A 57,246-nucleotide genomic window follows, 5' to 3' on the forward strand; every position below is an offset into this window, starting at 1 on the left:
GTCCTTCGGCGGGTCGAGGAAGGCCAGGCAGCCGATGGCGACCAGGTCGCCCTCGTCGGCCACGCCGTAGGCACGGCCGGCCGGCGGCTGCTGCCTGATGGCGACCACCAGCACGCGCAGGCCGTCCTCGTTGAGGCCGCGCGTCATCGCCTTGATCTCGGCGCGCATCTGGTCGGTCATCGGCCGGATCGCCTCGCCTGCCTTGGCGTACGCGCAGATCGACAGCATCTCCTCCACCGCGCCCTTGCATACCAGCAGCTCGCGGCCGTCGCCGTTGCCCAGCACCACCGACATGCGCCGGCGCTGAAAGTCGAACGGGATTTCGTCGACGATGCGGTAGTGCTGCGCCACCGCCTCCAGATCACGGTGCTCCAGCACGGCCTTGTCCATCAGGTTCTTCAGGCCGGTCTGGAAGCGGCTGTTGAGGTAGCCGTATTCCAGCGCCTCGTCGGACTCCTCGCCGTACAGGTCGAGGTGACGCTCCAGCACGATCCTGTCCAGCGTGAGCGTGCCGGTCTTGTCGGTGCACAGCACGTCCATCGCGCCGAAGTTCTGGATCGCGTTGAGGCGCTTGACCACCACCTTGCGCCGGGACATCGCCAGCGCGCCCTTGGCGAGGTTCGCCGTCACGATCAGCGGCAGCATCTCGGGCGTCAGGCCCACCGCCACCGACAGCGCGAACAGGAACGCCTGCAGCCAGTCGTGCTTGTCCAGGCCGTTGATCAGGAACACGATCGGCACCATCACCGCCATGAAGCGGATCAGCAGCCAGCTGACGCTGTTCACGCCGCGGTCGAAGCTGGTCTGCACGCGCTGGCCGACGATGGTGCGCGCCAGCGAGCCGAGGTAGGTGCGCGCACCGGTGGCCACCACCACCGCGGTAGCGCTGCCGCTCACCACGTTGGTGCCCATGTAGCAGACGGTGGGCAGGTCCAGCGGACTGCCGCCGTGGTGGCCTCCCTCCGGCTCGTCGCCGGCACGCAAGTGTGCAGGCGCGGACTTCTCCACCGGCAGCGACTCGCCGGTGAGGATGGCCTGGCTGATGAACAGGTCCTTGGCCCCCAGCAGGCGCAAGTCCGCCGGCACCATGTCGCCCGCCGCCAGGTGCACGAGATCGCCCGCCACCAGCTCGCCCACCGGCACCTCGATGCGCTCGCTGTGGCCATCGGAGGCGCGCCGCGTTACCGTGGCGGTGTTGCGCACCATCGCCTTCAGCTGCTCCGCCGCCTTCGAGGAGCGGTACTCCTGGGTGAAGCTCAGCAGCACGCTGATACCCACCATCGCCGCGATGATCGCCGGCCCGGTGAGATCGCTGGCGTCGGTGAACAGCTGCACCGCGGCCAGCACCAGCAACACGATGATGAACGGATTCTTGAACGCGCGCAGCAGCTGCCGCGACCAGTGCGGCGGCTTCTCGTGCGAGACCTCGTTGATGCCGTCGCGCTCCAGCCGCGCGGCGATCTGCGCCTCGTCGAGGCCGGCCGGCGTGCTGTCCAGCGCGGCGAGCAGCGCCTCGTTGTCACGGAACGCCTCCTGCGCCACCGCCACGCGCGCCGCCGGCGCGCCCTTGCCCGGCGCCTTCGGGAGGGCGCCCTGGATGGATTGCTTGATCATGACCCGCTTCCGTGAACCCGCTGGTGCCTGTCGCCGGAGCGAGCCCGCGGAATCAATCCGCCGATCGCGCCGGCACCGTCGCGCATGGCCGCGCTGGCGGCCGCAATGACTCCGCCACTGGCGGAGGCCACCCCTTGCATGAGGTCATGGCGACCATCAGCGGCTGGATACGCGCGTAAGGTGGCCGGACGACGGCAGCCGGCCCGGCTTGGTCGCCGTGGCGCGCTGGCTGGCATCGGCCCGGTGGTGCAGTTCGATCACGTTGTCGCCCGAAGGCCGCTCCAGCGGGGCGGGCACGGTGATGGTGTAGGTGGCGCGCGCGGCCCCGCGACGGCCGGCCAGCAGCCGGCGCAGCGTGCGCAGCAGAGTGGAATCGCGAAGGAGCTTCATGGCCCATCTCCTCGTTACGGCGCCCACGGCGCCGCGGGAGGTGGGCCGGTCTTCCCTAGTCGAGGAAAGCGCCAGCCGACCGCGGGCGGTCGCCGCAGATCATCAGCTTGTTATGCAATGCCGGCACCCGATGCGAGCGGATGTCGACGTTGCGACTAGGGTAAACGTCCATATGCCTTGGTTGGTCAGGATAGGAAGCCGGCAGGCGCAGGCGCGCCGGAAGGCGCGCGCATTGTGGTGCCGCGATGTGCACCTGTCAATCCGCCACTCGTTCATTTCACCGTGCCGGGCCACGTGAAAGAATCGGGAACCGGCCACGCCACTGCCGGGTCCCATGCCGGTCCCATCCACGCACTGGATCGCCACGATGCCCCCTGCCCAGCCATCCTCCGGTTTCCGGGATCTGATGGCGAAATCCAGCGCCGCGCTCGACCAGGGTGATCCGCACCAGGCCGGCGAACTGGCCGCGCAGGCGTTGCGAATGCAACCGGACCACCCCGAGGCCCACTACCTGGCCGGGCTGGCCGCGATGTCCCTGCGGCAGCTGCCGCAGGCACTCGAGCACCTGCACCAGGCCGCCAGCCTGCAGCCGCGGCATCCCGCCTACGCGGTGCAATTTGCGCGCGCATTGGTGCGCGCCCATCGCAGTGGCGATGCACTGCAGGTCGCCAATGTCGCATCTGCCCTGTCGCCGCAGGATCCGCTGCTGCTGGACGCGCTCGGTACCGTGTATACCCAATGCCATGCGCTCGAGCGCGCCGCCGTGGCATTCCGGCGCGCCGTGGCTCTCGCTCCCGGCAACCCGGTCTGCCATTTCAACTTCGCCACATCGTTGATCTTCAGCGGCGACACCGCGCAGGCGGAAAGCGAGCTTGAGGCCTGCCTCGCGCTGGCGCCGGATTACTGGCCCGCCTACGACATGCGCTCGCGGCTGCGCCGGCAGACTCCGGCCGACAATCATGTCGACGCGCTGCTCTCGCTGCTCGCCCGGACCAACGGCAACCCGACCGCACAGCTGCAGTTGCACCTGGCCTTGGCCAAGGAGTACGAGGATCTGGGCGAGTACGCCAGGGCCTTCGAGCACATCACCGCCGGCAAGGCGATGAACCGTGCTTCGCGCAGCTATTCCTTCGCCCGCGACGAGGCGATCGTGCAGGCGCTGATCCGCGCGTTCCCCGAGCCCCGGCCACAGCCCCCCGGCTGCCTCAGCGACGAGCCGATCTTCGTCACCGGCATGCCGCGCTCCGGCACCACCCTGGTGGAGCGCATCCTGTCCAGCCATCCGGAGGTGTACGCCGCCGGCGAACTGGAGAACTTCGGCATCACGCTGGAACGCCTGTCCGGCGCGCGTTCCGCCGTGATGCTGGAGCCGGCGGTGATCGAGCGTGCATGCCACATCCCGTGGGTGCAGCTGGGGGACATCTACCTGTCCAGTACGCGGCCGGCGACCAGCCTCAAGCCGCGCTTCATCGACAAGCTGCCGCACAACTTCCTCTACATCGGCTTCATCGCGAACGCGCTGCCCAACGCGCGCATCATCTGCCTGCGGCGCAACCCGCTGGATACCTGCCTCAGCAATTTCCGCGAGCCGTTCGCCGAAACCTCGCCGTTCCACGGCTACTCGTTCGACCTGCTCGACACCGGGCGCTACTACATCCTGTTCGATCGCCTGATGGCGCACTGGAAACGGGTACTGCCCGGCCGCGTCCTCGAGGTGGACTACGAGACCCTGGTGACCTCACAGGAAACCAGCACCCGCCAACTGCTGGCGCACTGCGACCTGCCCTGGAACGATGCCTGCCTGCACTTCGAGCGCAACCGCTCTCCGACGGGCACGGCCAGTTCGGTGCAGGTACGCGCACCGATCCATCAGGGGGCCGTCAGGCGCTGGAAAAAGTACGAGGCGCAACTGGCCGGCCTGCGCGAACTGCTGACCGCGGCAGGCATCGACTGCGATCGCTGACCACGCCTCCGTCCGTGGGCGGAACTCCCGGCAAGCGCGGAGCGAAGCCCGCCGACGCAAGCGCCGATCAGGCCAGCTGCTGCAATGCCGGCCCCTGCCGCACGATCGGCTCGACCAGCCAGTGGTCGACCAGCAGGAACGCGAACAGCGCCATCAGGTAGACGATGGAGTAGTTGAACACCTTCATCGCATACAGCTCGTCCGGCGGATTCAACAGGCGCACCGCGTAATACAGGAACGCCCCGCCGAGCACCGCGGCGCCGCCCAGGTAGACCAGTCCGCTCATCCCGGTCAGCGCCGGCAGCAGGGTCACCAGCACCAGCAGCACGGTGTAGAACAGGATGTGCCAGCGGGTGAACACCACACCGTGGGTCACCGGCAGCATCGGCACCTGCGCGCGCGAGTAGTCGTCGCGGCGGAAGATCGCCAGCGCCCAGAAGTGCGGCGGCGTCCACACGAAGATGATCAGGCACAGCTGCAGCGCGTACGGGTGCAGCGCGCCGGTGACCGCGGTCCAGCCCAGCACCGGTGGAATCGCCCCGGCGAGGCCGCCGATCACGATGTTCTGCGGCGAGGCGCGCTTGAGAAAGGCGGTGTAGATCACCGCATAGCCGATCAGCCCGGCGAAAGTCAGCACCGCGGTCAGCGTGTTGACCAGCAGGACCAGCACCAGCATCGAGGCAATGCCCAGCGCCAGCGCGAACACGAACACCTGGCGCACGTTGAGGTGGCCGGTGGCCAGCGGCCGGTGCGCCGTGCGCACCATCACCTTGTCGATGCGCTGATCGATCAGCTGGTTGAATGCGGCCGCCGACGAGGAGGCCAGCCAGATGCCCAGCGTGCCGAACACCAGCGCGCGCCACGGCGGCACGCCCGGCACGGCGAGGAACATGCCGATCACCGCACAGAACACCAGCAGCGCGACGATGCGCGGCTTGGTCAGTTGCAGGTACTGGGAAAATTGCAGGTTCACGGGAGCGTTCGGCAGCAGGTGACCGCCTAGTGTAATGCCTGGCGCCAGGACGGGCACAGGCCGCCTGCCGGCGATCTCCCGCCGGCAGGCAAGGCGTCAGGGTTGCGAGCCGGCCAGCTCGTTCGGCACGACGTCGGTGTAATTCGCGAATTCCGAGTACGACAGGCGGTGGTCGTGGTCCAGGTCGTACTTGTCGAACTGTGCCCGCAGCACCGCCATCTCCTTCGGCAGTTCGGAACGGCTCAACAGCATGTCGTGATCGCGGTCGAGCCTGAGGAAAGCGTCCGACGACTGCTGCGGGGTCATCAGCGGCTGCTTGTGCGCGTGCCGCAACGCCTCGGTCGCCGTCATCTCGAACGACTTGCTGTTCTCGTTCTGTATCTGGCGCGTCATCTCGAGCCTGCCCGGGGACTGGCCCTTCTGCGGCCGCTCCTGCGCCACCGCGCTTTCGATCCGTGCCGCACCGACCGATACCAAGCCGACAACCACGACAACCATCCGCATGCCCATTCCCATATAGAGATGCTCCTGCCGTCATTCGATGTGTCGACAGCGCCCGCTGCGGAAAGCACCATGGGAACGCCCTGACGGGTTCCAGCTTCCGCAGTCGCGGGGAAGCTGTCAATGGTCACGTAGTCATGCGTTGCTGCGTGCGTGCCAGCGTGGCCAGCAGGGCGAACAGCAACAGGGCGGCCACGCCGTTGTGTGCGGTCGCCACGGCCAGCGGCAGGCCGAAGTACACGTTGCTGATGCCCAGCAGCAGCTGGCCCGCCAGCGCCAGCGCGATCGCCATGCCGTATCGGCGCAGGCCGCGCCGCGCCATCCTTAGCGCCAGCCAGCCGAGGTAGCAGAACACCACCAGTGCGCCGATGCGGTGCGCGAGCTGGATCGCGCTGCGCGCCGCCATGTCGAGCACGCCGCCCTCGTAGTTCACGCCGATCCCGCGCCACAGCACGAAGCCTTCGCGGAAGTCGGTCGGCGGCACCCACTGGCCGAGGCACTCGGGGAACGAGCCGGGGCCGTAGCCGCAGGCCAGCGCCGCGTAGTTCGCCGAGGTCCAGCCGCCCAGTGCGATCTGGCACAGCAACAGCACGATGCCGATCGTCACCAGCCGGCGCAGGTCGGCCAGACCGTCGCCCTCCGCCGCCACGCCAGCGAAACGTAGCGCGGCCCAGGCCAGCAGCGCGAAGGTGGTCATGCCGCCGAGCAGGTGACCCATCACCACGATGGGCTTGAGCAGCAAGGTCACCGTCCACATGCCGAGCATCGCCTGGAAGATGATCACCGCCAGCGCCAGCACGCAGATTTTCCAGGCGCCGGAACGCGGCAGCCGGATCGCGGCGATCAGCGGCAGCGCAATCGCGCAAGCCGCCAGCGCGGATGACCACAGGTGCTCGCCACGCATGTACAGACCCACGCCGAGAGCCGCGAACACGGCACCGGCGAGCACCGCCAGCAGCGTACCGCGCCGGCGCCAGCCGGCCAGCAGCGCCAGCGCCAGCACCAGCACGCCGAGTGTGCCGGCAAGGAAGCGATGCACCTGCTCGCGCCAGGCCTTGTGCGCCTCGAACGGGCGATCCGGGAACGCCGCGTCGGCATGCGCCACCGCCTGCGCGTGCTGCGGCCAGGTCACCTGGCCGTAGCAGGTCGGCCAGTCCGGGCAGGACAGGCCGGCGTTCGACAGCCGCACGAACGCGCCGAACATCACCAGCCCGAACGCGAACACCGCCGCGAACAACGCCAGCCAGCGCAATAGTTGCAGGGAGCGCGGCGGCATCACTTGATCACCTTCTGCAGGTCCTTGCGCAGCCCGGACGGATCGAAGCCGGCGCGATACAGCGACAACGCGGTGCCGTTGGATTCCACCAGCAGCGCGCTCACGCTGTCCGGCGCGCTCGGCCGGAACCCGGCCAGCTTGCCGTCGACGTCGGTGCCGAGCTGCCAGTAGTTGCGCATGCCGTCGCGCGCGTCATCCACGGGCGGCGTGCCCAGGTAAAGCAGGCGCAGGCGCGACTGGTTGCGGTTCAGGGTGACCCGCGCCGCGGCCATGCTGGTCAGCGTGGCCAGGCAGTGCGCGGCGCAGTCGGGGCCGGCCAACGCCACCAGGGTTAGCCGCGGCTGGCTGTCGCGCCAGGCGTAGGGCTGGCCATCCGCCAGCTGCACGCGCAACCGCTCGTCGACGAAGTTGCGTTGCGGCAGGATCGGCTCGCCGTTGCCCTTGGTGCCCGGCTGCCAGCCGCTCCAGCTGAGCAGGCCGGCGACGATCATCGGCGCGACGAACGCCAGCACGATCAGCAGCAGGAAGAGTCGGCTCTTGCGCACGGTGGCAGGGTCAGCAGCTTTCATCGGTTCTCATCGACCTTGGTGGAATCGGAGCGGCGCGGCTTGCGCTTGCGATGCACGACCAGCAGGATCACCACCGCGGCCAGCGCGAAGGTGAACCACTGGAACGCATAGGCCCGATGCCGCGCCGGCGGCATCGAGGAAAAATCGAGGTTGCGCTCACGCTCGTAGATCGCCGCCGGGTCGGGGTCCAGCGCCAGCACGCGCGGATACAACGGCCGCCCGAGGTCGGCGGCGACCTGCGCGGGATCCAGGAAGATCGCGCTCTTCGGCCATTGCGTCTGCCGCGCCAGCGCATTGCCGCCCATCTCGAAACCGACCGGCGGCGGCGGCACGTACAGCCCCTGCAGGCTCACCCTGCCGGTCGGCAGCGGCGGCACCTGGGGCGGCTTGTCGCTGCCGTTGCCGGGCAGGAAACCGAGATCGACCAGCAGCAACGACGCGCGGCCATCCAGCGCCAGCGGCGCGTACACCTGCACGCCGCCGCGGCGGTCGTGCTTCGGGTTGTCCAGCAGGTACATGCGGTCGGCCAGGTAGTGGCCATCGACCTTCACCCGCGGGAAGCCATCCGCCGGCGGCGCGTCGGCCACCCCGGCAAAGTCCTGCAGCGGCGCCGCAGCGGCCGCGGCATAGCGTCGCAGAAGCGCGTCCTTGAAGTCGGCACGATGCAGCTGCCAGATGCCCAGACGCACGAACAGCAACGCTCCAGCCGCAGTCAGCAGCAGCGCCCACCACGAAGGGCGACGGAATCCGCTCACGTCGGGTGCCTGCCGGCGGCCGCTATACTCGCCATGTCAAACCGGATCGGATCAATCACGTGGAAACCATCTATAAAATTGCGCTGGTCGTGGTGCTGCTGGTGGTGATCTTCAGTCTCGGCCAGGCGCTGTACTTCATGATGACCGACAAGGACGACGATCGGCGCACGGTATGGGCACTGACCCGGCGCATCGGCCTGTCGCTGGTGTTCATCGCCATGGTCGCATTCGGCATCTGGATGGGCTGGCTGCACCCGCACGACGTCGGCCAGTGATTGTAACCGCCACCACGCACTGACTGTTCCCCGCCAAACGAAGAAGCCCGCCATCCGGCGGGCTTCTTCGCATTTGAACTCGACCGGAGCGACGCCTTCTTGAAGAGTCCGGCCAGGGATGGCCGGTTTTTGATCTCTGCCTTCCGCGACACGACGTCGCGTGAAGTCAAACCAGTCCGGCCATGGCAAGGGCATGGATGCCCGAGTTGAGGCAACGCAGGAGCAGTTGCCCGATGGCCGGTCTCGCTCCTCGCGAGAGGGACCTCGCGTCAAAGTATGTAGACGAACATGAACAGGCCGAGCCAGACCACGTCGACGAAGTGCCAGTACCACGCCACCGCCTCGAAGCCGAAATGGTGGTCCTTGTTGAAGTGGCCTTTCAGCACGCGCAGCCAGATCACCGCCAGCATGATCGTACCCAGCGTCACGTGCAGGCCGTGGAAACCGGTGAGCAGGAAGAAGGTCGAACCGTAGACGCCGCTGTGCAGGGTCAGGTTCAGTTCCTCGTAGGCCTCGATGTACTCGTGCGCCTGGAAATACAGGAAGGTGGCGCCCAGCAGCACGGTCAGGCCGAGGAACAGCAGGATCTTGCCGCGGTGGCCGGCGCGCAGCGCGTGGTGCGCGATCGTCACGGTAACGCTGGAGGTGAGCAGGATCAGCGTGTTCAGCAGCGGCAGCCCCCACGCAGGCACGGTGCGGAAGGCGCCGCCGGCCTGCTCCGGGCCGTTGCCGCCGTTGGCGCCCCAGGCCGCCACGTAGTCGCTCCACAGGAACTGGTGGGTCAGCGCGCCGTGGCCTTCGCCGCCGAGCCACGGCACCGAGAACATGCGCACGTAGAACAGCGCGCCGAAGAAGGCGCCGAAGAACATCACCTCGGAGAAGATGAACCACATCATGCCCATGCGGAATGAGGTGTCCACCTGGCGGTTGTAGCTGCCGGCCAGCGATTCGTTGATCACCGAGCGGAACCAGCCGAAGAACATGCCCAGCACGCCGATCACGCCGATGGTCAGCACGGACTTGCCGAAGCCGGCCTCACCGGGCTCCGCGTTCAGCCAGTGCGCGGCACCCAACACGGTGATGAACATGACCACTGCGGCCACAATCGGCCACTGGCTCTTGGCCGGTACGAAGTAAGCGTCGTGTTGCTGACCCATGGTGTAACCCCGTGGATTTCTCTTGATGACTTTTGCCCCGTCACGCCGACCGGGGAACTGCACGCCGGCCGTCGATCCGGCCGGTTGAGGAAAACGTGGAACGCTATTTCATCAGCAGAATCTGCAGGAACGTCGACAGGTAGACCGCCAGCGCGACCACGGCAAGGATCGTCACCGTGCGCCGCACGCTGCGACGGGCTTTCCCGTCTGGCTGGGCCGTTGCCGCATGAATCGTCTGCTGCGCCATGTCGCTTTGCTCCCGTGGTCATGCCGGCCGCGCAGCCGGCATGACGGATGGTCGATCAGTCGTTGACGTGGCCGTGAGCCAGTTCGTCGTCGTTGATCACCGGCGGTACCTCGAAGGTGTGGTGCGGCGCCGGCGACGGGATGGTCCACTCCAGGCCCTTGGCCCCTTCCCACACGCGATCGGTGGCCTTCTTCTTCGAGAAGAACGCGCAGTGGATCAGCACGCCCACGAAGATCAGCTGGGTGGCGCCGAACAGGAAGCCGCCGATCGAGCTGATCATGTTGAAGTTGGCGAACGCCACGTTGTAGTCGGGGATGCGGCGCGGCATGCCGGCCAGGCCGAGGAAGTGCTGCGGGAAGAACAGCACGTTGACCCAGATCACGCTGTTCCAGAAATGCACCTTGCCCCAGAACTCGCTGTACATGTTGCCGGTCCACTTCGGCATCCAGTAGTACGCGGCACCGATGATCGCGAACAGCGCACCGGTCACCAGCACGTAGTGGAAGTGCGCCACGATGAAGTAGGTGTCGTGATACTGGAAGTCGGCCGGCACCAGCGCCATCATCAGGCCCGAGAAGCCGCCGATGGTGAACAGGATGATGAACGCGATGGCGAACAGCATCGGCGTCTCGAACGTCATCGAGCCGCCCCACATGGTCGCCACCCAGTTGAACACCTTCACGCCGGTCGGCACCGAGATCAGCATGGTGGCGTACATGAAGAACACTTCGGCGCCCAGCGGCAGACCCACCGCGAACATGTGGTGCGCCCACACGATGAACGACAGGAACGCAATGCAGGCGATCGCGAACACCATCGCCTTGTAGCCGAAGATCGGCTTGCGCGCGAAGGTCGGCACGATCTCCGAGATGATCCCGAACGCGGGCAGGATCATGATGTACACCTCGGGGTGGCCGAAGAACCAGAAGATGTGCTGGTACAGCACCGGGTCGCCGCCGCCGCCCGGGTTGAAGAAGTTGGTGCCGAAGTACTTGTCGGTGAGCAGCATGGTCACCGCACCGGCCAGCGCCGGCATCACGGCAATCAGCAGGAAGGCGGTGATCAGCCAGCTCCACACGAACACCGGCATCTTCATCAGGTCCATGCCGGGCGCGCGCATGTTGAGGATGGTGGCGATGATGTTGATCGCGCCCATGATCGAGCTGATGCCCATCAGGTGGATGGCGAACACCGCGTAGGCCAGCGAACCGCTCTGCAGCGACAGCGGCGGGTACATGGTCCAGCCGCCGGCCGGCGCGCCGCCGGGCATGAACAAGGTGGACAGCAGCAGCAGGAACGCGAACGGCAGGATCCAGAACGACAGGTTGTTCATGCGTGGCAACGCCATGTCCGGCGCGCCGACCATCAACGGGATCATCCAGTTACCGAGGCCGACGAAGGCCGGCATGATCGCGCCGAAGATCATCACCAGCGCGTGCATGGCGGTCATTTCGTTGAAGAAATACGGCTGCATCAGCTGCATGCCCGGCTTGAACAGCTCGGCACGGATCAGCATGGCAAAGCTGCCGCCGATGAACAGCATCGTCAGCGAGAAAATCAGATACAGCGTGCCGATGTCCTTGTGGTTGGTGGACATGCACCAGCGCTGGAAGAAACCTTTCGGCGCGCCGTGGTGATCGTCGTGCTGATCATGGGTGGCTGCGTAGGACATGGCCTTGCACCTCTAACCTGGATATGGAATGCGACTGCAAAAAAACCGTGCCGGACCGGCCGGCGGCCTCAGCCCTGCTTGCCGGCGGCCGGAGCGGCGACCTGTGCGGTTTGCGGCGCCGGGGCAGGCGCTGCGGAACCCGCCTCCTGCTCGGCCAGCCACTTGGCGAAATCGGCCTTGGACTTCACCTCCACCACGATCGGCATGAAGCCGTGGTCCTGGCCGCACAGTTCGGCGCACTGGCCGCGATAGGTGCCCGGCGTGGTGAAGTTGGCCCAGGCCGCATTGATGATTCCGGGGATCGCGTCGATCTTCCAGCCGGTCGCCGGTACCCACCAGGAGTGGATCACGTCGCCGCTGGTGATCACGAAGCGGATCTTGGTGTCGACCGGCACCACCAGCGGCTTGTCGACGTCCAGCAGGTAGGTGTTTTCGTCGCCGACCTTGACCGCGTACGGGTCCATGTTCGAACCGAGCTGGCGCGTCTGGTCGCTGCGCGCGTCGAGCTTGGACATGAAGCCGACCTTGTCGATCGACTTGCCCATGTAATCGACGTAGTCGTAGCGCCACTTCCACTGGTAGCCGGTGACCTTGACGGTCATCTGCGAACCGGTGGTGTCGGCCCAGGAGGTGAGGCCGCTGGTGGCCAGATAGGCCAGGGTGATCAGGATCAGCACCGGGATGGTGGTCCAGACCACCTCCACCATGGTGTTGTGCGACCACTTCTCGGCCACCGCGCCACGCGATTTGCGGAAACGGAAAATGGCAATGAACATGGCGCCGAACACCAGCACGCCGATCACCGTGCACACGGCCAGCGCCACGTTGTTGAGATGGTAGGGCACCTGCGACCAGGTGCTCGCGCCGCGCTCCATGTTCAACTGCCACGGACCCGGGGCGGCCAGCGCCGCGCCGCCGAACGATGCCAGGGCGAGGGCCGCCGCTGCCGTGAATGATCGCCTGTTGCCGCCAGATGTCATGTCTTGCACCTTTGTTGAACCTACTTGCGCGGCTGGTTGAAGTCGGCCAGCAGCACCATGAGTTTCTTCGACAGCGCAGCGCGCTCCTGTTCCGCCAGGAAGGCGCCGATCTCCAACTCGCGTCCATGCGACGACAGCAACAGCCGCTGGCGCCCATCGCCCGGCTCCAGCAGCACGCGCACCCAGTACGACTGGAAACGCATGCGCCGCCGGCCAGGCAGGGATTGCACCTCCAGCGACGCGGCGTCGAGGGTGATGCGCTCACTACGCCCGCCAGCCCGCCAGGCCACGCTCAAGGCGATGGCCACGGCGGCGGATTCCACCAGGGCAAACAGCGGAGCGAACACATTCCCCTGCCACGCACCCAGCCCAGCCGTCATCAGCACCAGCGCTACCAGAACCACGATCAGCCGACGCAAACCGCGCCGGCTGAGCGTGCGGTTGGGCTTGAGCCACATCGTCACGCGGGGCAAGCCGGCGGTAGCTGGTCGAAGCACGATCATGGAGACCCGGCGTGCCTGGAACGCCGGAATAATAGGCCGCGGCGGCGCAACGGGCAAGAATGTCGCACCGGCTTGACCTGGATCAGGGAATCGTGTTGCACCGGCACGACGCGCTTCCACGAGGCTGCGGCTCCCGCGGATTGCGCGGCACGCGTACAATCCGGCGTTCCCCTTCGCGTCCGCCAATCCCAGTGACGAGCCCGTGACCCAACCCATTCTCCGCCCCGAACTTCCCGCCGACGCCACACCCGCACGCGCACGCATCACCGCTGCCTGGCTGCGCGACGAAACCGAAGCCGTCAACGACCTGCTCGTCCAGGCCACCCTGCCGCCCGCCGAGCGCGAACAGGTGATCGACGTCGCCGCCGGCCTGGTCACGCGCGTGCGTGCACGTGCAGGGGACCAGAGCGCAGTGGAATCCTTCATGCGCCAGTACGACCTTTCCTCCGAGGAAGGCGTGCTCTTGATGTGCGTGGCCGAGGCGCTGCTACGCATCCCCGACAAGGCCACCGCCGACAAGCTGATCCGCGACAAGCTCGGCGACGCGGACTGGAAGAAGCACCTGGGCCAGAGCGAGTCGCTGTTCGTCAACGCCTCGACCTGGGGCCTGATGCTCACCGGCCGGCTGGTCAATCTCGCCGAGGAGACCCGCCGCGACTTCACCGGCGCGCTGAAGCGCCTGGCCGGTCGCGCCGGCGAGCCGGCGATCCGCCTCGCGGTGCGCCAGGCCATGCGCATCATGGGCCACCAGTTCGTGATGGGCCGCAGCATCGACGAGGCACTGGACCGCTGCGCGAAGAAGGAATACGCGGTGTACCGCTACTCCTACGACATGCTGGGCGAGTCCGCGCTCACCGCCGAGACCGCCGAGCGCTATCAGGAAGACTACCGCCGCGCGATCGCCGCGATCGGTGCGCGCGGCCCGTTCGCCAACCACACCGACGCGCCGTCGATCTCGGTGAAGCTGTCCGCGCTGCACCCGCGCTACGAGGTGGCCAAGCGCGAGGACGCGCGCCGCATGCTCACCGCCAAGCTGCTGGAGCTCTCGCAGCTGGCGATGAAGCAGGGCATCGCGCTGTCCGTCGACGCCGAGGAAGCCGACCGCCTCGAACTCTCGCTGGACATCATCGGCGACGTCTTCGCCCACCCGTCACTCGAAGGCTGGAACGGCCTCGGCATCGTGATCCAGGCCTACTCGAAGCGCACCCCGTTCGTGATCGACTGGCTGGTCGAGACGGCGCGCGCGTCCGGGCGCCGCTGGTACGTGCGCCTGGTGAAGGGCGCCTACTGGGACGCCGAGATCAAGCGCGCGCAGGAACAAGGCCTGGCCGGCTACCCGCTGTACACGCGCAAGCCGAACACCGACGTCTCCTACCTGGCCTGCGCGCGCAAGCTGTTCGATGCAGGCATCGAGCTGGTCTACCCGCAGTTCGCCACCCACAACGCGCACTCGATCGCCGCCGTGCACCACATCGCGCGCGGCCGCCCGTTCGAGTTCCAGCGCCTGCACGGCATGGGCACCGACCTCTACGCCGAGGTGATCGGCGTCGACAAGTTGAACGTGCCCTGCCGCGTCTACGCACCGGTCGGCACCCACGAGGACCTGCTGCCGTACCTGGTGCGCCGCCTGCTGGAAAACGGCGCCAACACCAGCTTCGTCAACCGCGTGGTGGATGAGACGCTGCCGGTGCGCGAACTGGTGGCCGACCCGTGCGAGACGGTGCGCCGCTTCGCCTCCATTCCCCACCCGCGCATCCCCTTGCCGGTCAACCTCTTTGGCGAACTGCGGAAAAATTCCATGGGCATCAACTTCTCCAACGACAACGAACTGAAGGCCCTTGCCGAGGCCGTCAACGCAGCCACCGGAAAACCTTGGTTCGCATATCCGCTCGTTCCGGGAAGTGATCAAATCTTGGCTGACGGAAAGTCCCTGGGTGGCGAATCGTTCTCCGTAACAAATCCCGCTGATCGACGCCAAACTGTCGGTACTTGCACCTACGCCACTGCCGCCACCGTCGACAAGGCGCTGGCCAACGCCGTCGCCGCCCAGCCCGACTGGGACCGCCTGCCCGCGGCCAGCCGCGCCGCGATCCTCGAACACGCCGCCGAGCAGCTCGAAACGCGCCGCGCCGAGTTCATCGCACTGTGCGTACGCGAGGCGGGCAAGAGCCTACCCGACGCCATCGCCGAAATCCGCGAGGCCGCCGACTTCCTGCGCTACTACGCGACGATGGCGCGCCGCCTGTTCGGCCAGCCCGAACAGTTGCCCGGCCCGACCGGCGAGAGCAATCAGCTGTTCTTGAACGGCCGCGGCGTGTTCGTCTGCATCAGCCCGTGGAACTTCCCGCTGGCGATCTTCCTGGGCCAGGTTTCCGCGGCGCTCGCCGCCGGCAACAGCGTGATCGCCAAGCCCGCCGAGCAGACCAGCCTGATCGGTTATGCGGCAATCAAGCTGCTGCACGAGGCCGGCGTGCCCGAGGCCGTGCTGCAATACCTTCCCGGCGACGGCGCCGTGGTCGGCGCGGCGCTCACCAAGGATCCGCGCGTGGCCGGCGTCGCCTTCACCGGCTCCACTGAAACCGCTTGGGCGATCAATCGCGCACTGGCTGCACGCAACGCGCCGATCGCCGCGCTGATCGCCGAGACCGGCGGCCAGAACGCGATGATCGCCGACTCCTCCGCGCTGCCCGAGCAGATCGTCAAGGACGTGATCGCCTCGGCGTTCCAGTCCGCCGGCCAGCGCTGCTCGGCCGCGCGTGTGCTGTTCGTGCAGGAAGACATCGCCGACAAGGTGATCGGCATGCTCGCCGGCGCGATGGCCGAGCTGAAGGTGGGCGACCCCGGCCAGCTCTCCACCGACGTCGGCCCGGTGATCGACGAGGATGCCAAGCAGATCCTGGTCGACCACGCCACGCGCATGGACAAGGAAGCCAGGCTGATCGCCGAGGCCAAGCTCGACCCGGATGTCGCCGCCCACGGCACCTTCTTCGCCCCGCGCGCCTACGAAATCCCCGCGCTGGCCACGCTGACCCGCGAGGTGTTCGGCCCGGTGCTGCACATCGTGCGCTGGAAGGGCAGCGAACTGCCCCGGGTGGTCGAGCAGATCAACGCCACCGGCTATGGCCTCACCCTCGGCATCCACAGCCGCATCAACGACACCGTCGACTACATCAGCAGCCATGCCCGCGTCGGCAACTGCTACGTCAACCGCAACCAGATCGGTGCAGTGGTCGGCGTGCAGCCATTCGGCGGCGAGAACCTGTCCGGCACCGGCCCCAAGGCCGGTGGCCCGCACTACCTGCTGCGCTTCGCCAGCGAGCGCACGCTCACCATCAACACCACCGCCGCCGGCGGCAACGCTTCGCTGCTGACCATCGGCGAATGAGTACCACCTCGCCGCCCGCTTGTGCATCGCGCAAGCGGGCGGCGACGATTGCGTGTTAGAACAGGCGACGGCGCCGGCACGACGACCGGCCCACCGCGCCGGAGCAATCGCACGATGGCACGCCCCGCTGAAATGATCCGCCCCGCCGCCCCCGTACTGGCGGCGGACGACCCGCGCTACACCGCGGCGGAGTTTCCGCCGAACAAGCTGCTTTACCTGGTGCAGCTGGCGGATGCGCGCGGCATCGACAGCCGCTCCTGGTTCGCCGGGCTCGGACTCAGCCGCACCCAGATCGCCGACCCCGCGCTGCGGGTTTCCTACCGGCAGGCGCACGGCTTTGTGCGGCGCGCACTGGCCGCGCTGGACGTGCCAGACGCGGGCCTGCGCATTGGCCGCGAGGGCACCATCGGCGGCTTCGGCCTGCTCGGCCTGGCCATGATGACCTCGCGCACGCTGGGCGACGCGATGCTCGCCGGTATCGCCCACCACAAGATCTGCGGCTGCCTGCTCGACGTCGGCGTGGAACCGGCCGGCGAGCGCGAGGTGGCGCTGGTGGCCTGGCCGCGCTTCGGCGACACCGAACTGATGCCGTTCTTCTGCGAGGAATTGTTCGCCAGCTGCCTGATGATCGCGCGCGAACTGGTCGGAGCGGAATTGCGCCCGCTGCGCGCCGAATTTGCCTACCCGCAGCCGTCCTACGCCGCGGAATACGCCGCACTGTTCGAATGTGCGGTGCGCTTCGGCGCGACACGCAACCGGCTGGTTCTCGATACCCAGTGGCTGGCCCGTCCGCTGCCCGGCTACAACCCGCTTACCGCGAAACAGGCGCTGGCTCTGTGCGCGCAGCAACGCACCCCGGACGGCGGCGAGCCGCACCAGGAAATCGTCGCCGCAGTGGAGCGGCTGCTGCGCAACCAGTTGCCGCAACCGGCGAAGCTCAACGAGGTGGCGCGCACGCTCAACCTCAGCGAGCGCTCGCTGCGGCGCAAGCTGGCCGAGAGCGGGCGCATCTTCCGCGAGATCCACGATCGCGTGCGCGCCGAACGCGCGCTGCAATTGCTGCAGGCCGGCACGCTGAGCGTGGCCCAGGTCGGCAACGAGGTCGGTTTCAGCGACCCGCGCGAGTTCCGCCGCGCGTTCAAGCGCTGGACCGGGATGCCGCCGCAGGATGCCCGCCGCACCGTGGGCTGACTGGCCGGTTTCGCCCTTCTGGCCGTTTTGCCCCCCAGTCACTGGCCGTTTTGCCCTCCCCCTTGGCAGCGGATTGCGGGACAGTGGGCCCACTCGCGGCATCCGGTCCGAATCGGGGAGTTCACGATCATGCGCAAGCTTTTCATCACGGTCGCGCTCGGCGCGGCGCTCGCCGGCTGCGGCAAATCCGAACCGCCACCGCAGGCCGCCGGCGACGCCAGCTTCGAGGCGAAGCTGCAGGAGCAACTGCTGGACGCCAAGCCCGGCAGCGTGATCGAGATCCCGGCCGGCCACTACGCGCTCAAGCGCGGCCTCAGCCTGCGCACCGACGGCGTCACCATCCGCGGCGCCGGCATGGACAAGACCGTGCTGTCGTTCAAGGGTCAGGTGGTGGGGCCGGAAGGCCTGCTGGTGAACGCCAGCGACTTCACCATCGAGAACCTGGCGCTGGAAGACACCAAGGGCGACGCGCTGAAGATCAACCAGGGCAAGAACATCACCATCCGCGGCGTGCGCGTGGAATGGACCGGCGGCCCGAAGACCAGCAACGGCGCCTACGGCCTGTACCCGGTGAAGACGCACAACGTGCTGATCGAGGACTCGGTGGTGATCGGCGCCTCCGACGCCGGCATCTACGTGGGGCAGTCGGACAACATCATCGTGCGCAACAACCGCGCCGAGTACAACGTGGCCGGCGTGGAGATCGAGAACTCGGTGCATGCCGACGTCTACGGCAACACCGCCACCAACAACACCGGCGGCATCCTGGTGTTCAACATGCCGAACCTGTCGCAGGAAGGCCACAGCACCCGCGTGTTCAGGAACAAGGTATACGCCAACAACACCGACAACTTCGCCGCCAAGGGCGCCGCAGTGGCCAGCGTGCCGGCCGGCTCCGGCGTGGTGGTGAACTCCAACGACAAAGTGGAGATCTTCGACAACGACATCGCCGACCACCGGACCGCGAACCTGATCGTCGCCAGTTATTTCTCCACCAACTACTACAACACCCGCGGCGTGTCGCCGAACTACAACCCGTACCCGAAGGGCATCTTCATCTACGGCAACCGGCTGAAGGGCGGCGGCGACTCCCCGGACGGGATCAAGCTGAAGACGCTCAAGACCGCGATGTACGGCCTCAACGGCCACTTCCCGGACGTGCTGTGGGACGGCTACGTCGATCCGAAAAGCCTGGTCGACGGCCTGCCGCCGGCGGACGACCGCATCTGCATCCAGGACGTCAATGGCGTGGTCAACGCCGACGGTCCGCACGACTACAAGAACCCCGATTCCGACATGAAGCGCTACCAGTGCACGCTGCCGAAACTGCCGCCGGTGGTGCTGGATCCGGAACCGAAGGCATGAAATTGATGAAGGCCGCCGCCTGCATGCTGGCACTGTTGCTGCTGGCCGGCTGCCAGCGCGGCATGCCGCCGGTGGCGTTCCACGCCGACGGCCGCCCGGCGAAGCTCAGCGACTGGCACGTGGTCGAGGTGCACGGCGGCAAGCTGCAACTCAACGACGGCGTGGTGCCGTACGACCTCAACACGCCGCTGTTCACCGACTACGCGCACAAGCTGCGCACGGTGTGGATGCCCAGGGGCACGTCGGCGAAATACCACCCCACCGACACGCTGGACTTCCCGGTCGGCACGGTGATCAGCAAGACGTTCTACTACCCGCGCGCAGCCGACGGAAAACCCGGCGACGTGGCGCGCAACGACGACTACTCGCGCGACTTCGCCGGCCAGGGACTGGACATGGCGAACGTGCGCCTGATCGAGACGCGCATCCTGGTGCATCGCAAGGACGGCTGGGCGGCGATCCCGTACGTGTGGAACGAGGCGCAGACCGAAGCCACCCTGGCGCGCACCGGCGCGGTGCTGCCGTTGACCCTGGTCGGCGCGGACCACGCGCGCGAGGACTTCAACTACGTGGTGCCGGACGAGAGCCAGTGCCAGAGCTGCCACGCGCAGGACTGGATCGACCGCAAGGTGCACCCGATCGGGCCGAAGGCACGCCACATCAACAAGGACTACCACTACGCCGACGGCAGCGCGAACCAGCTCGAACACCTGGCGAAGCTCGGCTACCTCAGCGGTCTGCCGGCGCTGGCCGACGTGCCGCGCGACGCGAACTGGGAAGACGCCCACGCCAGCCTGGACGCCCGCGCACGCGCCTACCTCGACATCAACTGCGGCCACTGCCACAACGCGAACGGCGCGGCCAACACCACCGGCCTCAGCCTCGACGCCGCCACGCCGGAAGACCGCCACCTCGGCATCTGCAAGCCGCCGACCGCGGCCGGCCAGGGCACCGGCGACCACTTCTTCGACATCGTGCCGGGCCAGCCGGACGCCTCGATCCTGCCGTACCGGATGGCCTCGACCGTGCCTGGCGTGATGATGCCGGAGATCGGCCGCAGTACCGCACACCGCGAAGGCGTGGCGCTGATCAAGGCGTGGATCGCGGCGCAGCCGGGGAGCTGCGTGGCGATCCACTGATTCCACCACGACACCTGTGCGCGGCTGCCCGCAGCCGCGCGATCCGATGCAAGGGGAGAGCACCGAATGAGCATGCGTCAGCGTCCACTCTCGATCAGCCTGCGCCGGCTGCTGCTGGGCGGCACCATCCTGCTGCTGGGCAGTCCCTTGCCCGCGTTCGGCGCCGATGCGCCGGCGCAGGACGCGGCCGGCACCGCCGCGACCACCAAGGACGTCACCCAGCTCGGCAAGATCACGGTGACCGCGCAGAGTCGCTCGCAGGAAATGCAGGAGGTACCGATCCCGCTGCAGATCGTCACCGCCAGGCAGGTGGACATGCTGGCCGCCACCGACCTCAGCAAGATGAGCCTGTTCGTGCCCGGCCTGGTCGTCGGCGGCGACCAGCCGACCCAGCCGAGCTACCAGCTGCGCGGCATCAGTACCGACGACTTCGGCATCGGCACCGAGTCGGCCGTGGGCGTGTACATCGACGGCGTCTATTCCGCGCGCTCCGGCGCCGCACTGCTGGCGTTCAACGACATCCAGCGGATCGAGGTGCTGAAGGGCCCGCAGGGCACCCTGTTCGGCCGCAACGCCGCCGCCGGCGCGATCTCGATCGTCACCAACGAGCCGAGCGACCATTTCGAAGGCCGCGTGCGCGCCCGCGCGGGCAACTACGGCCGGCAGTATCTGGACGGCCTGGTCAACGTGCCGCTCAACCACGATATGGCGCTGCGCTTCAGCAGCTACAGCAACCGCAGCGACGGCTGGATCAAGGACCAGGCCAGCGGCAAGACCTACGGCGGCGACCGTGATTTCGGCACCCGCACGGTGTGGCGCTGGAATCTCTCCGACGACACCCGCGTGCTGCTGTCGTGGGACCACGAGAACCTCAAGCAGCTGCCGAAGCCGGCGATCGGCCTGATCCCGTTGTCGAACGACACCAACCAACGCCCGCCGTACCCGGCCGATCCGGCGAACTACCTGAACCCGCTGCATGCGCCGCTCTACAACGACGCAGTCGGCGCAGTGGAGAAGCGCAAGTTCGACGGCGCCACCCTCAGCGTGGACCATTCGTTCGCCTGGGGCAGCCTGGTCTCGACCACCGCCTGGCGCCACTTCAACACCGAGAACCTCGGCGACTACGACGGCACCAACCACATCGTCAGCTACCTCGACACCGCCAACCTCGAGCGCAACACCAGCTGGTACCAGGAGTTCAAGTTCAGCGGCAGCAACAGCCTGATGGACTGGGTGGGCGGCGCCAGCTACTACGACGAGCGCGCCCGCCAGACCAGCCAGACCAACGTGTTCACCGACAGCCTCGACACCCTCGCCGCCAACGTGATGGGCGTGGGCCATCCGCTGACCGACATCAGCAACGGCCTGGCCGCGATGGGCCTGCCGTATACCCTGCTCGGCGACCCGTGGCACGAGGCGATCAGCAACACCGGCCGCTTCAAGGCCTACGCCGCGTTCGGCGACGTGATCTGGCACCTCAATGACCGGCTCAACCTCACCACCGGCATCCGCTACACGCGCGACCAGAAAACCTTCTCCTGGTACAACATGCCGCGCCGTGCCGACGAGTTCGACGCCACCGTCGCCGGGCTGGCGCAGGCCGGCGTGATCGACATGCTGCCGCCCGAGGCGCAGTACGCGCTGGCCGCGTTCGGCAGCAACATCATCTTCACCGACGCGATCGGCATCCCGGTGCAGTTCAGCAACAGCTGGAGCGACTTCAGCCCGCGCGCCGTGCTCGACTACAAGTTCACTCCGGACGTGATGGGCTATGTCTCGGTCACCAAGGGCTACAAGGCCGGCGGCTACAACAGCGTGCAGGTGGGTTCGCGCTTCGAGCCGGAAAAGGTGTGGAACTACGAGGCCGGCCTGAAGACGGTGTTCCCCGACCAGCACCTGCTGCTCAACGGCTCGGTCTACCGCTACGTCTACAGCAACCGCCAGGCACTGACCCTGGACCCGAACACCGCCGGCTCCGGCGTGCCGCGCTACCTGGTCAACAGCACCGACCAGGAAGCACGCGGAGCGGAACTGGAACTGCAATGGCAACCGCTGGCCGACCTGCAGCTGGGCTTCACCGGCGCCTACATCGACGCCACCTACAGCAAGGCCGTGGCGGCCTCCGGCGTGGACCTGTCGGGCCAGCCTACCGGCGAGCCGAAGTTCTCCTTCGCCGCCAGCCTCGGCTACACCTGGCACGCGGTGGCCGGCGGCAACCTCGCGTTCAACCTCAACCACGCGTTCCGCGGCGAATCGCGCTGCAACCGCGACTCGCAGCTGCAGGGCACCTGCCAGATCAGCCCGAACTTCAGCACCGGCAGCCGCCAGCAACGCACCGATGCACGGCTGGACTGGAGTTCGGCGAACGATCACTGGGGCGTCGCGGTCTATGCCAACAACGTGTTCGACAAGCGCTACGTCACGGGTGTAAGCAACATCTCCGCCAGCGTGTTCGGCACCCCGTACGCCAGCATCACGCCGCCGCGCATGGTGGGCGTGGAGTTGCGGGCGAAATTCTGAGAGTTCCATGACCGACAACGACCCACTCACCGCCGACCTGCAGTGCCTGCGCGAAGCGCAGGCGCACGAGCCGATGCCGACCTGGCCGACTCGCGCTCGGCGCCTGCGCGCGCTGGAGAAGATGCTGCTCGAACAGCGCGCGGCGTTCGCCGCGGCGATCGACGCCGACTTCGGCCAGCGTCCGCGCGAAGAGACCGACCTGCTGGAAATCTTCCCCAGCCTGTCGGCGATTCGCCACGCGCTGGCCCACGGCCGGCGCTGGATGAAGCCGCGCCGGCGCCGCGCCGACTGGCTGTTCCTGCCCGCGCGTATCGAGTTGCGGCCGCAGCCGCGCGGCGTGGTCGGCATCATCGTGCCGTGGAACTACCCGCTGTACCTGGCGGTCGGTCCGCTGGTCGACGCACTCGCCGCCGGCAACCGCGCGATGCTGAAGATGAGCGAGTTCACGCCGCGCTTCTCGGCACTGTTCGCCGAGCAGGTGGCGAAATATTTCCAGCCCGACGAAGTGGTCGCGGTGAACGGCGACGCCGCGGTGGCGCAGGTGTTCTCCGCCCTGCCGTTCGACCACCTGCTGTTCACCGGCTCCACCACGGTCGGCCACCACGTGATGCGCACCGCCGCCGCGAACCTCACTCCGGTGACGCTGGAACTGGGCGGCAAGTCGCCGGCGATCATCGGCCCCGGCGCGCGCTTCGGGCACGCGGTGAAACGCATCATGTTCGGCAAGCTGGTCAACGCCGGGCAGACCTGCATCGCGCCGGACTACGTGCTGCTGCCGCGCAACCGCATGGCGGAGTTCGTCGAGCTGGCCGGCAAGGCGGCGGCGCGGATGTACCCGCAGCTGGAGCGGAGCACGCAGTACGCCAGCATCGTCTCCGACCGCCAGTACCAGCGCCTCGCGGCGCTGCGCGACGACGCGCTGGCCGCCGGCGCGCGCGTGCACCCGCTGGGCGGGGCCGTCGAGGATCCGGCGCGCCGGCTGCTGCCGCCGCAGTTGCTGACCGAGGTCGACGACGACATGGCGGTGATGCGCGAGGAGATCTTCGGCCCGCTGCTGCCGCTGGTGGCGTACGACTCGCTGGACGATGCCATCGCCTACGTCGCCGCCCGCCCGCACCCGCTGGCGCTGTACCTGTTCGAGAGCGACCCTGCCCGCATCGACCACGTGCTGGCGCGTACCCACGCCGGCGGCGTCACGCTCAACGACACGCTGTACCACATCGCCCAGCACGGCCTGCCTTTCGGTGGCGTCGGCGCGTCCGGCATGGGTGGCTACCACGGCGAGGCGGGCTTCCGCACCTTTTCGCACATGAAGCCGGTGTTCCGCCAGGCGCGCTGGAACGGCGCCGGCCTGCTCGACCCGCCGTACGGCACGCGCTTCCGCCGCGTGCTCGATCTGCTGCTCAAGCGCGGTTGATCCGCGTCAGCCCGCAACGGCCACGCGCGGCGGCGGCCAGGACACGGCAAAAAAAACGAAAAAGGAGGCATTGCGCCTCCCGTTGCCAATTTATAGGGCGCGTGGAGCCTTGCAGCAAGGCCCTGCCCCCGATGCAGCATCACCGGCCTGTCGAAACGGCAGGATCCGGAGCGATACAGTGAGCCACGCACAAACCTACTACCACGGCACCAAGGCCGACCTTGCAGTGGGCGACTTCATCAAGCCCGGCCATGCCTCCAACTATGGCCAGGGGAAACCGGGGGCCTTCGTCTACCTGAGCGCCACACTGGATGCGGCCGTCTGGGGCGCCGAGCTGGCGGCCGGACCGGCTCGCGGCAGAATCTACATCGTGGAGCCGACCGGTCCCATCGAAGACGATCCGAACCTCACCGACAAGAGGTTTCCGGGGAATCCCACCCGATCGTACCGTTGCCGGCATCCGCTGCGCATCGTCGGCGAGTTGGCCGACTGGCGGGGCCATTCTCCCGGGCAACTCGCGACGATGCGCGATCACCTCGAGAGCCTGCGGCTACGCGGTGCCGACGTTATCGAGGAATGAGCCCGGCAGGCCGCATGCAGACCGCTGCCGCCATCCGTCGCGACCAGACGACAAAAAGCCTCCCCGCACGCGGGGAGGCTTTGTCACGTTCCGCTTGCCGCAGCGGTCAGAACTTGTACTGCACCGACAGGCTGAGCAGGTTGCCGTAGTCGTCGAAGCTGCCGGCCAGCACGTCCTTGGTCGAGCTCGATGCGCCATTCACGCCGGCATGGCTGACGAAGATGTGCGCGTACGAAGCGTTGAACTCGAGCTGCTCGCTGGCCTTGTAGCCGATGCCGAAGGTGGCCATGCGGCGGGCCGCGTCGGGCACGCGCGCATCGCGGTTGCCGGCATTCATCGGCGCCTGGTCGACGGCCACGCCGGCACGCAGGGTCAGCTTGCTGTTGACGTAGTAGTCGCCGCCCACCGAGGCATACCAGGTATCACGCCAGTTGAACGGCAGCGAGGTATCCGGCTGCCCCGGGTTCGCGTAGTGCAGGGTCAGCTGGCGCATCACGCTCCACTGCGTCCAGGCCAGGTCCATGCCCAGGCCGAACTTCTCCTCCTGATGCCAGTAACTCAGGCTGGCGACGGCCGGATTGGTGAGGCGGGCCTTGCCGGGAGTGCGCTGGAATGCCGGGATGCTGGACGCAAGTTGCGGGTTGGCCAGCAGCAGGTCGTAGCCCGCCGTGGTGGTGAAGTTCGCAGTGCCTTCGATGTCATGGCTGATACGCGAGCGGTAGTTCAACCCCACGCGGTCGTTCGCGGTGGGCTTCCACAGGCCGCCCAGCTGCCAGCCCCAGGACCAGCTGTCACCCTTGACGCGGGCGAAGCCGTCCACGCCCTGCGGGGTCACCGCGGCCACGCCGGCCGCAGCGGCCTGGCCCTGCGCCACGGCGGCCTGGATCATCGCGGCGGCCTGGGCCGGCGTGATCTGCCCGGCCTGGGCCGCGGCCTGGATCTGCGCCACGCCGGCAGCCGTCTGGGCGCCGATGCCCTGCTGGATGCTCAGGCCCACCGCGTTGAAGTTGATCGCGTTGGTCAGTTCGGCGCTGGTCCGCTCGGCGATGGCGCTGACGCCGAGGCTGAACTGGTCGTTGACCTTGTACGAGGCCGACAGCGTGGCATCGAGCGACTGCAGCTTGGTCTTCACCGCGTCGTAGCGGCCCATCCAGTCCTTGTCGTATTCGGTCTGGAAGCCGAACGGCACGTCGAAGGCCAAGCCTACGTTCACGCGGTCGTTGACCTTGGTGGAGAACGCAAACGCGGGCACCGGCAGGGTGGTGCCGGCGTCGCCGCCATTGCCGCCGCTGATCGGGCGGCCCAGCACGTCATGCGCGCTGCCCTTGAACTTGGCGCTGAAATTGATCGCGGTGACGTCCGCCTGGAAGTAGGTGCCGTCGAGCTCGCTCATCGCCGCCGGGTTGTTGACCACCACCGAGACGTCGCCGCCGGCGGTGGTGGCGCCGGCAAACGCGCGGCCCAGGCCCTTGGCGCTGTTTTCCTTCAGCTGGAAGGCGCTGGCGTCAGCATTGGTGGGGGCGAACAGGGCACCTGCAACCGCGAGGCTGAGCGCGGCGAGCGCCAAGGGACGGGCAGCGCCCGTAAGGGAACGGAATGACGGATGCATCACTGGCTCCTGCGAAAGGCTTAATGCCTGTCGGATGGTTATCGGGTCGAAACAGTCAGGCGTCGGGCGCAAACTTTCATACGCGCGTTTGAACCGCCTTCGCCGCACTCTGCCTTCTTGCCCAAGGCGTTGCAAGTGCGTTCGCAACAAATTACTAACGCGGCCGTCGCATACCGCCAGCGCAAACTGGGGCCAGTCCGTGGTCGGTACTGCTACCCTCGCCGCCGGCGGTCGTCGCCTTCCCTCCATTAACCGCGAGTTCCGCCATGCAATGTTTCGTCTATGCCAGCCTGCGCAAGGCCGACAGCTACCTGTGGCTGACGCAGCGCGATGCATTCGAGACGCTGCCCGAGCCGTTGGCGCTGCTGTTGGGTGAGCTGCGCTTCGTGATGGAAGTGCGGCTGGACGAGCAACGCAAGCTGCCGGTCGAGGACACAGCGAAAGTGCTCGAACACCTGCGGACGCAGGGCTGGCACCTGCAACTGCCGCCGCAGGAGACCCTGGCCACCGCCAACCACCCCGCCTACACGCATGCGCCGAGGGATGATCGGGACGAGTGAGTCGCGCATCATGTCGCCGGTGTTAACACTTGGTTACCGCCTGCACAGCCAACGATTTCTATACTGTCTGCATGACCCAGCCCAAATCGCGCCGCCGCCCCCCGTTCCTGCACGCCCTGGCCTGGTTCATTCCCGGTCTGCTCGCGGTGGCCATCGCCGCTCTGGTCACCCACCCGCTGACCCTGGTTCCGCTGCTGCTGGCCAACGCGCTGACCATGGCGGCGATCTGCCACGCGATCGGCTTCGACCCCGAGCCGCGCTTCGGTCGCACCGTGCTGCGCCGCGGCGCCGCCCATCTGGTGATGTTCACCGGCTACACCGTGGCGGTGTTCGCACTGGTCGCCTGGCCGATGCTGCAACTGACCCACGAGCCCAGTCTGAGCGCGGCGCTGATGCTGGCCGCGGCGCTGGTGCTGGCACTGGCGACGCTGTGGCGGCTGTGGCCGGCGTTCGGCCTGGTGTTCGTGTGGGACGACGCCTACCCGAGCCAGCGCGACGGCTCGTGGATCTTCACCGCCACCTTGCGCAGCATCGCGTTCGGCCGCCACCTGTCGCGCGAGGAACGCTTCTTCAGCCACTTCCTGCCGGCCGCGTTCGCGCTGCTGGTGCTGGCCTTCGGCGCGATCGCGCTGACCGGTCTGTACGGCGTGCTGCCGCCGGAGCCGCGCATCGCCGCGCTGGCGATCTACGGCGTCGTACTGCTGCCGCTGGGCTGCCTGGTGATCGCCAACCGCACGCTGCGCGCGCTGCTGTGCGAAAGCCACCAGCCGCGCCGACGCGCCGATCGCGCACCGGCCACCGCGCCGCGCCCGGTATTGAGCGAGCGCGAGCGCACTGCCGGCGCGCCGGAACAGGCCGCTGCGCTGCTGGCCGCCACCCGCGACGGCGACATCGAGCGCGCGCTGGCGCTGGTCGAGGCCGGTGCCGATCCGGACACCGCGCCGGCCGCCGACGAGCGCGACCAGCGTCCGGTGCTGATGCTGGCCGCACTGCTGCCCGATACCCGCCTGCTGCGCGCGCTGATCGCCAAGGGCGCCGACGTCAACCGCGCCAGCGGCGGCATCACCCCGTTGCTGGCCGCCACCCGCGACAGCTGGCACGGCCGCGCCGAGGCAGTGCTGACCCTGCTCGCCAACGGCGCCAGCCCGTTGGTCAGCGACGCCGAGGGCAACACGCCGCTGCACGGTGCCGTGCTCAGCGCCGACGCCGGCGTGGCGGCGATGCTGCTGGACGCGGCCGCGCCGATCGACGCACTGAACAAGGCCGGCATCAGCCCGCTGGCCGCCGCCTGCCACGCCGCCAACTGGCCACTGGCGAAATTCCTGCTGGAGCACGGCGCCAAGCCGGCGCCGGCCAACGGCGAGCCGGCGCTGGTCGCCGCCGCCGGCGTCACCGACGACGATGCGGAAGGCGTGAAGCTGCTGCTCAAGCATCGCGCCGCGGTCAACGCGGTCGATGCGCGGCATCGGCATGCCCTGCTCAGCGCCGCTGCCGAAGGCCACGAGCAGATCGCCCGTGCGCTGTGCGCCGCCGGCGCCGACGTCAACCTGGTCGATCGTCACGGCAGCAGCGCACTGATGGAAGCGGCACGCGCCGGTGCAGGCGGCATCGTGCAGTTGCTGGCCGAGGCGCAGGCCGACGCCGGCCTGCGCGACAACCACGGCCGCGACGCACTGATCCTGGCCTGCCAGTCGCCGCGTGCACACGCCGACGTCGTGCGTACGCTGCTGGCGCTGGGCGCCGAACCGAAGGCCACCGGCAGCGACGGCCGCAGCGCGCTCGATCACGCCGCCGGGGCCGGGCGCTGGGACTTGGTCGCCCTGCTCGATCCGGACACGCCGCTGCCGGCCAGCCTCAGCCAGGACGTGCTGGGCGAAGGCAGCGATACCCCGGCCCACCTGCTGGACGCGTTGCGCTTCGGCCACTGGGCGATCGTTTCCGGCTTCGTCGAGCGCGTGCGTGACTGGCCGCAGCCGCAGTTGGCCCGGCTGTACCTCGAGCTGGCCGCGCCGGGCCTCGGCGCCGCCCGCCGCTGGCTGCTCGAGCACGGCCTGGATGCCGAGGCGCAGCTGGAAGCGCCGCACATCGACGACGCCGAAACCACCGACGCGCCAAGCCTGCCGCCGCCGGGCCGGCGCCTGTTCGACGCCCTGCTGCAGCAGCTGCCGGACGCCATCGAAGCACTGGACGACCTGCTGCAGGCAGGCGCCAGCCCGGCGGGCGCCGGCTTGCTGGCGCAGGCGCTGGCACACCTGGGCGGAGCCGCCCAGGGCGCCGCGCTGCCGCTGAACCTGCTCGAACGCGGCGCCGACCCGTTCGGCGCGGACGCCCATGGACGCACGCCGCTGCAACTCGCCGTGGTCCACGCCCAATTGCCGCTGCTGCAGGCCCTGCTGGCACGCGGCTGTGACCCGAACACGCGCGACCGCGACGGCCGTACACCGCTGTTCGCCGCACTGGAACACGGCGCGCAGGCGTTGCCGCTGGTACGCGCGCTGATCGCCCACGGCGCGGACCCCGAAGCCACCGACACGAACGGCGAAACCCCGCTGGGCCTGGCATTGGAACACCCGGCGGTGGAGCGCTGGCTGGACTGGCGCGACTGGCCCCGGCCGAACCGCGTGCTGCGCGCCGACGATCTGCCCGCCGCCGCCAAGGCCGGCGCGCTGGCCAGCGTGCAGCGCCTGCTGGAACTGGGCTTCGCCGTCGACACCCGCGACGGCCAGGGCGCCACCGCCCTGCTGCACGCCTGCGGTGCCGGCCATCGCGACATCGCCGCGTGCCTGCTCGACGCCGGCGCCGACCCGCTGCTGGTCGCGCACAGCGGCGTGACCCCGCTGGCCGCCGCGGTGGCCGCACGCCGCGAGGCACTGGTCGCCCTGCTGCTGCAGCACGAAGTCGCCGTCGACCAGCGCCTGCCGAACCAGGCCACCGCGCTGATGGTGGCCGCCGCGATGGGCTACCCCGACATCGCCGAACAGTTGCTGGGCGCCGGCGCCGCGGTCGACGCGGTCGACGACGCCGGCCGCAGCGCCCTGCACGCGGCCGCCCAATTCGGCTTCGAACACAACGACAGCCTGCGCGCGCGGCGCCTGTTCGACGGTCTGCTCAAGCACGGCGCCGACATCAACCGCGCCGACCACGAAGGCAAGACGCCGCTGCTGCTGCTGCTCGGCGCCCAGCTGCGCCCGGGCAGCGCCTGCGACGCCACCCACATCGGCGCGCTGGTGCCGCTGCTGCTGGAAGCCGGCGCCAGGGTCGAACACGCCGACCAGCGCGGCGTCACCGCACTGCACGCCTGCGCCATGCATGCGCTGCTGCCGCCGGCGCGCGTGCTGTTGTCGCGCGGCGCCGACCGCAACGCGGTCGACGCATTCGGGCGCACCGCGGCGGACGTGGCGCGACAGCTGGGCTACGTCGATATTGCCCACGAACTGGCCGCACGCAGCAGTGCGATCCCCAGCGTGCGGCAGACCCTGCGCCAGCCCGCGCGGCCGGCGGACTGAACCCGCCGGCTACTCCCCTTCCTCGCCGGCCAGCGGCGTATCCGCATCGCGCTGGCGTTCGCGCTCCGCGCTGCGCTCGGCATCGGCCTCGAACAAGCGCTGCAGATCGACCAGCGCATCGCGGGTGCTCTGGATCAGTTTCGTCTCGTCGTCGTAGACCAGCGCCTGCTTCTTCAGCAGTTCCTCGTCGTAGCGACGGAAGCGCTCGACCCGGTCGGCCGCCAGCTCGTGCGGCAGGCCCAGCGCCTCCAGCGTCTTGCGGGTCATCTTGAGGCTGGAGTGGAAGGTTTCGCGGACCGGTTCCTCGACGCCCATGTCCATCAGCCGGAACACGTGCTGGCGGTTGCGCGCGCGGGCGACGATCTTCAGGTGCGGGTACTGCCGCCGCACCAGCCGCGCGGTGCGCAGGTTCGCTTCCGGGTCGTCGGTCGCCAGCACGAACACCTCGGCCCTGTCGGCGCGCGCCGCGCGCAGCAGCTCCGGCCGCGCCGGGTCGCCGAAGAACAGGTTGACGCTGCCGAAGCGGCGCGACTGGTCCACCTGGTCGGCCGAATGCTCCAGCGCCACGAACGGGATGTTCTGCGCGCGCAGCACGCGGGCGATGATCTGGCCGACCCGACCGAAGCCGGCGATGATCACCCGCGGCGTGTCGGCTTCGATCGCGTCGAACTCGCGCGCCGGTTTTTTCGGCCTCACGTTCAGCGCCTTCGCCGCCAGCACCACCAGCAGCGGAGTCAGCGCCATCGACAAGGTGATCGCCAGCACCAGCGCGTCGCGCTGGACCACGCCGATCAGCCGCTGCTCGGCCGCCTGGCGCAGCACCACGAACGCAAACTCGCCGCCGCAGGCCAGCAGCACCATCAGGCGCAGCGTGTCGGAACGGTTGAGCCCGCCCAGCAGCCGCCCCAGCGGCCACAGCAACACACTCTTCAGCAGCAGCAGCGCGCCGACCAGGCCGAGCATCAGCCCGGGCCGGTGCAGCAGCAACGACAGGTCCATCGACATGCCCACGCTGATGAAGAACAACCCCAGCAGCAGGCCCTTGAACGGCTCGATGTTCGATTCCAGTTCGTGTCGGTACTCCGAATCGGCCAGCAGCATGCCGGCCAGGAACGCGCCCAGGGTGGCCGAGACGCCGGCCATCTCCATCAGCAGCGCCACGCCCATCACCACCAGCAACGCGGTGGCGGTGAACACCTCCACCGAATCGGCCTTGGCCACGAAGCGGAACACCGGGCGCAAAAGGTAGCGGCCGCCGACGATCACCGCCACGATCACCCCGACCGTGCGCAGCACCGCGAGCAGGTTGAAATCCTGCGCGGTGGAGGAAGCCAGCAGCGGCACCGCGGCAATCAGCGGGATCGCCGCCAGGTCCTGGAACAGCAGGATCGAGAACACCTGGCGGCCGTAGGCGGAACCGGCCTCCTTGCGCTCGGCCAGGATCTGCAGGCCGAACGCGGTGGACGACAGCGCCAGGCTGCCGCCCACGATCACCGCGCCCTTGCCGCTGAGGCCGAACAGGAAATACCCGGCCGCAGCGATCGCCACGCTGGTCGAGAGCACCTGCAGCAGGCCGGTGCCGAACACCGAGCGGCGCATCACCCACAGGCGCTGCGGCGACAGCTCCAGGCCGATCACGAACAGCATCAGCTCGACGCCGAACTCGGAGATCGTCGCCACCCCTTCGGTGTCGTTGACCAGCCCCAGCAGTTGCGGCCCGATCGCCACGCCGGCGATCAGGTAGCCGAGCACCGCGCCCAGCCGGAAGCGCTTGGTCAGCGGCACCGCGATCACCGCCGCCAGCAGGAACACCACCGCGGTCTGCAGGAAATGATGGCTGTCCAAGCGCTGGCGGCTCCGGGTCGGGGATGCCCGATTATTCCACGCGAAGGATGACCGCACGGCATCGCCGCACCGGTTCCGCGACGGGCTGCCGAAAACGATCAGGCCCGCACGGGGCGGGCCTGATCGGCGTGTCGGGAACGGGCGTGCCGCTTACGGTTTCGGCGCGTCCTTCAGGCCCCGGTTTTCCAGCATCGGCTCGACCTCGGGGTCGTGGCCGCGCCAGTCGCGGTACATCTTCGCCAGCTCCTCGGTGTTGCCGCGCGAGAGCACCATCGCGCGGAAGCGGTCGCCGTTCTCGCGGGTCAGCCCGCCGTGTTCCTTGAAGCCGATGAAGGCGTCGTCGGCCAGCATCTGCGTCCACAGGTAGGCGTAGTAGCCGGCGGCATAGCCGTTGCCCCAGATGTGCTGAAAGTAGCTGGAGCGGTAGCGCGGCGGCACGTAGGAAAGATCCACGCCGTCCTTCTTCAGCGCGGCGGCCTCGAACCGGTCGGCGTCCTGCAGCGGCGCATCGGCACCGAGCATGTGCCAGTTCATGTCCAGCAGCGCCGCGGCGACCAGCTCGGTCATCTCGTAGCCCTTGTTGAACTTGCCGGCCTTCTTCATCTTGTCGACCAGTGCCTGCGGCATCGGCGCGCCGGTCTGGTAGTGCTTCGCGTAGTGCGCGAACACCTTCGGGTCGGTGGCCCAGTGCTCGTTGAACTGCGAGGGGAACTCGACGAAGTCGCGCGCGGTGTTGGTGCCGGACAGGGTCGGGTACTGCTCGTCGGCGAAGATGCCGTGCAGCGCGTGGCCGAACTCGTGGAACATGGTGATCACGTCGTCGAACGACAGCAGCGCCGGCGCTCCCGCGGCCGGCTTGCTGAAGTTGCACACGTTGTAGACCACCGGCTTGGTGCCGAGCAGCTTCGACTGGTTGACCAGGTTGTCCATCCAGGCGCCGCCGTTCTTGTTGTCGCGCTTGAAGTAGTCGGTGTAGAACAGCGCCAGCGACTTGCCGTCCTGGTCGAACACCTCGAACACGCGCATGTCCGGCTGGTACACCGGAATGTCGTGGCGTTCCTTGAAGGTCAGCCCGTACAGCTGGTTGGCGGCGTAGAACACGCCGTTCTGCAGCACGTTGTCCAGCTCGAAGTACGGCTTGATCTGGTTCTCGTCGAGGTCGAACTTCGCCTTGCGCACCTGCTCGGCGTAGAAGTTCCAGTCCCACGGCTCGAGCTTGAAATCACCGTGCTGCCGGTCGATCAGCGCCTGGATGTCGCCCGCCTCGGTCTTCGCGCGCGCGGTGACCGCAGGCACCAGGTCGTGCATGAACTTCAGCGCCGTCTCCGGCGTCTTCGCCATCTGGTCGTCCAGCTTCCACGCCGCGTAGTTCGGGTACCCGAGCAGCTTGGCCTGCTCGGCGCGGATCTGCGCCAGCCGCTCGATGGTCTTGCGGGTGTCGTTGGCGTCGCCCTGCTCGGCGCGGTTCCACGAAGCCTCGAACAGCGCCTGGCGGGTGGCGCGGTCAGTGAGGTCCTGCAGCTCGGGCTGCTGGGTGGTGTTCTGCAGGGTCAGCACGTACTTGCCGTCCTGCTTGCGCTCCTTGCCGGCCTGCGCGGCGGCTGCCAGCTCGGCGTCGGACAGGCCGGCCAGCTGCGCCTTGTCGGCGAACACCGGCGCAGCATCCCTGGTGGCGGCCAGCAGCTTGTTGGTGAACGCGGTGCTCAGCGTGGACTCTTCCTTGTTGAGCTCCTTCAGCTTCGCCTTGTCGGCGTCGGAGAGTTTCGCGCCCGCATGCACGAAGTTCCGGTAGACCACCTCGACCAGGCGCGCCGACTCCGGATCGAGCTTGAGCGTGTCGCGCTGGTCGTAGACCGCCTGCACGCGCTGGAACAGCTTGCTGTTGAGGTGGATCGCATCCTCGTGAGCAGCCAGCTTCGGCGCTTCCTCTTCCTGCACCTTCTGCAGCGTTTCGTTGGTGTTGGCGCCGGTGACGGCGTTGAACGCCGCCATCACCCGGTGCAGCATCGCGCCGGATTTCTCCATCGCCACGTAGGTATTCTCGAAGGTGGGTGCGGCCGGGTCGTTGGCGATCTTCTCGATCTCGGCCAGCTGCTGGCGCATGCCCTCCTCGATGGCCGGTTGGTAATCGGCGTCGTGGATCTTGTCGAACGGCGGCGCCTGGAACGGCAGCGTGCTGACGGCGTAGAACGGGTTGCTGGTCATGGCAGTGGCGGTGCTGCTGGCGGCGGCGACCGAGGCGGCCGGCGCGGGTGGGTTGGCGGCCTCGTGCGGCGGCTGCGAGCAGGCAGCCAGGACCATCGTGGTGGCGATCACAATCGTGCGCAGACGAAACATCGGGTTTCCCTGGGGTGGCGTGCCCGTGGCCGGGCGCGGAAGGCGGTGGCCGCCGACTTTAGCGGCAGCGCAGGCACTTTCCAAACCGCGCAGGATCGTGCGCTCAGGCCGCGCGCAGGTCGCGCAGCTGCCACGCCGCGCCGATCAGCAGGTACAACCGGTGGCGCACCACGCTCATCGGCAGGTCGGTGATCAGGTCCACGTCGGTGCGCAGGTCGGCGACCCGGGCCTGCACCTGCGCGGCCGGATCGGTCGCGCCGAGGCTGGCGTCGACTGCATCCGGGTCGGGCTGCGCCGCACGCCAGCGCCGGAACAGGTCGTCCTCGCGCAATGCCTGCTGCAGCGCCGTGGCGAAATCGTTCGGGCCGGCGCCGTCGTAGGCGAAACGCGGATCGTCGCCGCGGGCGTGGCCGAGATCGGCGATCGACAGGTAGTAGTGGTTGCGGGCCATGACGCCTCCGGAGTGCGGACAGGCGCCTATCGCAGCACGCCGCGCGTGAAGTTCAGTCCAACGCCGTCACTGCCGCGCGCAGATGGCCGGCGGCCTGCGCCGGCGCCAGGCCGTGCGGCAGCACGCCCAGGCATGGCGCCGGCAACAGCCGGCACAGCGTGGCCACATTCTCCTCCAGCGCATCCATCGCCGGGTCGACGCAGTTGCCGATCCAGCCGAGCAGGCGGCAGCCGTCGGCCACGATCGCGCGCGCGCTGAGCTGGGCATGGTTGAGGCAACCCAGCCGCAGGCCCACCACCAGGATCACCGGCAGTTGCCACTGCCTGGCGATGTCCGAAGCGAACAGCCCCGGCGCCAGCGGCACCAGCCAGCCGCCGACGCCCTCGACCACCACCGTGCCGTGCGTCGCCTGCAGTCGCGCGAAGGCCTCGCGCAGCGGCGATAGCGTGATCGTCACGCCGTCGTGCGCCGCCGCCAGGTGCGGCGACAGCGGCTCGCGCAGCGCCACCGGGTTGACCTGCGCATATGGCAGGCCCGCGTCGCCGCTCGCCGCCAGCAGCGCCAGCGCATCGTCGTTGCGCAGGCCGTCGGGCGTTTCCACGCAGCCGCTGGCCACCGGCTTCATGCCGCAGGCATTGCGACCCGCCGCGCGCAGCGCGTGCAGCAGCGTGCACGCCGCGTGGGTCTTGCCGATGCCGGTGTCGGTGCCGGCGACGAACACGGCGCGGCTCATGCGCGCCGCCACGACGTCACCGTTTCCCTTCCCACGATCTTCATGACTTGAGTCCTCGTTCGGCACTGTGCGTCAGGCGCGGGGACCCGCGCCGGCGCCGTAGCGTAGCAAGCCATGACGAACGGCATACGGCAGCGGCCCGTTTAGGAAATTCTTAGGAAATCCGCAGCGAAGTTTTAGGAAACGCGCGCACGGCGCCTGCCTAGACTGGCCAACCTCGACGCGCTGCACGACGCAGCGCCGTCATTCCCCCACCCGACTACGGCAGGCCACCATGCACCACTCATCCCACCGATCCGCCGCGGCTGCGCCCGCGCCCGTCCGCTACAACATGTACGGCTTCATCCACAAGGCGCTGCGCGCCTTCATGGCCGACACCCTGCTGCGGCTGGGCCGCATGGACCTCGCCGATGCCCGCGAAGTCGACGCCACCTTGCAGCAGGTGCGCGAACTGCTGCAGTTCTGCCGCGTGCACCTGGACGACGAGAACCGCTTCGTGCACCCCGCACTGGAAGCGTGCGAGCCGGGCTCGGCGGCGCGCATCGCCGGCGAGCACGTGCACCACGAGGAGGACATCGCGCTGCTGCTCGAACAGGTCGATGCGCTGGAGCAGCTGCGCGTGGACGACGCCGCCGGCGAGGCCGCCAACAACCTCTACCGCTGGTTCGCGCTGTTCGTCGGCGAGAATTTCCAGCACATGGACTACGAGGAGCGTGAGCACAACGCGGTGCTGTGGGCGCACTACAGCGACGCGCAGCTGCAGGCGATCGAGGGCGCGCTGGTCGCCTCGCTGCCGCCGCAGGCCAGTGCGCTCGGGTTGCGCTGGATGCTGCCTTCGCTCAACCACGCCGAGCGCCTGCAGCTGCTGGGCGGCATCCGCGCGAACGCCCCCGACCACGTGTTCGGCGGCGCGCTGGCGCTGGCCCGCGCCCACCTGGACGAACAGGACTGGCGCAAGTTGTCCGCCGCGCTGGCACTGCCGGCGGCACAGGCCGCCTAGGACCGCGTGCCCGCAGGCACGTCGACCAGCTGCAGCGGCCGCGCCACGCACAGGCGGAAGCGGCCGCGCCCGGTCTTCTCGATGCGCACGCAGGCTTCGCGCTCGAGCAGCCGCCGCTGCAGCAGGATCAGCCGCGCCTCCAGGTTGTCGCTGATGTCCGGCAGGCGGATGCGCGGGTCCAGCCGCAGCTCGCGGTTGGCGAAGCTGCTGCGGCCAGCCTCGTGCTCCCGCAGCAGCGTCCACAGGATCGCGCCGGCCACGCCCTTGATCAGGTAGTCGTCGCCGAAGAACACGCTGTCGTTCTCGGCATAGTGGCGTACCGTCACCGGCGGCCCGGTCACGCGGCGGCGACGCTCCTGCGCCGGTGGTGGCTCGGCCGCGCTCTCGGCCGCATCACGGAACTGGTTGATCGCCAGGCCAAGCTGCGCGGCGAGGGTGACCAGCGCGTCCTCGTCGTCGTAACCGAAGCGCAGGTCCTGCGGGCTCTCCACGTACAGCACGCCGAGCAGGCGCCGGCCGGCACTGATCGGAACCGCCAGCTGGCTGCGCGACTCGGCCAGCCCCGGCGGCGGGATCGCGGTTTCCAGCCGCTCCGCCTCGCCGCCCTGCGCCACCGCCTCGCGGATCGCGCGGCCGTACGCGTACTCGCTGGTCATGTGGGCGATGCGGATCGGCGTGCCCTCGCGCGCGGCCACGCCGATCACGCCCTCGCCCAGCAGGATCTCCGAGCCGATGCCGGACTGCTCGTAGCCGCAGCTGGCCAGGGTGAACAGCTTGCGCCCGCCGCCGTCGAGCAGCAGCACCATCGCGTGGCGTATCTCGAAGTCCTCGCGCAGCGCGGCGAGCATGGCTTCCAGCAGGCTCTCCAGATCGCCGGCCGCGGCCAGCCGCTGCGAGCCGTGCCGCGTCGCCGCCAGCAGGTTGCGCCGCGGCGGCGAAGACGGCAGCGGCCGGCCCGGCACCTGCTCGATCGCCTGCACGCGGTAGACGTCCGAACCCCTCAGGCGGAACACCCCGCCCATGCCGATGTGCGAGGCGATCCCGGCCAGCTTGGCGCGCATGCGTTCGAACAGCGGCCCCTCGGTCTCGGTGCGCAGGTAGTGCAGCGACAGCCGGTACATCGCCGCGGTCTGCGGGTGGATCAGCAGCAGCCGCGCCTGCGGGTTGGCCAGGATGTTCTGCCGGGTCTTGTTGAAGAACTGGAACGACAGCGCCAGGTGGCTGCCGTCGAGGTACTCGATCTGCGACAGGTAGGCCACGTTCGGCGTGCCGTCCGGCGCGCAGGTGGCCATCACGCCGGGGATGCTGCCGTCGAGGCATTCGCGGATCGCGTCCAGGTTCACGGCGCCGGCTCCAGCGGGCGGCCGGCGTCGGGGCCGGGGGTCTGCACGAACGCCGCCGCGGGGGTGAACGACACCACGCCGAGCGTGGCGTCGTCGCCGGCCAGCAGTGCCCGCGCCATCGCCTCGCTGATGCCGATGCTGCCCAGCTCGGCCACCATCGCCTCGCGATACGCCGCCACCCGCGCCGCGTCCGCCGGTCGCGCCCGCGCGACGCTGGCGCCCTCGCCCTTGAGCTGCAGCGAGCGGTGCGTGCTCGGACTGGTGAACACCACCGCGATGCGCCCGTTGCGGCGGATGTCGTCGAACAGCGCCTGCGCCTGGGTCGCCTGCACGAACAACTGTACCCGGCGGCGGTCGCGGCTCACCCGACAGCCCTGCGCGCGCACCAGCTCCGGCACGTTCGCCGCGTTGCGCGCGGCCACGATGATCGACGCCGCGCCCTCGATGAAGCGGGCGTGTTCGGCATCGAGCACCACGGCAGGTAGCGGCGCCATCCTCAGCCCATGCCGTGGCGGCGACGGAAGCGGGCGACGAGCGGCCCGATCAGGAACATCAGCGCATAAAGGAAGCCCGGCAACGCCCACAGCGGCGCCGGCGCCGACAGCGGCAGCAGCAGCGCCAGCGCCGCCGAGGCCAGGCCAAGCACGGTCGGCACCATCCACACCAGCTGCTCGCACTGCGCTTCCAGCGGCGAGGCCGCCACGCGGCGCGCGCGCTGGGCCGCATGGCGGAACAGCAGCACAAGCGTGCCGGCCATGCAGGTGAAGGCGAAGCCGTAGACCACCAGCAGCACGCGTACCTCGCCGGCACTGGCCAGGGTAAACCGGCTGGGCAATCGCCCGCCGCTGAAGGCGTTGAACAGACTGGCGAACATCATGTGCAGCGGGTACACGAAGATCAGCGCAAAGAACACCAGCAGCAGCGACAGCCACAGGCCGGTGCCGTCCGCGCTCGGACAGCGGCGCCGCCAGCGCACGTGGCCGTACCAGAAATAGGCGATCATCGAGAAGCACACGGCAAACGCCGGGATGCCGCCGAGCATGTGCAGCAGCGCCTCCGCACTGTCCGGCACCACGTCGCCGCCGATGACCAGCAGGGTCAGCGTGAAGGCGAAGGCGCCGTCCACGAACATGTCCAGTCGCCCCGCGTCGACCCCCTCGCGCTGCTCGGTCAGGCTCATCGCGCATCCCCATGCCGTTGGCTCGGCGCATAATACGTATTTTGTTGCCGGGTGCGTCGCATGTTCGAACTGAAAACCCACGCCTACGCCAGCAAGCGTGAGCACTACGACGACCTGGTGCGGCAGGCGCGCGGCATTCTCGCTGGCGAACGCGACTTGATCGCGAACGCGGCGAACTTCAGCGCGCTGGTCTACCACAGCCTGCCGCAGGTGAACTGGGCCGGCTTCTACCTGTACGACGGCCACGAGCTGGTGGTCGGCCCGTTCCAGGGCAAGCCGGCGTGCATCCGCATCGCGCTCGGCAAGGGCGTGTGCGGTACCGCCGCGCAGACACGTCAGACCCAGCTGGTGCGCGACGTCAACGCGTTCGCCGGGCACATCGCCTGCGACGCCGCCTCGCAGTCGGAGATCGTCGTACCGCTGGTGAAGGCCGACGGCAGCCTGCTCGGCGTGTGGGACGTGGACAGCCCGGTCACCGACCGCTTCGACGAGGAGGACCGCGCCGGCATGGAAGCGCTGTGCGCGGCGTTCATGGCCTCGGTCGACGGATGATCGACCTCGACACCCTTGTCGTAGGAGCACGCTCGCGGGCGACGCTCTTCGCCGGGATGACCAGACGTTCGTCTGTTGGGAGCCAGGATTCGCAAAAGCAGAGCATCGCCCGCGAGCGGGCTCCTGCACGTTAGCCTTCGCGATCCTGGTGCACGCCGTCGCGCGGCTGCCGCAACAGCGCCGCCACTGCCTGCCGCGCCTCGTCCACGCCGGTGCCGGCGGTGGAGGAGAACATCTGCGCGGTGGCGTGCAGGCCGTCGGGAAAGCTCTTGCGCATCGCCGCCAGCGCCTGCGCGGCCTGGTTGCGCGAGAGCTTGTCGGCCTTGGTCAGCAGCAGGTGGCAGGGCAGGCCGCTGGCGAAGCAGAAGTCCAGCATCATCCGGTCGAACTCCTTCAGCGGATGGCGGATGTCGGCGATCAGCACCACGCCGCGCAGGCTGCGGCGCTGGTGCAGGTAGCGGTCGATCTCCTGCCGCCAGTGCTCGCGCATTTCCAGCGGCACCTTGGCGTAGCCATAGCCGGGCAGGTCGATCAGACGCAGGTCCTGCGCCGACCCACCGGTGGTTGCGGCAGGCGGTCGCTCCTGCGCATCCTGCGCCCGCGACACTGGCACATCCCTGTACGGCGGCAGGCTGAACGCGACCATCTGCTGGGTGCGGCCGGGGGTCTTGGAAGTACGCGCCAGGCCCCTGTGCCCGGTCAGGGCGTTCAGCGCGCTGGACTTGCCGGCATTCGAGCGGCCAGCGAACGCCACTTCGGCGCCCTGGTCGGCGGGAAGCTGGCTGACGCGGTGGGCGGCGAGCACGAATTGCGCGCCCTGCAGGGGATTGGGCATGGGAATGGTTTGACCAAGGTAGGGTGGCACGGGATAATTCTGAGGTTTCTGCCTGTTGCAGGCCGCGCGGCCGCGATCCCAAGGCAGTGTTCGCAAGTCTCTCGGGAGTCAAGTGTATGAGTTTTCGGTCCGCTGGTTTTCGACCCACGGTTCTCGGGCCTGCCCTGGCCCTCGGGCTGGCGCTGTCCGCCGGCGCCGTGATGGCACAAGACGCCCAGCCGGAGACTGCCGCGCCAGCCGCCGCCAGCACCGCGGCGGCACCGGCTGCCGCGCCGGCGACGACCGCCGCCACGGCGGCGGTGAAGCCGGGCGACGCCACTGCCGGCCAGGCCAAGGCCGCCGTCTGCGGCGCCTGCCACGGCATGGACGGCAATTCCGCCGATGCGCAATACCCGAAACTGGCCGGCCAGAGCGAGCAGTACATCGTGCGCCAGCTGACCAGCTTCAAGGCCGGCAAGCGGCAGAACCCGATCATGATGGGCATGGCCGCGCCGCTGTCCGAGCAGGACATGCACGACCTCGGCGCCTACTTCGCCAGCAAGACCGCGCTGCCCGGCGTGGCCGACCAGGCCCTGGTCGAGCACGGCCAGACGCTGTTCCGCCAGGGCGACGCCACGCGCGACATCCCGGCCTGCATGGCCTGTCACAGCATCGACGGCCGCGGCAATCCGGGCGCGATGTACCCGCAGCTGACCAGCCAGCACGCGCAGTACATCGAGGCCACGCTGAAGGCCTGGCATGACGGCACCAGCTGGGGCGACGATGCCCACTCGCAGGTGATGCCGGCGATCGCCAAGCAGCTGAGCGCCGACGACATCGCCGCCCTGGCCAGCTACATCGAGGGCCTGCACAGCGCCGGCAGCCAGCCGACCAGCGCGCCCTGACCGGACCCGCGCCGACCGCAGCGTCGGCGCGGTCGTCTTGCGTTCCGCCTTTTCGAGGTATGCCATGCTGAAGCGTCTGCTGTTCCTGTGTGCCGCCCTGCTCGCGCTCGCCGCCTGCAGCCATGACAGCAACACCGGCAGCGCCGCCCAACCGGCCGCCACTCCCGCCACCAGCAGCAGTGCCGAAGCCGCGTCGCCGGCCAGCCCCGCGAGCAGCGCCGCAGCGGCCGCCGCCGACAGCGTGGCGCCTGCCGCCGCCGACACGACTGCCGCCGCACCGGCTGCGACCGCCCCCGCCGAGGAGTCCGCCCCGGTCGCTGCCGCCACGCCGTTCGTGGACGACGGCAAGTGGGTCGAAGGCAAGCACTACTTCCTGATCGACCCGGCGCAGCCGACCAGCCATCCGGGCAAGATCGAGGTGACCGAGGTGTTCTCCTACGGTTGCCCGGCCTGCAACGGCTTCCATGCCACCGCCGACCAGATCGCCAGGAGCCTGCCGCCGAACGCGGTGATGAATTACCTGGCCGCCTCGTTCCGACCGGACGAGAACTGGCCGATGTACCAGCGCGCGTTCTACGCGGCGCAGGCGCTGGGCCTGGACGGCAAGACCCACGACGCGATGTTCGACGCGGTGTGGAAGAGCGGCGAGCTGTCCACCTACAACCTGAAGTCCAGCGGGCTGAAGCCGCATTCGGCATGGCCGACGATCGAGGACGTGGCGCAGTTCTACGCCAAGTACGGCGTCGACCCGAAGGAATTCGTCGGCGTCGCCAACTCGTTCACGGTCAACACGCGGATGAAGCGTGCCGACGAGCTGATGAAGGCCTATGGCGTGGAAAGCACGCCGACCATGGTCGTCAACGGCAAGTACCGCTTCACGGCGGGCTCCGCCGGCGGCTACGCGCAGTCGGTCGAGCTGACCCAGTGGTTGGTGGCCAAGGAAGCCGCCGGCAAGTAGGCTGGTCCGGTCAGTCCGGCCCGCACGGCGCCCCCACCGCCTCCCCGCGAAGAGAGCCACCATGTTCAAGCGATTCGCCCACCTGCGCGTGCTCACCCTGCTTGCCGGCCTGTTGCTGGCCAGCGCCTGCACCGCGCAGTCCGGCGCACCGGCGCCGTACACCGAAGGCAACGAATACGTCACCCTGCCTGCCCCGTACCAGCGCTACAGCGACGAGGGCAAGGTGGAAGTAGCCGAGGTGTTCTCCTATGGCTGCATCCACTGCGCGCAGTTCGCGCCGGTGGCCGAGAAGCTGCGCCAGCAGTTGCCGGCCGGGGTGACGTTCGAGCTGGTGCCGGCGCCGTTCAGCGCCGAGTGGCTGCCGTACGCGCGGGCGTATTACGCGGCGAAGCAGCTGGGCGTGGTCGAGCGCACCCACCTGCAACTGTTCGACGCCAAGTTCGTCCAGCACTACCCGATCAACTCGATGGACGAACTGGCCGATTTCTACGCCCGCGAGGGCGTCGACCGCGCCGCCTTCCTGCGCATCGCCACCTCGGCCGAGGCCACCGCCAAGCTGAAGGCGGATCTCGCGCTGATCCAGAAATGGCAGGTGGACGGCACCCCGACCATCGTGGTCAACGGCAAGTACCGCGTGGCCGCGGTGCATTCGTACGACGAGATGGTTGCGGTGACGCAATGGCTGGTCAAGCGCGAGCTGGCCGGCAAATAGGCGCCATTCGCGGCGCCGGGCAGCCCGGCTGGCGCGCCGTTCATGTCCGATGGATCATGCTGGGCGCTGGGCCGGCGCCTGAGCGTGCGTGCCGGCGTTCCCTTCCCGTGTAGTGTGTTGCCATGAACCGCGCCGCCACCCTCCAAGCCGCCCCTGCCGAGCGCCGCCTGCGCCTGCTGAGCTGCAACATCCTGGCCGGCGCCAGCGTGCAGCGCTACAGCGAGTACGTCACCCGCAGCCTCAACGCGGTGCTGCCCGGGCGCAGCAAGATGGACAACCTCGACCGCCTGGCCGAGGTACTGGCGCAGTTCGACGTGATCGGCCTGCAGGAGGCCGATGCCGGCAGCCTGCGCTCGGGCTTCCTCAACCAGACCCGCTACCTCGCCGAGACCGCCGGCCTGCCGTTCTGGAGCCACCAGCCGAACCGCGCGATGGCCAAGCTGGCGCACTCGGCGAACGGCCTGATCAGCCGGCTGGAGCCGCACACGGTGCTGGACTACCCGCTGCCCAGCCGGATTCCCGGCCGCGGCGCGCTGCTGGCCCAGTTCGGCGAGGGCGACAACGCGCTGGCGGTGATGATCGCGCACCTGTCGCTGAGCGCACCGGCGCGTGCACGCCAGCTCGGCTTCATCGCCGAACTGCTGCAGGACTTCCCGCATGCGGTGCTGATGGGCGACCTCAACACCGAACCCGGCAGCAGCGAGATGCGGCAGCTGTTCGCCAAGTCCACCCTGCAGCCGCCAGCGCAGCCGACGCCGACCTTCCCCAGCTGGAAGCCGCGGCGTGCGCTGGACCACATCCTCACCTCGCCGGCGATCAAGCTGGAAAAGACCTGGGCGCTGCCGCAGGCGTTCTCCGACCACCTGCCGCTGGCGGCGGAGATCAGCCTGCCGGCGGCCGTCGGCGGCAAGGCCGAGGCCGAGGTCGAGCCCGGGCACCGGCCTCGATGAATCCACCGGCATGGAAGCGGACGCTGCCATGGCTGGCGCTGCTGGCGGTGGCGCTGGCCGCGGCCTGGTTGCGCTACGGCCTGGTCGAATCCAGCGCCATCGGCCAGCTGTGCAGCGCCGGCGGCCCGTGGTGGTGCCAGTGGCGGCACTGGCTGGTGCTCGGCTTCCTCAACGACGTCTACGGCATCGCTGCGCTCATCGCGACCGCGCTGGCGCTGCTGCACCGGCGCGCCTGGACCGCCTGGCTGGCCGCCGCGCTCGGCGCCTTCGCGCTGTGGCTGTACTGCGTGGAAAGCGGCGCGCTGGCGCTGCTGGTTGGGGGGTTGTGTCTGTGGCGGGTGGCCGGACAGGCCGGACTGGCGTCGCGTGGCGAGTAAATCTCGCCCCGGTGCCCATCGGCATGAAGGACAGTATTTAATTACCTCCGTCCCCTTGAATTGCTATTTAATTGCCTCCGTCCCCTTTAATTGGCACGAATCATAGGACGATTTCCCCCCTGTGGATTGGGATTTTGCCCTTGCCATGCATCGCAAATCAGATCAGTAACAGGTCGCCGAAGAAACAATGCCGTCATTAACGACCAATTGTAACCCGTAACCATCAAAATCAACGATCACTGGATCATCAACGGACTCGGTGGAATCTATCATGTCAGCCTTGGATTCTAATAAATCTTCGATATCAGCAACTGCCATCCCAACGATATTCTTTCCATGGTATAAAAAGTCAGATTCCGAGCTGATCGATTCAATTGCGTCACCCCGAGCCTCGATTCGCAGCCACCCGTCGATGGACACGTAAGATTCAATATCCAAAAAACCAACGTGTAGGTCATCGGATCTCAAAAATGGCAAGACCGCTTTTGCGCCAACAACAGACCCGCCAATGACAAATGGCCCTAACGACAGCCGAGGAATCCAAACAAGATCAATCATTTCTTTTCCCTCCTCGATCAATGAGGATCAATGGGGACGGAGGTAATTAAGCAACAACCTCGCCTGCATTCGTCTGCCTGCGAACCCGCTGATGCTACTGGCCGACGGGCCGTGTCTGTAGCCCCGCCAAGCGCCGCCCGCGGCACCACTCCACCAGCACCGGCAGCACCAGCAGCAGGTTCAGGCCCAGCCATAGCCACGCCACCGCGGTGAGGCCGGCTTCCTGCACCAGCACCGCCAGCGCGAGCGGCAGCGGCCACAGGGCGAGGAAGCGTTCCTCTGGTGACGGCATCGTCGCCGCGCGGCGCTCGCCCAGCCAGCCGAGCAGGGCGTAGCCCAGGCACGGCAGCCAGAACAGGCCCAGCGGGAAATCGCGGTAGCGGCCGTCGACCGCCAGCAGCAGGCCGTAGTAGGCCAGCGCGAACAGCCAGCCGGCGCGCAGCCAGCGCGGCGGCGGCGCGGAGGCGGCCGTGCCGCTCAGCCGTGCGGCGATCCGGCGCGCCAGCCGCAACGCGGTGAGCAGGGCCAGCGCGCAGGCGGCGAGCGACACCGCCCACTCCCAGCCGTCGCGGCAGGCGTACACCATCTGCCGGTACTGCCACGCCAGCGCGCAGCCGCTGGCCATGCCGGCCAGCACCAGCGCCAGATGGCCGCGCCGACGCCGCTGCCGGCCGCCGGCCAGCACGAACAGCGCGGCACCGGCGGCGCCGGCGAGCCAACCGAGCCACCAGCGCGGCTCCTCGGTCACCGGCCCCTGCATCGCGAACTTCGGCCGCGCCTGCACGTCGAAGATGCCCCAGTAGCCGCCGACGGTGCCTTCCTGCGCGCGCTTCCACGGCTGGTCGAACGCCTCGATCACGTTGTACGGCATGTGCACGGTGGCGGCGTAGCGCAGGAACTCGCGCAGGTAGCGCGCCTCGTTGACCACGCTGGCGCTGGCCGCCTGGCGCGGCCGCCCGGCGCTGGGCCAGCCGGTCTCGCCGATCATCACGCGCCGGCCGGGAAACGCCTGCTGCACCTTCGCGTACACCGCCGCCACGTGCTGCACCGCGCCTTCGGGCGGCACCGGCTGGTCTTCCCAGTACGGCAGGATGTGGATGGTCAGGTAATCCACCGAGCCGGCCAGCTCGGGGTGGCGCAGCCAGAACTCCCACACGTCGGCATAGGTCACCGGCACGTGGACCGCCTCGCGCACCTGGTGCAGATAGCCGGCCAGTTGCGCCGAGGTCCGCTCGCCGCGCAGCAGCACCTCGTTGCCCACGATCACCCCACGCAATACCCGCGGATACTTGTTCGCGGTGGCGATGCCCAGCGCGACCTGTTGCGCGTTCGCCTTCGCGTCGCCGCTCAGCCAGATGCCCAGCAGCACCTTCATGCCGTAGCGCTCGGCGATCGCGGGCACCGCGCTGAGGCCCTGCCCCTGCGAGTAGGTGCGCACGCAGTCGAAGCGCTGCGACAGCGCGCGCAAGTCCGCGTCGATGCGTTCGGGACTGATGTAGGCGTTCGGGTCCAGCGGCGTCTCGCCGGTTTGGCGGAACGGCGCGTAGGAGACGCAGGCGATCCGCGCCGACGGCGCATCCGGCAGCGCCACCGGCCGGCCGATCGCCCACCACCAATACGCCCCGGCCAGCGTCGCCAGCAACAGCACCATCCACGCCAACCCGTTTCGACGAAAAGCGGGCGAAGCTGCTGACGACATGCCGATCCCGGAGCTGCTGAAGATGAAGCGTGCCAGCTTAGCAGGCGCGCCCGCACTCACCGAATCGCGACAAGCCGGCCCGGAGCATCGACTACACTGCCAGTGATCCATTGCAGGAGTTGTCATGTCCGTTTCCGCTTCATCGCGGTGTGTTCCGCTGGCCTGGCTGCTGGTCGCCGGCTGGCTGCTGGCCAGTGCGATGGCGCACGCCGCCGAACCCACCGCCACCCAGCGTGCCGCCTTCAAACAGGCCTATGCCGCCGCCCAGCAAGGCGGCGATGGCTGGCGCAGCCTGGCCAGCGGCCTGCGCGACTACCCGCTGTATCCGTACCTGCAAGCCGCAGCGCTGCAGCACGACATCCAGCAGGTCGATCGCGCCAGCGTCGAGGCGTATCTCGCGCAATACCCGGACTGGATTCCCGCCGCCGACCTGCGCCGCGCGTTCCTGCTGGAACTGGCGCGCCGGCAGGACTGGAGCAGCTTCCTCGCGCTGTACCAGAGCGGCCTCGGCGACACGCTGGCGTGCGACGCGCTGCAGGCGCGCCTGGCCGGCGGCGCCGTGCTGGACTTCGAGCGCGACCTGGCCGCGCTGTGGGTCAAGCCGAACCTGCCCGACGCCTGCGACCCGGTGCTCGCCGCCGCGCACGACCAGGGCCTGCTGACCGAGGCGCGGCTGTGGACGCGGATCGACCGCGCTGCCGACGCCGGCCAGGCCGGCACCATCGCCAGCCTCGCCGGCTGGCTCGCCGAACCCGGCCGCGCCAGCGCGCTGCAGCTGGCGCAGGCGCTGCGCGATCCGGCCGCTGCGCTGAACGCCGCGCGCAGCTGGCCCGACCAGCCGCGTCAGCGCCAGGCCGCCACGCTGGCGCTGACCCGCCAGGCCCGCCGCGACGTCGACGCCGCCGACATCGCCTGGCAGCAGCTGCGGCCTCGCTTCGGCTTCAGCGAGGCCCAGCGCAACCGGATCCTGCAGGCCCTGGCGCTGTACCACGCCACCGATTTCGACGACGGCGCGCTGGCCCGGCTGATCGCGTTGCCCGCCGCCGCGCAGACCGACGCCACCCGCGAATGGCGGGTGCGCGTGGCGCTGGCGCGGCAGGACTGGAACGCGGTGCTGGCCGGCCTCGACGCGATGCCCGCCAGCCAGCAGCAGGACGGCGAATGGCAATACTTCCGCGCCCGCGCGCTGACCGCGCTGGGCCGTGACGGCGAGGCGCGGCGGCTGCTCGACGCCCAGGCCGGCAAACCCAACTTCTACGGCTTCCTCTCCGCCGACCGACTCGACCTGCCGTACGCGATCTGTCCGCTGAGCCTGGCCGGCGATCCGCAGCGCGAACAGGCCCTGCTGGCCAACCCCGGCCTGCTGCGGGCGTTCGAGCTGTACGCAGTGGACCTGCCGAAGCTGGCCCGGCGCGAGTGGACACGCGCCCTGCAGGGCGCCGACCCGGCCACCCAGCGGCTCGCCGCCGACCTGGCCAACCGCCGCGGCTGGTACGACCGCGCGGTGTTCGCCCTGAGCAGCGGCGACGCACTGCGGCTGTACGAGCTGCGCTTCCCGCTGGCCAGCCAGGACGGCCTGGTGCCGCAGGCCGAACAGGCCGGGATCGAGCCGGCCTGGGCCTACGGCATCCTGCGTGCGGAAAGTGCCTGGGTCAGCGACGCGCAATCCGGCGCCGACGCGCGCGGCCTGATGCAGCTGCTGCCGGCCACCGCCGCGCTGGTGGCGAAGCGCAACGGGCTCGACTGGGGCGGTGGCGACACGCTGTACGACCCGGCCACCAACATTGCGCTGGGCACGCGCTACCTGGCACAGATGGCCGCGCGCTTCAACGGTTCGCCGTGGCTGGCCAGCGCCGCCTACAACGCCGGGCCGAACAAGGTCGACCAATGGCTGGCTGCACGCGGCACGCTGGCGCCGGACCTGTTCATCGCCACCATCCCGTACAAGGAAACCCGCGAGTACGTGGCGCGGGTAATGGCGTTCAGCGTGATCTACGATTGGCGCTTGAGCGGTGAGACGGTGGTGCCGCTGGCCACGCGCATGGGCGCCATCGGCCAGCCGTACACACTGCCGACCGCCGCGACGGTACGCCGCACGGTCGCCTGCCCGCCGGCCGTCGAACCGGCCGCAGCGGCCAGTGCGGTATCCGCCACGCCCTGAGTGCAGGGGAGCCTTCGCATGAGCGCACAGCAACTCGTCATCCTCGGCGGCACCGGTTTCGTCGGCAGCCATCTGGTACCGCGCCTGGCCGCCGACGGCCACCGCATCGTGCTGCTCAGCCGCAACCGCGAGCAGCACCGCGAGCTCGGCGTGCTGCCCACGGTCAGCGTGCGCAGCGCCGACATCCACGACGACGACGTGTTGCGTCGGCAGCTGGCCGGTGCCGACGCGGTGATCAACCTGGTCGGCATCCTCAACCCGCACGGCCGGAACAGCTTCCAGCGCGTGCACGTCGAACTCACCCGCCGGCTGATCGCCGCGTGCGAAGCCGGCGGCGTGACGCGCCTGCACCAGATGAGTTCGCTGAAGGCGGGCCAGGGCCTGTCGCAGTACCTGAAGACGCGCGGCGAGGCCGAGGCGCTGGTCAGGGCCTCCGCGCTGGACTGGACGATCTACCAGCCCAGCGTGATCTTCGGCCCCGGCGACGGCCTGGTCAGCCGCTTCGCCAGGCTGCTGCGGCAGCTGCCGGCCTTGCCGCTGGCGCGCGCGCCGTCGCGGATGGCGCCCACCTTCGTCGGCGACGTGGCCGAGGCGATCGCCCGCTGTGTCGATCATCCGACGTTGGGCCAGCGGCGCAGCTTCGAACTGTACGGCCCCGAGGTGCTCACGCTGGGCGAGATCGTGCGCGCGATCCGCGCCGCCGCCGGCCTGCGCACGCCGATCATCGCGCTGCCCGACAGCCTCGGCCGGCTGCAGGCGCAGGTCGCCGAGCTGCTGCCCGGCAAGCCGTTTTCGCTGGACAACTTCCGCTCGCTGCGCACCGACTCGGTCGGCAAGGCGGACGGCTACGCCGCACTCGGCATCGTGCCGCAACCGTTCACGCCGTGGCTGCCGATACTGCTCGGCGAGCCGCCGCGGCAACGCCGGCTGGCCGCGGCGCGTTCGCTGCGGCGCTAAGGATGCCCTGATCTATTCAGCGCAGGCGGCACCGGTTCTGTCTGTTCGCAGATTCGTGGTGCGCGGACGAAGGCAGGCGTCCGCCTGTCGAGGAGGCGCGCCGCGGAGATGCGGACAGACAGAGCCGGCCCCACAGCTCAAAACATAATGATGGGGTGATATCCAGAAGGCCCGCAGGCGGCAGCGCGCGGCTTGCCAAGGCAGCCAGCCTTGCCTGCGCCACGCGCTGCCGCCTGCGAACCTTCTGGATATCATGCCGCCTGCGCTGAATAGATCAGGGCATCCCTAAGGAAGAACCGGCGATTCAGTGCATGCCCAGCAGCAGGCGCAGGCGGTCCAGTTCGGCGCCGTAGCGCGCAGCCAGGGCCGGCTCGTACTGCCAGGGCTGGCGCGTGCGCAACGCGGTGCGCGCCGCCGGCGCCTGCCGGAAGCCGAGGCAGGCCGGGTCGGCTTCAAGCCCGCAGAACGCCAGCAGTCGACGCACCTGGGTCTCCGGATCGGCCAGCGAGGCCTCGTAGTCGTGTTCGAGAAAGCGCTGCGGGAACAACCGCTGCCAGTGCCGGCCGAGCCGCTCGTGGTCGCGCCAGTAGCTGGCGATGTCGTCCAGGTCGTAGCTGAAGTCGTGACCATCGGCGAACAGCTGGCGGTAGCAGGCGAAACAGGTTTCCAGCGCGTCGCGCCGGCAATGCACCACCCGCGCGCCCGGCAGCATCGCCAACGCCACGCCCACCACGCGCCAGTTCATCCGGTTCGCGTCGATGAAGCGCGGCAGGCCGCGGCGCCAGTGCGCGGTGCGCGCCAGGTAATCCTGGCCCAGGCGCGCCCAGTCCGCCGGTGTGGCCGAGCCGATCCACTGCAGCAGCGGCTGCCCGCGCCGGGTCGATTCCTCGCTGATCACCCGCTGCAACTCGGGCGAATCGTCGCCGCCACCCACGTACGGATGCGCGGCCAGGATCTGCCGGACCAGCCCGGCGCCGGCATGCGGCAGCCCCATGAGGAAGATCACCGGCTCGCCCAGTGCGCCATCCGCGGCCCCGGCCAGCGGTTCGGCGAACGCTGCCAGTACGGCCTCGGCGCGCGCGCGCATGCCCGCCGCGTTCCAGTTCAGCTGCCGGCGCCGCCACGCGTTGGCCTTGCGCAGGGCGCGGAACGCCGCATGGTAGTCGCCCTGGTCCTCCAGCGCGCGGGCCAGCGCGAAACCGAGCTGGATGCGTGCGTGCGGCGTCGGCTGCGGCATCTGCAGCGCCTGCTGCAGCCGGACCACGTCGTCCTGGCCGAAATGCTCGGCGTCCAGCGCGGACAGGCCGCCCCAGGCTTCCGGATGGCCGGGTTGGCGCCGCAGCACCTCACGATAGTTCGCGGCCGCCGGGGCCTCGGCGCCGAGGCCGGCCTGCGCCGCGGCCAGCACCAGTCGCGCCGCCAGGTGGTCCGGATCGAGATCCAGCGCACGATGCAGCGCGGTGATCGCTCCGGCCGGACGCCCCTGCAGCTGGAACAGCCGACCCAGGTTGAACCACGCCGGCGCGAAGTCGGGGGCCAGTTCGCAGGCCTGCTGCAGCGCCGACAGGGCTGCTTCGTTCTCGCCCCGTGACTGCAGCGAAACACCCAGGCCGATGTGCAGCAGGGCGTCGCGTGGAGCCTTCGCCAGCGCCTCGCGCAGGATCGCCACCGCCTGCGCGTGGTCGCCGCGCAGCTGCTGCAGTTGGGCCGACACACGCAGCACCTCGATGTTGTCGGGCGCCAGCGCCAGCACCGCGGCCAGGGCCGCCTCGGCACGAACCAGCTCGCCGCCGGCCATCGCGCCGCTGGCCTCGTCGAGCCGCCGCACCGCCTCCGCCGACAGGCCTGCGGCGCGATCCCGCAGCAACGGGTGAGCCGGTTTTCCCACCATGCCCGGAAGCCCCCTGTGGCCACCTTTCAACACGAAGCGCCAGCTTACGTGAGGAGGACGCCAGCATAAAGCTGCGCAGCGACTGGCTGGATGCGACCCAATGATCCCGCCATGGCGACGCGTCGCGGCGGTCATCCGCCCGCGCACGCCTGGCGTTGGCCCTTCCGTCGCCGCGCCTGGAATCGACGCATGCCCGCCACACGCCCGCGCGCCGATGCTGGCCGCCGCGCCAGCGACTACCGCCCTGGCTTCCTCGCGCGACTGCGGGGTCTGCACGCCGGCCCGCTGCAGACGGCGTTTCCGCAGGCGCGGCCAGAAGACCTGCGGCTGGCCTGACGGCTAGACTGCGGCTTCAACGGGCGGCAGGGCGGACCAGGACATGGCGAAACTTCGCGTGCACAGCTTCGCGCTCTCCCTCGACGGCTACGGCGCCGGGCCGCGCCAGGATCTCGAGCACCCGCTCGGCGTCGGCGGCCCCGCGCTGATGGAATGGTTCTTCCCCACCCGGCTGTGGCGGCGCATGCAGGGCCAGGACGGCGGCGAGACCGGCGTCGACAACGAACTCGCCGAGCAAGGCTTCGCCGGCATCGGCGCGTGGATCCTCGGGCGCAACATGTTCGGCCCGGTGCGTGGCCCGTGGCCGGACGAGCGCTGGCAGGGCTGGTGGGGCGAGGAGCCGCCCTACCGCACGCCGGTGTTCGTGCTCACCCACCACCCACGCCACAGCCTGCGCATGGCCGGCGGCACCGAGTTCCACTTCGTCACCGACGGCATCGAGGCCGCGCTGCGCCAGGCCCGCGAAGCGGCGGACGGCCTCGACGTGCGCCTCGGCGGCGGCGTGGCCACCGTGCGCGAATACCTGCGCGCCGGCTTGGTCGACGAGCTGCATCTGGCCCTGCGGCCGGTGCTGCTCGGCAGCGGCGAACACCTGCTGGGCGGCCTCGACCTGCCCGCGCTGGGCTATGCCTGCGAGCACCAGCGGATGGGCGAGCGCGCCTGCCACGTTTTCCTGCGCAAGCGCGGATGAGGACCGGCGCGAATCCTCCGGCGCCCCGATGCCGACCGCACGCGTGGGCGGCGGGAGCTGGCGCTCAAGGTGGGCCAGGTGCGCGTCATCCAGACAATATGGTGTCCGCGTTTCAGGGGGAGTGATGCACTGCACCGTAGCCATCCGTCCGCAGCGGACTTCGACGACCGCGCCGATCGAACTCGACGACATTACTGCTGCACACCGTTGCAGTTCTCTCGCCGGGCCGGCTTCCGCCATCGACAGCGGGCCGCTTCGATGAGTGCCGGCCTGGCTCGCTGGGCCAATCGGCTCGGCGTGTTCACTCAGGGATTGATCGCTTGTAGCGGCTGGATCATCGGCATGGCGCTGTGTGCGCTGGCACTGGGCGACGCCGGCAGCGTCGTGTTCCTGCCGCTTCTGCTGGTGATGCCGCTGATGCTGGCAGCGCTCGTCATCCATGAGGGCGGGCACTATCTGGCGGCACGCTCTGCCGGCATGACCGTATTGCGCATGGGCATCGGCCGCGTCGAACTGATGCCGCGACGACGTGGCTGGCGTATTCGCTGGACCGCGCGGGGCAAGATCAAGGCTGCCGGCTATGTCATCGCCACTCACGATCCCGCTCGTCCGCTGAGGACGCAAAGTATTCGCATGATTGTCGGTGGGCCAGGCGCCAATCTGGTGGCGGCAGTGCTCATTGGCTCGTTGGCACTCCCGTGGCTGCCGCACGCGGTAGCGTGGCTGACGCTGGCTTTCGCGGTGGCAAATGCCACCGTCGGGTTGGCCAATCTGATTCCCAGTACGCGCGGGCTGGGCAGCGACGGGCTGCTGCTGTGGTTGTGGCGCGACCGGCAGCGGGAGCACGGTCCCCAGTTTGCGCATGTCCGATTGCTTGCGCTCACCGTGTCCGGCCTCACCGCGGATCGACTGCCACAAGATCATCTGGCCCAACTCGATGTCCAGCCGGCGCCAATGCCGGTGGTCGCGTTGTGGTACCGCCTGAAAGCTCATCAGAACCTCGGCGAATGGCAGCAGGCGGCTGCCGCACAAGCGGCATTCGAACAGCTTTCGCAGGCCCTGCCACCAGCCATGAAGCGCGACCTCACCGACTTCCTGGCCTGCATCCGCACCGAGTTGGCATTTTCTCGCGCAATGCGGGACAACGACGGCGGCGGCCTGGTCGACGGCCTGCTGCCGAAGCAGGCTACCTGGAGTGCCCCCGTCCTGTGGACCCGATGCCTCGCCCTGCGTGCCCTGCTGGAAGGTGACCGGACGAAAGCTCAGCGCTTGCTCGACGAGGTCCAGCAGTTGGCCGGCCAGTCACTGGACAGGGCGCTTGCACCGAGCGAGGCCTTGATCCGCCAGCGGATGCTGGCCCTGGTGCCGGACGCGCCGGCGCCGCGATCGAACCAACCCGGGTAAACAGCCGGCTTGGGCAAAACCTCAGTGCGACGCGTCGCGTTCGCGCCACACAGTGAGGTGGCGAAGGACAAATGCTGCACTCGCCATGCGACTTCCGATGGCTCTCTGTCGCACTTGATACCCGCGTCACCGCCGCGCCGCGCATGGCAGAATCCCACCATGCATACCTATCTGGTCGGCGGCGCGGTCCGCGACAAACTGCTGCACCGCCCGGTGGTCGACCGTGACCACGTGGTGGTCGGCGCGACGCCGGACGAGCTGCTGGCGCTGGGCTACAAGCCGGTGGGCAAGGACTTTCCGGTGTTCCTGCATCCGGAGACCGGCGAGGAATACGCGCTGGCGCGCACCGAGCGCAAGAGTGGGCGCGGCTACCACGGCTTCGTGTTCCAGGCCGACCCGACGATCACGCTGGAGCAGGACCTGGCCCGGCGCGACCTCACCATCAACGCGATCGCCGAGGACGAGCACGGCGCGCTGACCGACCCGTTCGGCGGCGTGCGCGACCTCGAGGCGCGCGTGCTGCGCCACGTGTCGCCGGCGTTTGCCGAGGACCCGGTGCGGGTGCTGCGGGTGGCGCGCTTTGCTGCGCGCTTTGCACCACTGGGTTTCACGGTGGCCGACGAGACGATGGCGCTGATGCGGCAGATGGTGGCCGACGGTGAGGTCGACCACCTGGTGCCGGAGCGCGTGTGGGCGGAAACGCGCAAGGCGCTGGGCGAGCCGCAGCCGTCGGCCTTCCTGCGCGTGCTGCGCGGGTGCGGTGCACTGGCCGTGCTGTTTCCCGAGGTCGACGCGCTGTACGGCGTGCCGCAGCGCGCCGAGTTCCATCCGGAGATCGACACCGGCGTGCACGTGGAGCTGGTACTGGATGCGGCGGCGCGGCTGGCGCCGGGCAACGACGTGGTGGGCTTCTGCGCGCTGACCCACGACCTCGGCAAGGCACTCACCCCGACCAGCGAACTGCCGCGCCACATCGGTCATGAGCATCGCGGCGTGGCGCCGCTGCGCGCGTTGGCCGCGCGGCTGAAGGTGCCGACCGAACACGCCACGCTGGCCGAGCTGGTCTGCCGCGAGCACCTGAACGTGCACCGTGCGTTCGAGCTGAAGCCGGCCACCGTGCTGAAGCTGCTGGGCGCACTGGACGCACTGCGCCGGCCGGCGCGGCTGGAGCTGTTCCTCGCCGCCTGCGAGGCGGATCAGCGCGGCCGGCTGGGTCACGAGCACGATGATTACCCACAGGCGGATTACCTGCGCGCGGCGCGCGCCGCCGCCGCCGCGGTCGCGTCCGCCGACTTCGTCGCCCGCGGCCTGACCGGCCCGGCGATCGGCCAGGCGATGGAGCAGGCCCGCGTCGAGGCCATCGCCGTGCTGCGGACTAAGCCTTCGCCAAGCGGATCCGCGGTATAAAGCCCGGATGACGACGCCCACCCGGGCACCCGTTGATCCCCCTTTGCTGGAGTTGCCCGTGTCGAGTGCCTTCACCCCGACTTCTTCCTTGCGTCAGCGTTTCCGGCCGCTGTGGTGGCTGGCGATCACCTACCTGGCCATCTCGTTCGCCACCCGCGTGGTGCTGCTGGTGATGTCCGGCAGCGAAGTGCCGCACACGCCGCTGAACCTGCTGTACGCATTCGGCGTGGGGCTGGGCTACGACCTGGTCACTTTCATCTATGTGGCGTGGCCGCTGGTGCTGTTCCTGTGGATCGTGCCGACCCGCTCCGGCCGCGTGGCGCCGCCACTGCGCTGGCTGCTCTACGCCATCGGGCTGACCGCGGCCTGCGCGCTCTGCATCGGCGCCCTGCACCTGATGTATCACGCCAGCCTCAAGCAGAGCTGGCCGGTGCTCGTGCCGTTCCTGTTCGTCTTGCCGCTGGCCGCGTTTACCTACACCTCCAGGGCTGGCCAGGCCATGCTGAACGGCTTCGCCGTGCTGCTGATCTATGGCCTGCTGTTCGTGGCCGCCTCGGAACTGGTGTTCTGGAACGAGTTCAGTGTGCGCTTCAACTTCATCGCGGTGGACTATCTGGTCTACACCACCGAAGTGGTGGGCAACATCCGCGAGTCCTACCCGATCGGCCTGTGGCTGGCGCTGCTGGCCGCCGCCACGCTGGTGGTGTTCGCGCTCAGCCGGCGCGCCCTGCGCGTGCGCGACGACGGCAGCCGCTTCTGGCAGCGCGGCAAGGTGGTGCTGCTGTGGCTGGTGCTGACGGTGGTTTCGGTGGCTGCGGTGAACGGCAGCATGAAGGACCGCACCGGCAACAACTACGTCAACGAACTGGCCGGCAACGGCATCTACCAGTTCTTCAACGCGTTCCGCAGCAGCCATCTCGACTACGCGAAGTTCTACCGCGCGCTGCCCGACGACGAGGCGTTCCGCCGCGTGCGCGAAATGCTGAAGACGCCCGAGGCAACCTACCTCAGCGACGATCCGCGCGACCTCACCCGCGCGATCCGCCGGGTCGGCCCCGAGAAGCGGCTCAACGTGGTGCTGATCAGCGTGGAGAGCCTGTCCGGCGACTACCTGGGCACGTTCGGCAACCAGGACCACGTCACCCCGTACCTCGACTCACTGGTCGGACAGAGCCTGTTCTTCGACAACCTGTACGCGAACGGCACGCGTACGGTGCGCGGGCTGGAGGCGCTGGCGCTGTCGGTGCCGCCCACGCCGGGCGACTCGCTGGTGAAGGCGCACGACAACGAGAACCTGTTCTCGCTGGCCGGCATCTTCAACGACCGCGGCTACCAGTCCGACTTCGTCTACGGCGGTTACGGCCAGTTCGACAACATGAACTACTTCTTCGGCCACAACGGCTATCGGGCGGTGGATCGGCGCGACATCCCCAAGGGCATGCCGATCCACGGCGAGAACGTCTGGGGCGTGGCTGACGAGGATCTGTACACGCTGGCGCTGAACCAGATGGACCAGATCCACACCGAGGGAAAACCCTTTTTCCTGCACGTCATGACCACCTCCAACCACCGGCCGTACACCTTCCCGGAAGGCCGCGTGAAGCAGGCCAACGGCACCCGCCTGGGCGCGGTGGCATACACCGACTGGGCGATCGGCGACTTCATCCGCCGCGCGCGGGAGAAGCCGTATTTCGACGACACCGTGTTCGTGATCACCGCCGACCACTGCGCCTCCAGCGCCGGCAAGACCAGCGTGCCGGTGAACCGCTACCACGTGCCGCTGTGGATCTACGCGCCGAAGCACATCCCGCCGCAGCGCGTGGATCGCCTGATGGGCC

Annotated in this window: 49 protein-coding genes (2 of these 49 only partly in view); 25 read left to right on the plus strand and 24 right to left on the minus strand. The window is 68.9% G+C overall.

Features of this window, described 5'->3' with window-relative positions; all coding sequences use genetic code 11:
* Both mgtA and R5H19_RS15840 read right to left on the minus strand, forming a co-directional pair.
* On the minus strand, window positions 1–1,614 hold the 5' portion of the coding sequence (gene mgtA / locus R5H19_RS15835) for a magnesium-translocating P-type ATPase (protein WP_318160003.1). It extends 1,053 nt beyond the left edge of the window; only the first 1,614 of its 2,667 coding nucleotides appear in the window; it begins with the start codon at window positions 1,612–1,614; the stop codon falls past the left edge of the window.
* Between the two features lie 156 nt (window positions 1,615–1,770).
* Window positions 1,771–2,004: a hypothetical protein gene (locus tag R5H19_RS15840; protein WP_318160004.1), complete on the minus strand. Its 234-nt coding sequence runs from the start codon at window positions 2,002–2,004 to the stop codon at window positions 1,771–1,773.
* Window positions 2,005–2,371: 367 nt separating this feature from the next.
* Here R5H19_RS15840 and R5H19_RS15845 point away from each other — a divergent pair, with 367 nt between their 5' ends.
* Window positions 2,372–3,967 carry a sulfotransferase gene (locus R5H19_RS15845; RefSeq protein WP_318160005.1) on the plus strand — a complete coding sequence of 532 codons (1,596 nt, stop codon included), beginning with the start codon at window positions 2,372–2,374 and terminating at the stop codon, window positions 3,965–3,967.
* 67 nt (window positions 3,968–4,034) lie between these two features.
* Here the strand turns inward: R5H19_RS15845 and cyoE are convergent, their stop codons facing one another.
* The 5 genes from cyoE to R5H19_RS15870 all read right to left on the minus strand — a co-directional run bounded on the left by cyoE (window position 4,035) and on the right by R5H19_RS15870 (window position 8,041).
* Complete coding sequence (gene cyoE / locus R5H19_RS15850; RefSeq protein ID WP_318160006.1) at window positions 4,035–4,940, minus strand: heme o synthase; 906 nt, start codon at window positions 4,938–4,940, stop codon at window positions 4,035–4,037.
* A gap of 96 nt (window positions 4,941–5,036) precedes the next feature.
* Window positions 5,037–5,429 carry an EF-hand domain-containing protein gene (locus R5H19_RS15855; protein ID WP_318160007.1) on the minus strand — a complete coding sequence of 131 codons (393 nt, stop codon included), beginning with the start codon at window positions 5,427–5,429 and terminating at the stop codon, window positions 5,037–5,039.
* 139 nt (window positions 5,430–5,568) lie between these two features.
* Window positions 5,569–6,717, minus strand: coding sequence for a COX15/CtaA family protein (locus R5H19_RS15860; protein ID WP_318160008.1), 1,149 nt, complete (start codon window positions 6,715–6,717; stop codon window positions 5,569–5,571).
* Window positions 6,717–7,286, minus strand: a complete 570-nt coding sequence (locus R5H19_RS15865; RefSeq protein WP_318160009.1) for a hypothetical protein — start codon at window positions 7,284–7,286, stop codon at window positions 6,717–6,719. Before R5H19_RS15865 ends, R5H19_RS15860 begins: the two co-directional genes overlap by 1 nt.
* Window positions 7,283–8,041 (minus strand): SURF1 family protein, encoded by a 759-nt coding sequence (locus R5H19_RS15870; protein ID WP_318160010.1) that lies wholly within the window; start codon window positions 8,039–8,041, stop codon window positions 7,283–7,285. The genes R5H19_RS15865 and R5H19_RS15870 overlap by 4 nt, the downstream gene beginning before the upstream one ends.
* 59 nt (window positions 8,042–8,100) lie before the next feature.
* On the opposite strand from R5H19_RS15870, the gene R5H19_RS15875 reads away from it, so the two are divergent.
* On the plus strand, window positions 8,101–8,316 hold the full coding sequence (locus tag R5H19_RS15875) for a twin transmembrane helix small protein (protein WP_008436668.1): 216 nt from the start codon (window positions 8,101–8,103) through the stop codon (window positions 8,314–8,316).
* 269 nt (window positions 8,317–8,585) lie between these two features.
* On the opposite strand, the gene R5H19_RS15880 is transcribed toward R5H19_RS15875, so the two are convergent.
* From R5H19_RS15880 to R5H19_RS15900, 5 genes are all read right to left on the minus strand, one after another.
* Window positions 8,586–9,473 (minus strand): cytochrome c oxidase subunit 3, encoded by an 888-nt coding sequence (locus R5H19_RS15880; RefSeq protein WP_318160011.1) that lies wholly within the window; start codon window positions 9,471–9,473, stop codon window positions 8,586–8,588.
* A gap of 103 nt (window positions 9,474–9,576) precedes the next feature.
* The gene (locus R5H19_RS15885; RefSeq protein ID WP_318160012.1) at window positions 9,577–9,720 is read right to left on the minus strand and encodes a hypothetical protein; all 144 of its coding nucleotides are present in this window, start codon (window positions 9,718–9,720) and stop codon (window positions 9,577–9,579) included.
* Between the two features lie 55 nt (window positions 9,721–9,775).
* Window positions 9,776–11,392 (minus strand): cytochrome c oxidase subunit I, encoded by a 1,617-nt coding sequence (gene ctaD, locus R5H19_RS15890; RefSeq protein ID WP_318160013.1) that lies wholly within the window; start codon window positions 11,390–11,392, stop codon window positions 9,776–9,778.
* A gap of 68 nt (window positions 11,393–11,460) precedes the next feature.
* Window positions 11,461–12,372, minus strand: coding sequence for a cytochrome c oxidase subunit II (gene coxB / locus R5H19_RS15895; RefSeq protein ID WP_318160014.1), 912 nt, complete (start codon window positions 12,370–12,372; stop codon window positions 11,461–11,463).
* Window positions 12,373–12,392: 20 nt separating this feature from the next.
* Window positions 12,393–12,830, minus strand: a complete 438-nt coding sequence (locus tag R5H19_RS15900) for a DUF2244 domain-containing protein (RefSeq protein WP_318160209.1) — start codon at window positions 12,828–12,830, stop codon at window positions 12,393–12,395.
* Between the two features lie 247 nt (window positions 12,831–13,077).
* On the opposite strand from R5H19_RS15900, the gene putA reads away from it, so the two are divergent.
* The 7 genes from putA to arr all read left to right on the plus strand — a co-directional run bounded on the left by putA (window position 13,078) and on the right by arr (window position 24,472).
* Complete coding sequence (gene putA / locus R5H19_RS15905) at window positions 13,078–16,260, plus strand: bifunctional proline dehydrogenase/L-glutamate gamma-semialdehyde dehydrogenase PutA (protein WP_318160015.1); 3,183 nt, start codon at window positions 13,078–13,080, stop codon at window positions 16,258–16,260.
* A gap of 114 nt (window positions 16,261–16,374) precedes the next feature.
* Entirely contained in the window at window positions 16,375–17,451 is a 1,077-nt protein-coding gene (locus R5H19_RS15910; protein WP_318160016.1) for an AraC family transcriptional regulator, read from the plus strand.
* Between the two features lie 129 nt (window positions 17,452–17,580).
* Window positions 17,581–18,816 carry a parallel beta-helix domain-containing protein gene (locus R5H19_RS15915; RefSeq protein ID WP_318160017.1) on the plus strand — a complete coding sequence of 412 codons (1,236 nt, stop codon included), beginning with the start codon at window positions 17,581–17,583 and terminating at the stop codon, window positions 18,814–18,816.
* The gene (locus tag R5H19_RS15920; protein ID WP_318160018.1) at window positions 18,813–19,955 is read left to right on the plus strand and encodes an SO2930 family diheme c-type cytochrome; all 1,143 of its coding nucleotides are present in this window, start codon (window positions 18,813–18,815) and stop codon (window positions 19,953–19,955) included. Before R5H19_RS15915 ends, R5H19_RS15920 begins: the two co-directional genes overlap by 4 nt.
* A gap of 72 nt (window positions 19,956–20,027) precedes the next feature.
* Window positions 20,028–22,475 (plus strand): TonB-dependent receptor, encoded by a 2,448-nt coding sequence (locus R5H19_RS15925; RefSeq protein WP_318160019.1) that lies wholly within the window; start codon window positions 20,028–20,030, stop codon window positions 22,473–22,475.
* A gap of 7 nt (window positions 22,476–22,482) precedes the next feature.
* Entirely contained in the window at window positions 22,483–23,892 is a 1,410-nt protein-coding gene (locus tag R5H19_RS15930) for an aldehyde dehydrogenase family protein (RefSeq protein WP_318160020.1), read from the plus strand.
* A 178-nt stretch (window positions 23,893–24,070) separates the two neighbouring features.
* Window positions 24,071–24,472: an NAD(+)--rifampin ADP-ribosyltransferase gene (arr, locus tag R5H19_RS15935; protein ID WP_318160021.1), complete on the plus strand. Its 402-nt coding sequence runs from the start codon at window positions 24,071–24,073 to the stop codon at window positions 24,470–24,472.
* A gap of 106 nt (window positions 24,473–24,578) precedes the next feature.
* On the opposite strand, the gene R5H19_RS15940 is transcribed toward arr, so the two are convergent.
* Window positions 24,579–26,081, minus strand: coding sequence for an outer membrane protein transport protein (locus R5H19_RS15940; protein WP_318160022.1), 1,503 nt, complete (start codon window positions 26,079–26,081; stop codon window positions 24,579–24,581).
* A gap of 266 nt (window positions 26,082–26,347) precedes the next feature.
* On the opposite strand from R5H19_RS15940, the gene R5H19_RS15945 reads away from it, so the two are divergent.
* Both R5H19_RS15945 and R5H19_RS15950 read left to right on the plus strand, forming a co-directional pair.
* Complete coding sequence (locus tag R5H19_RS15945) at window positions 26,348–26,641, plus strand: YcgL domain-containing protein (protein WP_318160023.1); 294 nt, start codon at window positions 26,348–26,350, stop codon at window positions 26,639–26,641.
* A 71-nt stretch (window positions 26,642–26,712) separates the two neighbouring features.
* A complete protein-coding gene (locus R5H19_RS15950; RefSeq protein WP_318160024.1) occupies window positions 26,713–30,147 on the plus strand; it encodes an ankyrin repeat domain-containing protein in 3,435 nt (1,144 codons plus the stop codon).
* 9 nt (window positions 30,148–30,156) lie between these two features.
* Here the strand turns inward: R5H19_RS15950 and R5H19_RS15955 are convergent, their stop codons facing one another.
* The 4 genes from R5H19_RS15955 to bioD all read right to left on the minus strand — a co-directional run bounded on the left by R5H19_RS15955 (window position 30,157) and on the right by bioD (window position 35,513).
* A complete protein-coding gene (locus R5H19_RS15955) occupies window positions 30,157–31,992 on the minus strand; it encodes a monovalent cation:proton antiporter-2 (CPA2) family protein (RefSeq protein WP_318160025.1) in 1,836 nt (611 codons plus the stop codon).
* 150 nt (window positions 31,993–32,142) lie between these two features.
* Window positions 32,143–34,329, minus strand: coding sequence for a peptidyl-dipeptidase Dcp (gene dcp, locus R5H19_RS15960; RefSeq protein WP_318160026.1), 2,187 nt, complete (start codon window positions 34,327–34,329; stop codon window positions 32,143–32,145).
* 103 nt (window positions 34,330–34,432) lie between these two features.
* Window positions 34,433–34,780 carry a hypothetical protein gene (locus R5H19_RS15965; RefSeq protein WP_318160027.1) on the minus strand — a complete coding sequence of 116 codons (348 nt, stop codon included), beginning with the start codon at window positions 34,778–34,780 and terminating at the stop codon, window positions 34,433–34,435.
* 52 nt (window positions 34,781–34,832) lie between these two features.
* On the minus strand, window positions 34,833–35,513 hold the full coding sequence (gene bioD, locus R5H19_RS15970; protein ID WP_318160028.1) for a dethiobiotin synthase: 681 nt from the start codon (window positions 35,511–35,513) through the stop codon (window positions 34,833–34,835).
* Between the two features lie 274 nt (window positions 35,514–35,787).
* Here bioD and R5H19_RS15975 point away from each other — a divergent pair, with 274 nt between their 5' ends.
* Window positions 35,788–36,513, plus strand: a complete 726-nt coding sequence (locus R5H19_RS15975; protein WP_318160029.1) for a hemerythrin domain-containing protein — start codon at window positions 35,788–35,790, stop codon at window positions 36,511–36,513.
* Here R5H19_RS15975 and R5H19_RS15980 read toward each other — a convergent pair.
* Genes R5H19_RS15980 through R5H19_RS15990 form a run of 3 tightly spaced genes read right to left on the minus strand, consistent with a single transcriptional unit; the run spans window position 36,510 to window position 39,036 of the window.
* Window positions 36,510–37,856, minus strand: a complete 1,347-nt coding sequence (locus tag R5H19_RS15980) for a GAF domain-containing protein (RefSeq protein WP_318160030.1) — start codon at window positions 37,854–37,856, stop codon at window positions 36,510–36,512. The two genes, R5H19_RS15975 and R5H19_RS15980, sit on opposite strands and share 4 nt — an antisense overlap.
* Window positions 37,853–38,350, minus strand: a complete 498-nt coding sequence (locus tag R5H19_RS15985; RefSeq protein ID WP_318160031.1) for a hypothetical protein — start codon at window positions 38,348–38,350, stop codon at window positions 37,853–37,855. Before R5H19_RS15985 ends, R5H19_RS15980 begins: the two co-directional genes overlap by 4 nt.
* Window positions 38,351–38,352: 2 nt before the next feature.
* On the minus strand, window positions 38,353–39,036 hold the full coding sequence (locus R5H19_RS15990; RefSeq protein ID WP_318160032.1) for a TMEM175 family protein: 684 nt from the start codon (window positions 39,034–39,036) through the stop codon (window positions 38,353–38,355).
* 60 nt (window positions 39,037–39,096) lie between these two features.
* On the opposite strand from R5H19_RS15990, the gene R5H19_RS15995 reads away from it, so the two are divergent.
* Window positions 39,097–39,588 (plus strand): GAF domain-containing protein, encoded by a 492-nt coding sequence (locus tag R5H19_RS15995; RefSeq protein WP_318160033.1) that lies wholly within the window; start codon window positions 39,097–39,099, stop codon window positions 39,586–39,588.
* 130 nt (window positions 39,589–39,718) lie between these two features.
* On the opposite strand, the gene R5H19_RS16000 is transcribed toward R5H19_RS15995, so the two are convergent.
* The gene (locus R5H19_RS16000; RefSeq protein ID WP_318160034.1) at window positions 39,719–40,423 is read right to left on the minus strand and encodes a GTP-binding protein; all 705 of its coding nucleotides are present in this window, start codon (window positions 40,421–40,423) and stop codon (window positions 39,719–39,721) included.
* 116 nt (window positions 40,424–40,539) lie between these two features.
* Here R5H19_RS16000 and R5H19_RS16005 point away from each other — a divergent pair, with 116 nt between their 5' ends.
* The 5 genes from R5H19_RS16005 (at window position 40,540) to R5H19_RS16025 (ending at window position 44,304) form a co-directional block, all read left to right on the plus strand.
* Window positions 40,540–41,307: a c-type cytochrome gene (locus tag R5H19_RS16005; RefSeq protein ID WP_318160035.1), complete on the plus strand. Its 768-nt coding sequence runs from the start codon at window positions 40,540–40,542 to the stop codon at window positions 41,305–41,307.
* Window positions 41,308–41,371: 64 nt separating this feature from the next.
* Window positions 41,372–42,265 carry a thiol:disulfide interchange protein DsbA/DsbL gene (locus tag R5H19_RS16010; protein ID WP_318160036.1) on the plus strand — a complete coding sequence of 298 codons (894 nt, stop codon included), beginning with the start codon at window positions 41,372–41,374 and terminating at the stop codon, window positions 42,263–42,265.
* 61 nt (window positions 42,266–42,326) lie between these two features.
* Window positions 42,327–42,977: a thiol:disulfide interchange protein DsbA/DsbL gene (locus tag R5H19_RS16015; RefSeq protein WP_318160037.1), complete on the plus strand. Its 651-nt coding sequence runs from the start codon at window positions 42,327–42,329 to the stop codon at window positions 42,975–42,977.
* Between the two features lie 122 nt (window positions 42,978–43,099).
* Window positions 43,100–43,927: an endonuclease/exonuclease/phosphatase family protein gene (locus R5H19_RS16020; protein WP_318160038.1), complete on the plus strand. Its 828-nt coding sequence runs from the start codon at window positions 43,100–43,102 to the stop codon at window positions 43,925–43,927.
* Window positions 43,924–44,304, plus strand: a complete 381-nt coding sequence (locus R5H19_RS16025; protein ID WP_318160039.1) for a hypothetical protein — start codon at window positions 43,924–43,926, stop codon at window positions 44,302–44,304. The genes R5H19_RS16020 and R5H19_RS16025 overlap by 4 nt, the downstream gene beginning before the upstream one ends.
* Window positions 44,305–44,466: 162 nt before the next feature.
* Here the strand turns inward: R5H19_RS16025 and R5H19_RS16030 are convergent, their stop codons facing one another.
* On the minus strand, window positions 44,467–44,862 hold the full coding sequence (locus tag R5H19_RS16030) for a hypothetical protein (RefSeq protein ID WP_318160040.1): 396 nt from the start codon (window positions 44,860–44,862) through the stop codon (window positions 44,467–44,469).
* A 94-nt stretch (window positions 44,863–44,956) separates the two neighbouring features.
* The gene (locus tag R5H19_RS16035) at window positions 44,957–46,513 is read right to left on the minus strand and encodes a glycoside hydrolase family 17 (RefSeq protein ID WP_318160041.1); all 1,557 of its coding nucleotides are present in this window, start codon (window positions 46,511–46,513) and stop codon (window positions 44,957–44,959) included.
* A gap of 172 nt (window positions 46,514–46,685) precedes the next feature.
* Between R5H19_RS16035 and R5H19_RS16040 the strand changes: the two genes are divergently transcribed.
* Window positions 46,686–48,722 (plus strand): transglycosylase SLT domain-containing protein, encoded by a 2,037-nt coding sequence (locus R5H19_RS16040; RefSeq protein ID WP_318160042.1) that lies wholly within the window; start codon window positions 46,686–46,688, stop codon window positions 48,720–48,722.
* A gap of 18 nt (window positions 48,723–48,740) precedes the next feature.
* A complete protein-coding gene (locus R5H19_RS16045) occupies window positions 48,741–49,679 on the plus strand; it encodes a complex I NDUFA9 subunit family protein (protein ID WP_318160044.1) in 939 nt (312 codons plus the stop codon).
* A 304-nt stretch (window positions 49,680–49,983) separates the two neighbouring features.
* On the opposite strand, the gene R5H19_RS16050 is transcribed toward R5H19_RS16045, so the two are convergent.
* Complete coding sequence (locus R5H19_RS16050; RefSeq protein ID WP_318160045.1) at window positions 49,984–51,570, minus strand: sulfotransferase; 1,587 nt, start codon at window positions 51,568–51,570, stop codon at window positions 49,984–49,986.
* 189 nt (window positions 51,571–51,759) lie between these two features.
* Here R5H19_RS16050 and R5H19_RS16055 point away from each other — a divergent pair, with 189 nt between their 5' ends.
* The 5 genes from R5H19_RS16055 to R5H19_RS16075 form a co-directional block, all read left to right on the plus strand.
* Window positions 51,760–51,906 (plus strand): hypothetical protein, encoded by a 147-nt coding sequence (locus R5H19_RS16055; RefSeq protein WP_318160046.1) that lies wholly within the window; start codon window positions 51,760–51,762, stop codon window positions 51,904–51,906.
* Between the two features lie 43 nt (window positions 51,907–51,949).
* Window positions 51,950–52,597, plus strand: coding sequence for a dihydrofolate reductase family protein (locus R5H19_RS16060; RefSeq protein ID WP_318160047.1), 648 nt, complete (start codon window positions 51,950–51,952; stop codon window positions 52,595–52,597).
* 258 nt (window positions 52,598–52,855) lie between these two features.
* Window positions 52,856–54,001 carry a site-2 protease family protein gene (locus R5H19_RS16065; protein ID WP_318160048.1) on the plus strand — a complete coding sequence of 382 codons (1,146 nt, stop codon included), beginning with the start codon at window positions 52,856–52,858 and terminating at the stop codon, window positions 53,999–54,001.
* A gap of 159 nt (window positions 54,002–54,160) precedes the next feature.
* Window positions 54,161–55,408: a multifunctional CCA addition/repair protein gene (locus tag R5H19_RS16070; RefSeq protein WP_318160049.1), complete on the plus strand. Its 1,248-nt coding sequence runs from the start codon at window positions 54,161–54,163 to the stop codon at window positions 55,406–55,408.
* A gap of 7 nt (window positions 55,409–55,415) precedes the next feature.
* Window positions 55,416–57,246: the 5' portion of an LTA synthase family protein gene (locus R5H19_RS16075; RefSeq protein ID WP_318160050.1), read on the plus strand. It continues 404 nt past the right edge of the window; the window shows 1,831 of its 2,235 coding nt (coding positions 1–1,831); its start codon is at window positions 55,416–55,418; its stop codon lies off the right edge, out of view.

The sequence above is a fragment of the Rhodanobacter sp. KK11 genome, from assembly GCF_033345435.1.
GTDB lineage: Bacteria > Pseudomonadota > Gammaproteobacteria > Xanthomonadales > Rhodanobacteraceae > Rhodanobacter.

Coding starts and splice junctions, on each gene's coding strand:
- R5H19_RS15975 (WP_318160029.1), top strand. CDS start 35,788: ATGCACCACTCATCCCACCGATCCGCCGCGGCTGCGCCCGCGCCCGTC.
- R5H19_RS15880 (WP_318160011.1), bottom strand. CDS start 9,473: ATGGGTCAGCAACACGACGCTTACTTCGTACCGGCCAAGAGCCAGTGG.
- R5H19_RS15860 (WP_318160008.1), bottom strand. CDS start 6,717: ATGCCGCCGCGCTCCCTGCAACTATTGCGCTGGCTGGCGTTGTTCGCG.
- dcp (WP_318160026.1), bottom strand. CDS start 34,329: ATGTTTCGTCTGCGCACGATTGTGATCGCCACCACGATGGTCCTGGCT.
- R5H19_RS16070 (WP_318160049.1), top strand. CDS start 54,161: ATGCATACCTATCTGGTCGGCGGCGCGGTCCGCGACAAACTGCTGCAC.
- R5H19_RS15885 (WP_318160012.1), bottom strand. CDS start 9,720: ATGGCGCAGCAGACGATTCATGCGGCAACGGCCCAGCCAGACGGGAAA.
- R5H19_RS15915 (WP_318160017.1), top strand. CDS start 17,581: ATGCGCAAGCTTTTCATCACGGTCGCGCTCGGCGCGGCGCTCGCCGGC.
- R5H19_RS16005 (WP_318160035.1), top strand. CDS start 40,540: ATGAGTTTTCGGTCCGCTGGTTTTCGACCCACGGTTCTCGGGCCTGCC.
- R5H19_RS16010 (WP_318160036.1), top strand. CDS start 41,372: ATGCTGAAGCGTCTGCTGTTCCTGTGTGCCGCCCTGCTCGCGCTCGCC.
- R5H19_RS16040 (WP_318160042.1), top strand. CDS start 46,686: ATGTCCGTTTCCGCTTCATCGCGGTGTGTTCCGCTGGCCTGGCTGCTG.
- bioD (WP_318160028.1), bottom strand. CDS start 35,513: ATGAGCCGCGCCGTGTTCGTCGCCGGCACCGACACCGGCATCGGCAAG.
- R5H19_RS15845 (WP_318160005.1), top strand. CDS start 2,372: ATGCCCCCTGCCCAGCCATCCTCCGGTTTCCGGGATCTGATGGCGAAA.
- R5H19_RS16025 (WP_318160039.1), top strand. CDS start 43,924: ATGAATCCACCGGCATGGAAGCGGACGCTGCCATGGCTGGCGCTGCTG.
- R5H19_RS16020 (WP_318160038.1), top strand. CDS start 43,100: ATGAACCGCGCCGCCACCCTCCAAGCCGCCCCTGCCGAGCGCCGCCTG.
- R5H19_RS16060 (WP_318160047.1), top strand. CDS start 51,950: ATGGCGAAACTTCGCGTGCACAGCTTCGCGCTCTCCCTCGACGGCTAC.
- R5H19_RS15945 (WP_318160023.1), top strand. CDS start 26,348: ATGCAATGTTTCGTCTATGCCAGCCTGCGCAAGGCCGACAGCTACCTG.
- R5H19_RS15900 (WP_318160209.1), bottom strand. CDS start 12,830: ATGTGGCTCAAGCCCAACCGCACGCTCAGCCGGCGCGGTTTGCGTCGG.
- R5H19_RS15925 (WP_318160019.1), top strand. CDS start 20,028: ATGCGTCAGCGTCCACTCTCGATCAGCCTGCGCCGGCTGCTGCTGGGC.
- R5H19_RS15920 (WP_318160018.1), top strand. CDS start 18,813: ATGAAATTGATGAAGGCCGCCGCCTGCATGCTGGCACTGTTGCTGCTG.
- R5H19_RS15840 (WP_318160004.1), bottom strand. CDS start 2,004: ATGAAGCTCCTTCGCGATTCCACTCTGCTGCGCACGCTGCGCCGGCTG.
- R5H19_RS15940 (WP_318160022.1), bottom strand. CDS start 26,081: ATGCATCCGTCATTCCGTTCCCTTACGGGCGCTGCCCGTCCCTTGGCG.
- R5H19_RS16055 (WP_318160046.1), top strand. CDS start 51,760: ATGCCCGCCACACGCCCGCGCGCCGATGCTGGCCGCCGCGCCAGCGAC.
- R5H19_RS15950 (WP_318160024.1), top strand. CDS start 26,713: ATGACCCAGCCCAAATCGCGCCGCCGCCCCCCGTTCCTGCACGCCCTG.
- R5H19_RS16035 (WP_318160041.1), bottom strand. CDS start 46,513: ATGGTGCTGTTGCTGGCGACGCTGGCCGGGGCGTATTGGTGGTGGGCG.
- ctaD (WP_318160013.1), bottom strand. CDS start 11,392: ATGTCCTACGCAGCCACCCATGATCAGCACGACGATCACCACGGCGCG.
- R5H19_RS16065 (WP_318160048.1), top strand. CDS start 52,856: ATGAGTGCCGGCCTGGCTCGCTGGGCCAATCGGCTCGGCGTGTTCACT.
- R5H19_RS15965 (WP_318160027.1), bottom strand. CDS start 34,780: ATGGCCCGCAACCACTACTACCTGTCGATCGCCGATCTCGGCCACGCC.
- R5H19_RS16000 (WP_318160034.1), bottom strand. CDS start 40,423: ATGCCCAATCCCCTGCAGGGCGCGCAATTCGTGCTCGCCGCCCACCGC.
- R5H19_RS15990 (WP_318160032.1), bottom strand. CDS start 39,036: ATGAGCCTGACCGAGCAGCGCGAGGGGGTCGACGCGGGGCGACTGGAC.
- coxB (WP_318160014.1), bottom strand. CDS start 12,372: ATGACATCTGGCGGCAACAGGCGATCATTCACGGCAGCGGCGGCCCTC.
- R5H19_RS16030 (WP_318160040.1), bottom strand. CDS start 44,862: ATGATTGATCTTGTTTGGATTCCTCGGCTGTCGTTAGGGCCATTTGTC.
- R5H19_RS15985 (WP_318160031.1), bottom strand. CDS start 38,350: ATGGCGCCGCTACCTGCCGTGGTGCTCGATGCCGAACACGCCCGCTTC.
- R5H19_RS15910 (WP_318160016.1), top strand. CDS start 16,375: ATGGCACGCCCCGCTGAAATGATCCGCCCCGCCGCCCCCGTACTGGCG.
- R5H19_RS16045 (WP_318160044.1), top strand. CDS start 48,741: ATGAGCGCACAGCAACTCGTCATCCTCGGCGGCACCGGTTTCGTCGGC.
- R5H19_RS15995 (WP_318160033.1), top strand. CDS start 39,097: ATGTTCGAACTGAAAACCCACGCCTACGCCAGCAAGCGTGAGCACTAC.
- R5H19_RS16050 (WP_318160045.1), bottom strand. CDS start 51,570: ATGGTGGGAAAACCGGCTCACCCGTTGCTGCGGGATCGCGCCGCAGGC.
- R5H19_RS15930 (WP_318160020.1), top strand. CDS start 22,483: ATGACCGACAACGACCCACTCACCGCCGACCTGCAGTGCCTGCGCGAA.
- R5H19_RS16015 (WP_318160037.1), top strand. CDS start 42,327: ATGTTCAAGCGATTCGCCCACCTGCGCGTGCTCACCCTGCTTGCCGGC.
- R5H19_RS15865 (WP_318160009.1), bottom strand. CDS start 7,286: ATGAAAGCTGCTGACCCTGCCACCGTGCGCAAGAGCCGACTCTTCCTG.